A 56,707-nucleotide genomic window follows, 5' to 3' on the forward strand; every position below is an offset into this window, starting at 1 on the left:
GTACGGCCTCTGCTGGCCGGGACTTCGGACCAGGAGTTCGTGGCGGCGGCGGACTGGGTGGCACACTGCCAGGACGGCCGTTTCTAGCCGGCTGTGCCGCTTCCGGCCGGTGCTGCCCGCGGATGTTGGTTGTCCACAGAAGTTATCCACACCCCTCCCTCTCGACCTGGGGACAAGTCGACACCCAATGGGGACTCGGTCGACAAATCGCCCTTCGGGCCCCAAGATCGGTCGAGGCCCCACAGGTCACCCTTCGTCCACTCGTCTCCTTTGGTTCATCTTTTGGGGCGACCCCTTTCCACCGAAAGTGGGCGTCCGGGCACCTCAAGACAGGAATTCCTCCCTCCGCACAACGCTTCCGGAGTGATCAATTCCGAAATCCACAGATCTTCCACACAGCCTGTGGATAACTCTCCGGAGGGTGTGGATTCCTGTGGACAACCCGACCTCAAGTCCCCTTCCGCACAAGGGAATCAGGTCAACCCGGCACCTGCCGCCTGCCTCGTTCCAGGGAGGCGGGGTCTCTCCCATTGACACCGGAAGCATTTCCCCCATAGCGGTACGTAAGGCGTGGTTCGGAATACTGGGTCGTGGGGTGGAACGTCGCACCGGTAGCCTTGACCGCGTGATTGACCTTCGTCTGCTCCGTGAGGACCCCGACCGTGTGCGCGCCTCGCAGCGTGCCCGTGGAGAGGACGTCGCGCTCGTCGACGCCCTCCTGTCTGCCGACGAGCGGCGCAGGTCGTCCGGCGTCCGCTTCGACGAGCTGCGCGCCGAGCAGAAGGCTCTGGGCAAGCTCATCCCCAAGGCCTCCGGTGACGAGAAGGCCGAGCTGCTGAAGCGTGCGAGCGGGCTCGCCGCCGACGTCAAGACCGCCGACGCCGAGCGCGACGCGGCCGACGCCGAGACCCAGGAGCTCCTCCTCCGGCTCGGCAACCTCATCCACCCCGACGTGCCCGTCGGCGGCGAGGAGGACTTCGTCACGCTGGAGACGCACGGCACGATCCGCGACTTCGCCGCCGAGGGCTTCGAGCCCAAGGACCACCTGGAGCTCGGCCAGCTCCTCGGCGCGATCGACGTGGAGCGCGGCGCGAAGGTCTCCGGCTCGCGCTTCTACTTCCTCACCGGTGTCGGCGCCCTGCTGGAGCTGGCGCTGGTGAACGCGGCGATCGCCCAGGCCACCGCGGCCGGCTTCACGCCGATGCTGACCCCCGCGCTGGTCCGCCCCCAGTCGATGGCGGGCACGGGCTTCCTCGGCCAGGCGGCCCAGGACGTCTACCACCTCGACAAGGACGACCTGTACCTGGTCGGCACCTCCGAGGTGCCGCTGGCGGCGTACCACATGGACGAGATCATCGACGCCGACCGCCTGCCGCTGCGGTACGCCGGGTTCTCGCCGTGCTTCCGCCGCGAGGCCGGCTCGCACGGCAAGGACACCAAGGGCATCTTCCGCGTCCACCAGTTCGACAAGGTCGAGATGTTCTCCTACGTCACCCCCGAGGAGTCGCAGGAGGAGCACCGCCGGCTGCTGGAGTGGGAGAAGCAGTGGCTGACCTCGCTGGAGCTGCCGTTCCGCGTGATCGACGTCGCCTCGGGCGATCTGGGCGCCTCGGCCTCGCGCAAGTTCGACTGCGAGGCGTGGGTCCCGACCCAGGACAAGTACCGCGAGCTGACCTCGACCTCGGACTGCACCGAGTTCCAGTCCCGCCGGCTCCAGATCCGCTTCCGTGACGGCAAGGCGGTCCGCCCCTTGGCGACGCTCAACGGCACGCTGTGCGCCGTCCCGCGCACGATCGTCGCGATCCTGGAGAACCACCAGCAGGCCGACGGCTCCGTGCGGGTGCCGGAAGTGCTGCGTCCCTACCTCGGCGGCCGGGAGGTCCTGGAACCGGTGGCCAAGTGAGACCCGCCGCCGGGCCGTTCCCCTACACGCTGATCGCGACCGACCTCGACGGGACGCTCCTGCGCTCCGACGGGTCGGTCTCCCAGCGCACCCGTGAGGCGCTCGCCGCGGCCACCGCGGCGGGTGCCGCGCACCTCGTCGTCACCGGCCGCGCGGTGCCCTGGACCCGGCACGTCCTCGACGACCTCGGCTACCGGGGCCTCGCGGTCTGCGGCCAGGGCGCCCAGGTGTACGACGCCGGGGAGCACCGCCTGCTGACCTCGGTGACCCTGGACCGGCAACTGGCGGCGGTGGCCCTGGCCAAGATCGAGGCGGAGGTCGGTCCGCTGTACCTGGCGGCCAGCCGCGACGGCCTGGACGGCGAGGTGCTGGTCGGTCCCGGCTACGCGGTCGCGGGCCCGCTTCCGGCGACGCCGTTCACGGACGTCGCGGATCTGTGGAGCGCGCCCCTCAACAAGATCTACGTCCAGCACCCGGACCTCACGGACGACGAACTGGCCGACGTGGCCCGCCGGACCGCCGGCGGTTTCGTCTCGGTGACCATGGCCGGCGAGGGCATCGTCGAGCTGCTGCCGCTGGGCCTGTCGAAGGCGACGGGGCTCTCGCTGGCCGCGCGGCGGCTGGGTCTGAAGGCGGCGGACGCCATCGCCTTCGGCGACATGCCCAACGACGTCCCGATGTTCTCCTGGGCGTCCCACGGCGTGGCGATGGCCAACGCCCACGAGGAACTGAAGGCGGTCGCCGACGAGGTGACGGCCTCGAACGACGAGGACGGCATCGCGGTGCTGCTGGAGAAGCTGGTGGGCTGAGCCCTCGGTCTCTGCGGAGGATGCACGGATCGAACGTGCGCGGGGGCGACCCCGACCGCGGCTTGAACCAAGCCGGTGCCTTGCCACTCGGCCAATCCTCCGGGTGGGCGGCCCACGCGAAGGGATTCGCGTGCTCGAAGCGGCCGCCCCGGGCAGCTCCCCGTGCGAGGCGGGCTCGACGGAGCCGCTAGTTACTCCGGAGCCCGCCGCGGGCTGCCCTGACGGGAGCTCGGCGTACTGCCGTGCATCGACATCGCCCAGCTCCTCTCCCAGAACGTGGCGCCGATTCGGTCCGGCGCGGTGAACACCACCACTGTGCCGCTACGACGGCTCCGGTGCCACCGAATTACCGGGCGCCCCAGGCCCCTTCACCGCCGCCGCCACCGACGTCGGCGGGCCTTGCTGAAGAACCATCCGGCGGGCGGTTCGTCGGAGCGCCACGGCTGGGGCTCGGGCTCCTCGCGGCGCCAGCGCGCGGCGAGCATCCGTGACCGGCCGGACGGCTCGGCGGTCCCGGCGGCGCGTATGAAGTCGGCGTCCAGGACGACGTCGTCCCACGTGTCCCCGGTCATCCCCCGGCCCTCGCTCTCCGGCACTTCGCCCGCCATCACGCCCTCCTGCCGCTTCATCCGCTTTGCCCAGTGTGCCCGGGTGAAGGTGAAGCCTCCGTCAAGGCCGGGCAGGACCGCCCGGCCTCGATCGGATGCCTCACTCCTCGCCGGCGAGGGTCAGCGACCGCAGTTTCTGCCCGGCGTACCAGGTGGCCAGGACGGTCACCACCACCAGCAGCACCGTCGCCGTCGGCAGCCCGACGTCGGAGGTGACCATGTCCCCGCCGGCGACCTTGTGCGCCACGGCCAGCGCCCACTGCTGGATGCTCAGCGTGCGCGCCCCGGGCACCAGGGAGCCGAACAGCGCCTCCCAGACCAGCGCGTAGACGAGCCCGAAGACCACCGCGTGCCGGGAGACCGTGCCCAGCAGAAGGAAGAGGGCCGCGTAGGCGATGGAGGCGACCAGCGCGGCCACGGTGTAGGCGACGGCGATCTGCTGCCCGTTGCCGTTGAGGATCAGCCCGGCGACCAGGGTCGGCACCGCGGAGAAGACCATGGTCACCGCGATCGCCACGATCAGCTTGGTGAAGATGATCGTCGACCGCTTGAGCGGCTTGGACAGCAGGTACACCACCGAGCCGTCGTCGATCTCCGGCCCGATCGCTCCGGTGCCGGCGATGACGCCGATGATCGGCACCATGGTGGCGAGCGCGAACCCGCCCAGGACGTTCACCGCGGTCTGGTCGTCGGCTCCGGCGAGGGCGCGGACGGCCGCGGCGATCACGATGAGCAGCAGCGGCAGCGCGCCGAGGATGAGGGCCCGACGGCGGCCGAGCAGGGCCCGGTAGGTGAGCCGGGCGACTGTGGGGTCGTACATCTTGGGCCTCCTACGCCGCGACCAGGTACGAGAAGACGGACTCGAGGGACTCGTCGGAGGGCGAGACCGTGTGCAGCCGGATGCCGTGGTCCCGGGCCACCCGCGGCAGCAGGGTCGTGAACCGGCCGAAGTCGACGGCCTGGATGCGCAGCGCGCCCTCGGCGAGGTCGACCTCGATGCCGGACGTCGACGGGTCGGCGATCAGCGCGGCCGCCAGGGCACGGTCGTCGCTGGAGCGCACCAGGTAGCGGTGTGGCCGGTCGGTCATCAGGCGGCGGATCCTGCGGAAGTCGCCGCTGGCGGCGTGCCGTCCGGCGACGACGACCTCGATGTGCCAGGCGAGCTGTTCGACCTCCTCCAGGATGTGGGAGGAGAACAGCACGGTGCGGCCCTCGTCGCCCATGCGCCGCAGCAGGTCCATCAGCTGCATGCGCTGGCGCGGGTCCATGCCGTTGAACGGCTCGTCGAGCAGGAGCAGCGAGGGGTCGTGGACCAGGGCGGAGGCCATCTTGACGCGCTGGCGCATGCCCTTGGAGTAGGTGGAGATCTTCCGGTCCTGCGCGTACTCCATCTCGACGGTGGCGAGCGCCTTCTGGGCGGCCTTGGCGCCCAGGCCGTGCAGTTCGGCGTTGGCGACGACGAACTCGCGGCCGGTGAGGAAGTCGTACATCGCCTCCCGCTCGGGAACGATGCCGATGTGCCGGTAGATCTTCTCGTTGCGCCACACCGGCTGCCCGTCGAGGGTGACCGTGCCGGTGGAGGGGGCGAGGAAGCCGGCCATCATGTTGATCAGCGTGGACTTCCCGGCGCCGTTGGGGCCGAGCAGGCCGGTGACGCCGGGGCCGATCGTCATGGTGATGTCGTTGACGGCGACCACGTTGCCGAACCAGCGGGAGACGTGGTCGATGCTGAGGGTCGTCACAGTCCCACCTTCTTGTAGCGGCGCAGCAGGAGGCCGTATGCGGCGGCGATGAGGCCCAGGACGACGAGGACGTAGACGACGCCCTGTCCACTGCCCGGGCCGGCGGCGCCGGGAGCCGAGGAGGTCGCGCCCAGGAAGGCGGTCTGCACGCCGTCGACAAGGGTGACCGGTGAGAACAGGCCGATCCAGGGGATGGCGCCGGAGTTGTTCCGGGCCTCCGCGATGGCCTGGAGGGTGGAGACGGCGCCGTAGGAGATGACCAGTACCGCGATCACGGCGGCGATGCCGAAGCCGCGGCGCGGGGTGACGGCGGCGATGACGAGGCCGATGCCGGCGAAGAGCAGTGAGAGCAGTGCCACGGAGACGACTCCCTGGGCGAATCCCTTGGTCTGGTCGGCGAAGTCCATCTTGGCCAGCAGCGCGCCCACGTAGAGCACGAGCAGCGGGGCGGCGGTCAGGATGAACAGCGCGGAGGCCAGCGCCGCGTACTTGGCGCGCACGTAGTCGGCGGTCTCGATGGGCCGTGAGAAGTACAGCGGCACGGTCTTGAAGCGCAGGTCGCGCGAGACGGACTGGGGTGCCTGCGAGGCGATGTACAGGCTGATGACGCCCTGCATGATGATGGCATAGCGCGTGTACTCGATGGGCAGGCCCTTGGCCTTGGTGGCGACCGCGACGGCGACAATGATGGCCGCGGGCACGCACATCACGACGAACAGCAGCATCGGCAGCACCTTGGACTTCACCGAGCGGCCGAGGCCGTAGGCGCCGCGCAGGGACTGCGAGTACAGCGAGCGGCGGGCGTAGGCGCGGCCGAGGCGGGGGCCGTCGTAGCTGCGGTAGCCGATGTTGTGGATGCGGGTCTGGTCACCCTTGGGCGCTGCCGCGGTGGGTTCAACCGCCATGGCCGACCGCCTCCTTCCCCTGTGTCTCGCGCTGTTCGTCGCTGTCCCGGAAGACCTCCGAGATGTGGTGCCGCCGCTGCTCCATGCGCACCAGGCCGAGGCCGAGGTCCGCGATCACGTCCCGCACCAGGTCGTACGTCTCCTCGCCCTGGGCGGTGAGCAGCAGGACGTGTCCCGCGCCCGGCAGGCCGGTGCCGTCCTGGGTCTCCACCCCGCGCGCGTGGAGCGCGTCGCGCACCGCGCGGGTGCCGTCCGGGTGCTCGTCGCTGTCGGTGACCTCGATGGCGAGGGTGGTCGTGGTCTGGGTGAAATCGGTGGTGGAGCTGGAGCGCAGGAGCTTGCCGCCGTCGATGACGACGACGTGGTCGCAGGTGCGCTCCAGTTCGCCCAGCAGGTGGGACGTGACCAGCACGGAGATGCCGAAGTCGGTGTGAATGCGGCGGATCAGGCCGAGCATGTCGTCGCGGCCGACCGGGTCGAGGCCGTTGGTCGGCTCGTCGAGGAAGACCAGCTGCGGATCGTGCACCAGGGCCTGGGCGAGCTTCACGCGCTGCTTCATACCGGTGGAGTAGCCGCCGATGGGTCGGTAGCGCTCCTCGTACAGGCCGACGTGGCGCAGGGTGTCCGCGGTGCGCTCGCGGGCGGCGGTCGGGGGCAGACCGGACATGCGCGCCATGTGGACGACGAACTCGGTGGCCGAGACGTCGGGCGGCAGGCAGTCGTGCTCCGGCATGTAGCCGACGCGCTCACGGATGGCGGCGCCCTCGGTGGCGACGTCGAGGCCGAGCACCTCGGCGCTGCCCTCGGTGGCGGGGGACAGACCCAGCAGGATCTTGATGAGTGTGGACTTGCCGGCTCCGTTGGCGCCGACGAGTCCGGTCACACCCGGTCCGACGTCCACGGAGAGCCGGTCAAGCGCGGTCACCCGTGGGAACCGCTTGCTCAGGCTTTCGGTCGCGATCACAGTCACGTCTTCGACAGTAGTGATCCGGACCACGCCGGTCGTCAGACCCCAGAGCCGTCTTGGAGTCCGCCTCGAGTATTACGGGGACCTTAGGGGTCGGACCCCTGGGGCCGGGCGGCCTGCGGAGTTCCGGCATCCGGATCGCACTGTTGACGGCTGGTCTAACAACTGCCACAGTCGCCAGCGTCACAGCACAGGCACGTTCGGCAGCCGTGTCCGACCTCGGTGGAGGAGAACGGAGGAGAAGTGACGACGCTGAAGGGCGCGCGGGAGCGCCGGGTGCGCACGGGCGGGGTCGAGCTGTGCGTGGCCGAACTGGGCGACGCACAGCGGCCCACGGTCGTCCTGGTGCACGGCTATCCGGACAGCAAGGAGGTCTGGTCGGAGGTCGCCGAGCGCCTCGCCGGCCGCTTCCACGTCGTGATCTACGACGTCCGAGGCCACGGCCGCTCCACCGCGCCGCGACCCCTGCGCGGGGGCTTCACCCTCGACAAGCTGACCGACGACTTCCTGGCGGTCGCGGACGCGGTGAGCCCCGGCAGGCCGGTGCACCTGGTGGGGCACGACTGGGGCTCGGTGCAGTCCTGGGAGTTCGTCAGCGTCCGGCGCACCGAGGGCCGGATCGCCTCCTTCACGTCGGTGTCCGGGCCGTCCCTCGACCACTTCGGCCACTGGATCGCCGGGCGCGTCAGGCGCCCCACCCCGCGCCGGGTGGGCCAGCTCCTCGGCCAGGGCGCCAAGTCCTGGTACGTGTACCTGCTGCACACGCCCAAGCTGCCCGAGATGGCCTGGCGCGGCCCGCTCGGCAAGCGCTGGCCGGGCATTCTGAGGCGTGTCGAGAAGGTCCCCGGCGACGACTACCCGACCCCGTCGCTGCCCCGGGACGCGGCGCACGGCGCCTGGCTGTACCGGGACAACGTGCGGGCCCGGCTGCGCAGACCACGGGCGGACGCCCACGCGCACGCGCCGGTGCAGCTCATCACCCCCCTCGACGACGCCTTCCTCTCGGAGAGCCTGTACGACGACCTGGAGCAGTGGGCCCCCGGCCTGGTGCGCCGCACGCTTTCCGCCGGGCACTGGATCCCGCGCACCCGGCCCGACCAGCTGGCAGCCTGGATCACCCAGTTCGTCACGGCCACCGAGGACGGGCGGCCGCGGCCGGCCGCCACCGGGAGGTACGCCGACCGCTTCGCCGGGCAACTCGTGCTGGTCACCGGCGCCGGCAGCGGCATCGGACGGGCCACGGCGTACGCCTTCGCCGGGGCCGGTGCGCGAGTGGTGGCCGTCGACCGGAACGCCGAGGCCGCGGCCCGCACCGCCGAGCAGTCCCGGCAGCTCGGGGCCCCGGCCGCCTGGGCCGAGGCGGTGGACGTCTCCGACGAGCAGGCCATGAAGAAGCTGGCCGAGAAGGTCGACGCCGAGTACGGCGTGGTGGACGTCCTGGTGAACAACGCGGGCATCGGCCTGTCCGGCTCGTTCTTCGACCACACCCCCGAGGACTGGAGGAAGGTCCTCGACGTCAATCTCTGGGGAGTGATCCACGGCTGCCGGCTGTTCGGGAAGCGGATGGCCGAGCGGGGACAGGGCGGCCACATCGTCAACACCGCGTCCGCGGCGGCGTACCAGCCCTCGAAGGCCCTGCCCGCCTACAGCACCTCCAAGGCGGCGGTGCTGATGCTGAGCGAGTGCCTGCGCGCGGAGCTGGCCGGGCAGGGGATCGGCGTCACGGCGGTCTGTCCCGGCTTCGTCGACACCGCCATCACGTCCACGGCGCACTTCGCGGGCGTCGACGCGGAGGAGGAGAAGCGCCGGCGGCGGCGCGCGGCCCGCCTGTACGGGCTGCGCGGCTACCCGCCGGAGAAGGTGGCCGACGCGATCCTGCGCGCGGTCGTGCGCGACGAGGCGGTGGTACCGGTGACGCCGGAGGCCCATCTCCTCCGCGCGATGTCCCGCTTCACCCCGCGGGCGCGGCGTCGGCTCGCACGGGCGAAGCCGCCGCTGGGTGCCGCGGATCCGGGCCAACACCCCTGAATCGGAGACCAGTTGTCCACAGCTTCGCGCCTCTTGCCTGTGGACAACATCACTTGGCTGTGGATCAAACCTCCCGGGCGGAATTGACCTGCGTGATCCGCGTCTCTCCCGGCAGGCTGGTGGCATGGACGAAAGACGCACCGTGAAGGTGTCGAAATACCTCGCCAAGCACCTTCGCCACCAGCCCGAGAGGATCGGGCTCACGCTCGACGAAGGCGGCTGGGTCGAGATCGACGCGCTGATCGCGGCGGCGGCCGCGCACGGCTTCCGGTTCAGCCGCGAGGAACTGGACCACGTGGTCGCCACCAACGACAAACGGCGCTTCGCGGTCGAGGGCAGCCGTATCCGCGCCAGTCAGGGCCACAGCATCGGGGTCGACCTCGGATTGCCGGCCGCGACACCGCCGCCGTACCTCTACCACGGGACCGTGGCCCGCAACCTGGAGGCGATCCGCAGCGACGGGCTGCGGCCGATGAACCGGCATGACGTGCACCTCTCGCCCGACCGTGAGACCGCGACCCGGGTCGGCGCCCGCCGCGGTCGCCCGGTCGTCCTCGCGGTGGACGCGGCCGCCATGCACCGCGACGGCCATGTCTTCCATGTCAGCGCCAACGGTGTGTGGCTGACGCAGTCCGTGCCGCCCCGGTACCTGCGGTTTTCCGAGGCCCGTTGATCCACTTCAGTCCATGGCCGCCGACCCCCTGCGGTGGCTGTTTCACGTGAAACAGCCACGGGTGTTTAGGCTCGGGGCCATGAGTCTGCGTCTGAGCACCGTGATCCTTCCCTACCGCCGCTGGCATGAGGGCGGCCGTTCGGCATGGACACGTGCCGAACAGCTCGGCTTCCACGCCGCCTACACCTACGACCACCTGTCCTGGCGCAGCTTCCGGGACGGCCCGTGGTTCGGGGCTGTGCCGACGCTGACCGCCGCCGCGGCCGTGACGGATCGGATGCGGCTGGGAACCCTGGTGACCTCGCCGAACTTCCGGCATCCGGTCACCCTCGCCAAGGAGCTGATCTCCCTCGACGACATCTCCGGGGGCCGGATCACCCTCGGCATCGGTGCGGGCGGCACCGGCTTCGACGCCACCGCGCTGGGTCAGGAGCCATGGACGCCGCGGGAGCGGGCCGACCGCTTCGCCGAGTTCGTTCCGCTGCTCGACCGGCTGCTGACCGAGGACACGGTGTCCTACGAGGGCGACTTCTACTCGGCGCACGAGGCGCGCAACATCCCCGGGTGTGTGCAGCGGCCCCGGCTACCCTTCGCCGTGGCCGCGACCGGGCCGCGCGGACTGCGGCTCGCCGCACGGTACGGGCAGGCCTGGGTGACCACGGGTGACCCGAAGCTGTACGAGACCGGCACGCCGGAGCAGTCCGTTCAAGCCATTCGCGCCCAGTCCGAGAAGCTCGCGGACGCGTGTGCCGCGGCGGGCCGTGACGCCTCCGCGCTCGACAAGGTCCTGCTCACCGGATTCACCCCCGACCGCGGTCGTCCGCTCGAGTCCCTCGACGCGTTCGTCGACTTCGCGGGCCGCCACCAGGAGCTGGGTTTCACCGAGATCGTGATCCACTGGCCGATCCCCGACTCGGACTTCGCCGCGGACCAGAAGGTCTTCGAGCGGATCGCCATGGAAGCCCCCTCCCAACTGACGTGACCGACACAACCCCTCAAATGTGCGAACTCTCGCACGATCGTGCGGACATATAGACGACAATGACGCGGTGACCTCAGCGACTCGACGGCCCGAGATCCCGGCCTCACCCCAGCTCTCGACCTCGTTCGAGCCGGGGGGCACCCCCGGCGTTCCGCCTCGGCTGATCGCCACCGATCTCGACGGCACCCTGCTGCGCGACGACAAGTCGCTCTCCCCGCGCACGATCGCCGCCCTGGCGGCGGCCGAGGAGGCGGGCATCGAGGTCTTCTTCGTCACCGGCCGCCCGGCCCGCTGGATGGACGTGGTCAGCGACCATGTGCACGGCCACGGTCTGGCGATCTGCGGCAACGGCGCCGCCGTGGTCGACCTGCACGGCGATTCCGGCGCCCACCGCTTCGTGAAGGTGCGGGAGCTGGCCCGGGAGACCGCGCTGGACGCCGTGCGGCTGGTGCGCGAGGCGGCACCGGGCACGGTGTACGCGGTCGAGCAGACCTACGGTTTCCATCAGGAGCCGGTCTATCCGAAGCTGCACATGGAGATTGCAGACGTCCTCGCGCCGGCCGAGGAACTGCTGGCGCCGGACGGAGCCGGAGCCGGCCAGCCGATCCTGAAGATCCTCGCCTACCACCCCACCCTGGATCCCGACGCCTTCCTCACCGTCGCCCGCCTCGCCGCCGGCGAGCACGTCACCATCACCCGGTCCAGCCCCAGCGCCCTGCTGGAGATCAGCGGTCCGAACGTCTCCAAGGCGAGCACTCTGGCCCTGTGCTGTGCCGAGCGCGGCATCTCGCAGGAGGAGGTCGTCGCCTTCGGCGACATGCCGAACGACGTCGAGATGCTCACCTGGGCCGGCCGGTCCTACGCCATGGGCAACGCGCACCCCGCCGCGGTCGCCGCGGCGTCCGGACGGACGGTCGCCAACAACGAGGACGGGGTCGCGGTCGTCATCGAGCGGCTGCTGGGGGAGCGTCCGTAGCGGGCGGACCGCCCACCGGGGGCGGCCCGCGAACGGCTCGCTATCGCGCGCCCACCAGCAGCTCCGTCTGCGCTTCGCGTTCGGCCATCCGACGCAGCGGTCCCGGCAGCGCGGCCAGCTCGGCGTACGGTCCCCGCTGGACGACGCGCCCCTCGTCGAGAACGATCACCTCGTCCACGGCCGCCAGCCCGGCCAGGCGGTGGGTGATGAGCAGCGTCGTACGGCCCTCGGTGGCGGCCAGCAGATCTCCGGTGAGCGCGTCGGCGGTCGCCAGGTCGAGGTGTTCGGCGGGTTCGTCGAGCACCAGCACCGGGAAGTCGGCGAGCAACGCGCGGGCCAGGGCCAGTCGCTGACGCTGTCCGCCCGACAGCCGGGCACCGTGCTCGCCGACGAGCGTGTCGAGCCCGTCGGGCAGGGCGTCCACCCAGCCGAGCAGCCGGGCCCGCGCGAGGGCGTCGCTCAGTTCGGCCTCGGTCGCGTCCTTCTTCGCGAGCAGCAGGTTCTCGCGGACCGAGCTGTCGAAGAGATGCGCGTCCTGGGCGCACAGCCCGACCAGCCGCCGTACGTCGTCGCCGTCCACAGCGTGGGCGTCGACGCCGCCGAGGATGTACGTGCCCGTCTCCGCGTCGAGGAAGCGGAGCAGCACCTGGGCGAGCGTCGTCTTGCCCGAGCCGGACGGCCCGACCACGGCGACCCTGCGGCCCTCCTGGAGCGTCAGGTCGAGTCCGGCGAGCGCCGCCCGGTCCTGCCCCGCGTATCGCGCCGTCAGGTTCCTGACGGCGAGCGGGAACGGCGAGGCGGGCGCCTGCCGGGACCGCTCCGGTTCACGGACGGGCTCGGGGGCGTCCAGGACCTCGTACACCCGCTCCGCGCTGCGGCGCACCCGGTGCCGGTAGCGCACGGCGAGCGGCATGCCGAGGACGGCTTCGAAGGCGGCCAGCGGGGTGAGGACGACGACGGCCATGGTCACGCCGCCGAGCCGTCCGTCGGTGACCGCCTGGGCGCCGACGAGGGCGGTCGCCACGACGGTCAGTCCGGAGATCAGCGCGGTGAGCCCGTCGCCGAGGGCGGTGGCGGCGGCGGCGCGCGAGGCAATCCGGGTGAGCAGCCGGTCGGCCCGCCGGGTCTCGGTGATGCGGGTGGGCAGGGCGCCCGCGACGGCCAGTTCGGCGGTTCCGGTAAGCAGCTCGGTCACGCGGATGGCGAGGGCGCCGCGCGCGGGGGCGAGCCGGTGCTCGGCACGCCGGGCCACGGCCCCGGTGACCAGCGGGACGCCGGCCCCGGCCGCGAGCAGGCCGGCCGCGAGCACCGCTCCGGCCTCCGGCAGCAGCCAGGCCGTGAAGGCGACGGAGGCGGCGGACACGGTCAGGGCCGCGCCGGCGGGCAGCAGCCAGCGCAGCCAGTAGTCCTGGAGCGCGTCCACGTCGGCGACGAGCCGCGTCAGCAGATCGCCGCGGCGCATCCGGCGCAGCCCGGCGGGCGCCAGCCGCTCCAGCCTCCGGTAGACGGCCACCCGTGTGTCGGCGAGCATCCGCAGCAACGCGTCGTGCGAGACCAGCCGCTCCGCGTACCGGAATACCGCACGCCCGATGCCGAAGGCCCTGGTCGCCGTGACGGCCACCATCAGGTAGAGCACGGGCGGCTGCTGGGACGCCCGCGAGATGAGCCACCCGGAGGTCGCCATCAGCCCGACCGCGCTGCCGAGCGCCAGACTGCCGAGCAGCAGGGCGAGGGCGAGTCGGCCGCGCCGGGGACCGGACATCGCCCGCACCCGGGCGAGGACGCCGCGCGCGACGGTGGTGGCCTCGGTCCCGGGTTCGACCGGAGCCGAAGCCGGTCCGGGTTCGGCCGTTCCCGCGGGGCGTGCCTCGGCGGTGCGGGCCACGGCCGGCGCCGGCCCGGGGGACTCCGTCCCGTCGAGACGCACGACCCGGTCCGCCACGTCCAGCAGTGCGGGCCGGTGCACCACCAGGAGCACCGTCCGGCCCGCGGACAGCCGCCGCACCGCGTCCACGACCTCCGCCTCGGTCGCTCCGTCCAGGGCCGCCGTCGGCTCGTCGAGCAGCAGGACGGGCCGGTCGGCGAGGAAGGCCCGGGCGAGCGCGAGCCGCTGCCGCTGCCCGGCGGAGAGCCCGGCCCCGTCCTCTCCGAGCAGGGTGTCCAGTCTCTCCGGCAGCGCGTCCACGAACTCCAGCGCACCGGCGTCGGCCAGCGCCCCGCGTACGGCGGCGTCATCCGCGTCGGGCCGCGCCAGCCGTACGTTCTCGGCGATCGTTCCCGCGTACAGGTGCGGCCGCTGCGGCACCCAGGCGATGCGCGCGCGCCACTGCTCCAGGTCGACGTCGGCGAGATCGGCTTCCGCGACGCGCACCCGGCCCGCGCTGGGCTTCACGAACCCCAGCAGGACGTTCAGCAGCGTCGACTTGCCCGCACCGCTCGGCCCGACGAGCGCGACCGTCTCCCCCTGCCGCACCGAGAAGGACACATCCGTCACCGCGTCCGTGGACCGACCGGGATAGCGGACGCTCACGTCCTCGAAGGTCAGGGCCCCGGCGGGCACGATCCCGGTGCCGGACTCCGGCACGGGGGTCTCCAGCACCGCGAAGATCTCCTCGGCGGCCGCCAGTCCTTCAGCCGCCGCGTGATACTGCGCGCCCACCTGACGCAGCGGGAGGTAGGCCTCGGGCGCGAGCACGAGGATGACCAGCCCGATGTAGAGGTCCATGTCGCCGCTCACGAGCCGCATGCCGATCGTCACGGCGACCAGCGCCACCGACAGCGTGGCAAGCAGCTCCAGGGCGAAGGAGGACAGGAAGGCGATCCGCAGCGTGCGCATGGTCGCCCGCCGGTACTCCCCGGTGATGCGCCGGATCGACTCCGCCTGTGCCTTGGCCCTGCCGAACACCTTCAAGGTCGGCAGTCCCGCGACGACGTCCAGGAAGTGCCCCGACAGCTGGGACAGCAGCCGCCACTGGCGGTCCATGCGGGACTGCGTGGCCCAGCCGATCAACATCATGAAGACGGGGATGAGAGGCAGGGTGGCGACGATGATGGCCGCCGAGACCCAGTCCTCCGTCACGATCCGAGCGAGCACCACCACCGGGACGGCCACGGCCAGCCCCAACTGCGGCAGATAGCGCGAGAAGTAGTCGTCCAGGGCGTCGACACCGCGCGTCGCCAGGGCTACGAGCGAGCCCGTGCGCTGCCCGCTCAGCCAGCCGGGGCCGAGCGCCGCCGCCCGCTCCAGCAGCCGCCCGCGCAGCTCGGACTTCACCGCCGCGCTCGCCCGGTGGGCGGCCAGCTCGGTCAGCCAGGAGACCAGCGCACGGCCGCAGGCGACGACGGCCAACAGCAGCAGGGGAGTGCGGAGTTCGGCGATCGGCATCCGGTGCTGGAAGGCTCCCACCACCACCTCGGCGATGAGCATCGCCTGAGCGATGACCAGGAATGCCCCGATGGCACCCAGCCCGACGACGGCCACCAGGAAGAGCCGGGTGGCGCCGGCGTGACGCAGAAGTCTCGGATCGATCGGTTTCATGGAGAACATGCCCTTCGGCCCAGAGGGTGTGTTTCACGTGAAACACACCCTCACCGGACTCAGTGCGCGGGTTCGGCGATGTGCTGCGTGCCGATCCGCTTGCGGAACACCCAGTAGGTCCACCCCTGGTAGAGCAGGATGATCGGTGTGGCGATCCCGGCGCACCAGGTCATGATCTTCAGGGTGTACGGGCTGGACGAGGCGTTGGTGACCGTCAGGCTCCAGTCCGCGTCGAGCGTGGACGGCATGACGTTCGGGAAGAGCGACAGGAACAACATCGCCACGGCGGCCACGATGGTGACGCCCGACAGCGCGAACGCCCAGCCCTCGCGCCCCGCCTGGTTCGCCGCGAGCGCGGACACCAGGGTGACCACCGCCACGAGAAGCGCCACCAGGCTCCTGCCGTTGCCCGTGTGGGACTGGGTCCACAGCAGGAAGGCCAACGCCGCCACGGCCGTCACCAGACCCACGCGCAGAGCCAGCTTCCGCGCCCGCTCGCGAATGTCACCGACGGTCTTCAGGGCCGTGAACACCGTGCCGTGAAAGGTGAACAGCGTCAGGGTGACCAGTCCGCCGAGGAGCGCGTACGGGTTGAGCAAGTCTCCGACACCGCCGACGTACTCGAGGTTCCGGTCGATCTTCACACCGTGCACGATGTTGCCGAAGGCCACACCCCACAGGAAGGCGGGGATCAGCGAGCTCCAGAAGATCGCGTTCTCCCAGTTGCGCTGCCAGTTCTCCTCCGGCCGCTTGGCCCGGTACTCGAAGGCGACTCCGCGCACGATCAGGCAGACCAGGATGACGAGCAGCGGCAGATAGAAGCCGGAGAAGAGCGTGGCGTACCACTCCGGGAAGGCGGCGAAGGTGGCACCGCCCGCCGTGAGCAGCCAGACCTCGTTCCCGTCCCAGACCGGGCCGATGGTGTTGATCAGCACCCGCTTCTCGGGCCGGTTCCGGGCGAGCAGCTTGGTGAGGATGCCGACCCCGAAGTCGAAGCCCTCCAGGAAGAAGTAGCCGGTCCACAGGACGGCGATGAGGACGAACCAGACGTCGTGCAGTTCCATGACTGTGCAGCTCCCTCGGCCTAGTACGAGAAGGCCATCGGCTTGTCGGCGTCACGCTCGTCGCCGCCGATCTTCGTGGGCGGGTTGAGGTCGGCCTCCGTGAGCTCGGGCGGGCCGCCCTTCACGTACTTCACCAGCAGCTTGACCTCGATCACGGCGAGGACGGCGTAGAGCAGCGTGAAGACGGTCATCGAGGTGAGGACCTCGCCCTGGGAGACACCGGGGGAGACCGCGTGCCGGGTCTGCAGCACGCCGTAGACGACCCACGGCTGGCGGCCCATCTCGGTGAAGATCCAGCCCCAGGAGTTGGCGATCAGCGGGAAGGCCAGCGTCCAGATCGCGATGCGCCAGTACCAGGTGGTCAGCCGCGGGCCGAGCGCCTTGTTCGGCAGCAGCACCAGATGGGGCACCTCGTCGTCGCCGACCCGCAGATGCCGGGGCAGCAGGAACTTCTTGCGGGTCAGCCACAGTCCCGCGAGGCCGATGGCGAAGGACGCCATGCCGAACCCGATCATCCAGCGGAATCCCCAGTAGGCGACGGGGATGTTGGGCCGGTAGTCGCCGGGCCCGAACTGCTCCTGCTCGGCCTTGTTGACGTCATTGATGCCGGGGACGTAGGAGGTGAAGTCGTCGTTGGCCAGGAAGGACAGCAGGCCGGGGATCTCGACGGCCACCGTGTTGTGGCCCTTGTCCACATCGCCGTAGGCGAAGACCGAGAACGGCGCCGGCTCCTGTCCGTCCCACAGCGCCTCGGCCGCGGCCATCTTCATCGGCTGCTGCTTGAACATGACCTTGCCGAGGACATCGCCGCTGACCGCGGTGAGCAGGCCGGCGATGACGACCGTGACCAGGCCGAGCCGCAGCGAGGTCTTCATCTCGCGCACGTGCTTCTTGCGGGCGAGGTGATAGGCGGCGATGCCGACCATGAAGGCGCCACCGGTCAGGAAGGCGGCGGAGAGTGTGTGGAAGGCCTGGCTGAGCGCCGTGTTCTGGGTCAGCACCGCCCAGAAGTCGGTGAGTTCGGCGCGGCCCTTGACCTCGTTGATCCGGTAGCCGACAGGGTGCTGCATCCACGAGTTGGCCGCGAGGATGAAGTACGCCGACAGAATCGTGCCGAGCGACACCATCCACATGCAGGCCAGGTGGATCTTCTTGGGCAGCTTGTCCCAGCCGAAGATCCACAGTCCGATGAACGTGGACTCGAAGAAGAACGCGATCAGTGCCTCGAAGGCGAGCGGGGCACCGAAGATGTCACCGACGAAGCGCGAGTAGTCCGACCAGTTCATGCCGAACTGGAACTCCTGCACGATGCCGGTGACCACGCCCATGGCGATGTTGATCAGGAAGAGCTTGCCCCAGAACTTGGTGCCCCTGAGGTACTTCTCCTTCTCCGTGCGCACCCAGGCGGTCTGCAGCCCGGCCGTCAGGGCGGCCAGCGAGATCGTCAGGGGAACGAACAGGAAGTGGTAGACGGTCGTGATGCCGAATTGCCAGCGCGCCAGTGTCTCCGGCGCCAAAGCCAGGTTCACGTCGTCACTCTCCTTACGTCACCGCGATCACGACGGTGGTTCATCCCGATGTGCCCTGCACAACAGGCAACAATCGGACAGGCTTGTGAACGCGTTCACATTCACAAGCAATTATGGCGCACCTGTTTTCGAACAGCGAAGGGGGGTCCCCCAAGCCCTGGGGGACCCCCCTCCTCGCGAGATGCCGCGACGCCCTCGGCCGGCCGAGGGCCGGCTCGGACGTGACCGGATCAGACCTGCCGGGCCAGACCCGACCGGATCAGACCTGCCGGCCCAGACCTGACCGGATCACGCCTGACCGGATCAGGCCTCCTTGCGGAACGCCTCCGCCGTCTTCAGGAAGATGTCGTTCGCCTCGGTCTCCCCGACGGTGACCCGCACGCCCTCACCCGGGAACGGCCGGACCACCACGCCGGCCCGCTCGCAGGCCCCGGCGAAGGAGACCGTCCGCTCCCCCAGCCGCAGCCACACGAAGTTGGCATGCGTCTCGGGCACCGTCCAGCCCTGGGCGCGCAGCGCGTCGACCACACGGGTGCGCTCGCACACCAGCGAGCCGACCCGCCCCAGCAGCTCGTCCTCGGCGCGCAGCGAGGCGATCGCCGCCTCCTGCGCCAGCTGGCTCACGCCGAACGGCACGGCCGTCTTGCGCAGCGCCGCCGCCACCGGCTCGTGGGCGATGGCGAAGCCGACGCGCAACCCGGCGAGGCCGTAGGCCTTCGAGAACGTACGCAGCACGCAGACGTTCGGCCGGTCGCGGTAGAGCGTCACCCCGTCCGGCACCTCGGCATCGCGGATGAACTCGCGGTAGGCCTCGTCCAGGACCACCAGCACATCGGAGGGCACCCGGTCGAGGAACCGTTCCAGCTCGGCCCGCCGCACCACCGTTCCGGTCGGGTTGTTCGGGTTGCAGACGAAGACCAGGCGCGTGCGTTCGGTGATCGCGTCCGCCATCGCGTCCAGATCGTGCACATCGCCCGGCGTCAACGGGACCCGCACGGAGGCCGCCCCGCTGATCTGCGTGATGATCGGGTACGCCTCGAAGGACCGCCAGGCGTACATGACCTCGTCACCGGGGCCGCTGGTGGCCTGGATCAGCTGCTGGGCGACACCGACGGAACCGGTGCCCGTGGCCACGTGCGAGGCCGGCACGGCGAAGCGCTCGGCCAGCTCGTTGGTCAGGGCCGTGCACGCCATGTCCGGGTAGCGGTTGAAGGAGGAGGCTGCCGCCGTCACCGACTCCATGACCCCAGGCAGCGGCGGGTAGGGGTTCTCGTTCGAGGACAGCTTGTACGCCACCGGACCGCCGGCCGCAGCGGGCTTCCCCGGCTTGTAGGTGGGGATACCCTCCAGCTCGGCACGCAGCTTCGGGCTTGTCTCGCTCACCGCAGTCCTCCTCGTGACCACCACCGGCATCCAATACTGCACACCTTATGAGGATTGGGCGCCGCTGCGTATGGGTCGGAAGCCATCACTCGTGCGCGAGGCCGACCTCGTCCGTCACACCGACATCAGCGGCGTCTTCATGCGAATGCATACGAAATGGGGGGCGCGTCCACATATATCTACGCGCCGGTGGCTTGCGCCGTGGCGCGCATCCCTCGTGAAGGTGAGTTGAGACCTCTTCGAGACATCGAGGGGTCGGCAGGCCCATACGTGCCACCGCGTCACGTCCTAACATGACACCGGGTAACTGCCATGGTTTCAAAGGCACTTGGGCCACAACGACCATGCAGAAACGTGCCTGTCAACGCGTGCATATGCGTCCGCACTACCCCACCGCAAGAGCCCTACTATCGGCTCGCCATGACAGCAGCAGGGAAGCACCAGGTGAGCCGCGCGGAAACCTCACGCCGAGGGAGCCGGCCGGGCCGGGCGGGCATCAGAGACGTGGCCGCCGCCGCCGGAGTATCCATCACGACCGTCTCCGACGCCCTCAACGGCAAGGGGCGCCTCCCCGACGCCACCCGGCGCCATGTCCGCGAGGTCGCCGACCGGCTGGGGTACCGCCCCTCGGCCGCGGCCCGCACTCTCCGTACCGGCAAGTCGGGCCTCATCGGCCTGACCGTGACGACGTACGGGGATGAACCTTTCACCTTCACCGAGTTCGCGTACTTCGCCGAGATGGCCCGCGCCGCCACCTCGGCCGCGCTCGCCCGCGGTTACGCCCTCGTCATCCTGCCCGCGACCTCGCGCCACGACGTGTGGTCGAACGTCGCCCTGGACGGCACGGTCGTCATCGACCCCTCCGACCAGGACCCGGTCGTCAGCGAGCTGGTGCGGCAGGGCTTACCGGTGGTCAGCGACGGCCGCCCGGCCGGCGCGCTCCCGGTCACCGCCTGGGTCGACAACGACCACGAAGCCGCCGTCCTCGGCATCCTCGACCACCTCGCCGAGGCCGGCGCCCGTCGTATCGGCCTGCTCACCGGTACCACGACGGACACCTACACCCACCTGTCGACGACCGCCTACCTCCAGTGGTGCGAGCGCGTCGGCCAGGACCCGGTGTACGAGGCCTACCCCGCCCACGACCCGTGCGCGGGCGCCGTCGCCGCCGACCGGCTGCTGGCCCGCCCCGACCGGCCCGACGCCGTCTACGGACTGTTCGACCCCAACGGCACCGATCTGCTCGCCGCCGCCCGCCGCTACGGCCTGCGCGTCCCCGACGACCTGCTGCTGGTGTGCTGCAGCGAGTCCACGGTGTACGCCAGCACCGAGCCGCCCATCACCACGCTCTCCCTGAAGCCGCGCCGGATCGGCACGGCGGTCGTCCAGCTCCTCATCGACGCCATCGAAGGGGTCGAGTCGGACCAACCGGTCGAGCAGGTCATACCGACCGAGCTGATCGTGCGGACCTCGTCCCAGCGGCGCACCCAGCGCAGGACGGTCAGCCCGCCCCGCGCGTCGGAGGGCCGTTAGGACACGGGTGGCCGCGGGATTGCCGAAGACTGTCCAATCGGGGCGAAAGCCACGGTGAACCGGAGTCCAGTCCCGATTCACCACCCCTGGGTCATCACATGGCGCGATCCGCGTTCCTATGATGGGCCCACAACACCGCGGGCCGCTGCGACCAGGCAGTCCGAAGCGGTGCACAGGCGGCGCGATGGTGGAGGGGTCGATGACTCAGGGGGCCGGTCAGGGACCCGAGGTGGAGCGGACGGCTACGCTGCGCGACTTCCGGGTTCCCGCGTACGTGAACGAGACCGGTCCGTACGCCCACGGCACGCAGCCCGCCGAAACGGTCCGGCCGCCCGAGGAGGCCCCTGCGGCACCCGCGGCGCCCAAGGAGGGCTACCCGGCCGCGTACACGCCCACCGAGCGCGACCTGCCGGTCATCAAGCGCGATGACACGCTTCAGGTGGCGGTCGACCCGGTCTCCGCGCCGACCCGGAAGTCCGCCACCGGCCCGGGCCCCCTCTACGTCGTCGGTGACGTGCACGGCTACCTGGATCAGCTGGTCGCCGCGCTCCAGGAGAAGGGGCTCGTCGACTCCGCCGGCCAGTGGTGCGCGGGCACCGCGCGACTGTGGTTCCTCGGCGACTTCACCGACCGCGGCCCGGACGGCATCGGCGTCATCGACCTCGTGATGCGGCTGTCCGCGGAGGCGGCCGCGGCCGGCGGCTACTGCAAGGCCCTCATGGGCAACCACGAGCTGCTGCTGCTCGGCGCCAAGCGGTTCGGCGACACCCCCGTCAACTCCGGCGCGGGCACCGCGACCTTCCAGGCGGCCTGGCTGCTCAACGGCGGCCAGAAGTCCGACATGGACCGCCTCCGGGACCACCACCTCCAGTGGATGGCCCGGCTCGACGCCGTCGAGGCGGTCGACGGCTACCTGCTCGTGCACTCCGACACCACCTCCTATCTCGACTACGGTGCCTCGATCGAAGAGGTCAACGACACCGTCCGCGAGACGCTCACCCGCAACGACGCGAACGAAGTCTGGGATCTGTTCCGCAAGTTCACCAAGCGCTTCTCCTTCCGCGACGAGGGCGGTGCCGACGCCGTGCGCTCCCTGCTCGATACGTACGGCGGCACCCGCATCGTTCACGGCCACAGCCCCATTCCCTATCTGCTGGGCGAAGTCGGCTCCGAGGACGGCGAGGAGTCCGCGGGTCCGGTCGTGGAGGGACCGCACATCTATGCCGACGGACTCGCCATCGCGATGGACGGCGGCGTAACCATGGCCGGAAAGCTGCTGGTCCAGCAACTGCCCCTCGACATCTGACCGTTCACCGGGCAGCCCGCCTGTCGAGACGACCGCGCAGGTCGGCACCCAATTTGTGGAAACCCCCTGTCACCGCGCGCCGTCACGGCTCTACCATCGGCTTATCCGTAGCAGGCTCCCCTCCGTTTCTGCCCGACGGCTCGCCGCCATGCGAGCCCCAAGCCCTACGGAGCATCGGGGGATGCACATGAACAGCGTTCCGCAGCACCTGCTGAGCGAGGACCGCCAGGAATACGAGCGGATCCTCGATGAGGCGCTGCGCTCCGCCCCACACCACCCGGAACTGACCGCTGCCGGACAGCGGCTCAACTCGGAACAGCTGCGCACCATGGCGCTGAGCGCCACCGCTGTCATAACGGCGGCCGCGTCGACCGAGTACCACCACTACGTCAAGGTCCGCGAGGAACTGCGCCGGCCGGCGCCGGCCGTCCCGCCCTCCCTCATCGAGGACGACTCGGCCGAGCCGGGCGGGCTCGGCCGACCAGCCGCCACCTTGGGCGAAGGCACCGAGGCCCACGGCGCGGGCGCGGGCGCCGTCGTCGCGGTGCTCGCCCCCGTCCTCGCCGGGACCGCCGCGGCCCTCTTCCTGCTCGTCGGCTACATCCTGAGGATGCTGGACCCGACCCAGGCGTTCGCCCAGTCCATGATCACCGCGGGCTGGGTGTTCGGTGCCCTGACCGCGGCCGCGATCCTCGCCGCCGCCGCCGGGCTGCTGCTCACCGCGCTGCGCAACCGCCCCTCGCTCGACAGCGGCGCCTACGCCGAACTGGGCGAGGAGGTCGCCCAGGCCAGGGAAGCCTGGGAGGAGGCCCTGCTCGAACGGGGCATCCTGCCGTTCCTGCGTGACGCGCTCGCCGACCCGCGCTCCCCCGCACCGGGGCATACGGGTCCGGCGTCACCGACCGGCCGCATGCCGCAACTCGGCTACGGCCGACCAGGTTTCAGCAGCCCGGACGACGGAGCCCCGAGCCGCCGCCCGCGCTTCTCCAGTCCCGACTTCAGCAGCCCGGACTACGGAGGCCCGGAACACCAACCGGAGTAACCAGCGCCCCGCGCTCTCACGCCGAGGGCGGCACCTCGCCCCCGAGGGCCCGGCGCGCACCCCGCCACCCCGTCCCGCACCCGCCGGGCCGGGGCGCCGGGGACGCCGAGCCGAACGCGCAGTTGATCGCCGTCATGGACGAGGCCAAGGTCTCGAACAAGGGTCTGGCGAAGCGGATGCAGGACGCCGCCGCACAGCGCGGAGTAAGCCTTGGCACCACGCACGTTTCCGTGAAGCGATGGCGCGATGGCGCGGGCATCCAGCCGCAGGCAGCGGCCATCATGGCTGACGTCCTGAGCGCCAAACTGAGCCGCCGCATCACCCCCGGCGATCTCGGCTTCTTCGATCTCGCGCGGCCAGCCGCCCCTCAGCCAGTCGGATACCCGAGCACGGTGCCCGACGCGCTGTCCCTGCTGGGAAGCCTTGCAGATGAGCGCGCCGAAGCCTCGGCCGCCGATCAACTGACCATCGCAGACGGTGACCTCAGTGTCACGGTCCTGTCATGGATGATCGGCCGCCCCGATGGCATCCAGGCCGACCGACCCGCTCACCAACGAGTCGGCATGCGCGACGTCCGCGCCATCAGGGACGCAGCCAGCATGTTCATGCAACTCGACTTCAAGTACGGCGGCGGCCACGGCCACAAGGCACTGCGCCACTACTTTCGCCACGAGGTCCTGCCCCTGCTAGACGCCAGTTACAGCGAGAAGACGGGCACCGCGTTATTCAGCGCCGCCGCAGAGGTCTCGCAGCTGCTCGCTTGGACCGCGTACGACACAGGGAACCACCGTCTCGCCCACCGCTACCTGACGTCCACTCTGCGCCTGGCACAGGTCATCGACGACCGCATGTTCGGCGCCCGCATCCTCGGCAACCTCAGCCACCAGGCCAACTACCTCGGCCACCACACCCAGGCCATCCAACTTGCCCGCGCCGCTGTCGAGGGCGCCAAGGGCAGAGCCACCCCGCGCGCCATGGCGAACTACTCGGCGATGGAGGCCCGCGCTCTGTCCAACGCAGGCGACCGTATAGCGGCAGGCCGCGCGATGAACGAGGCTGAGCGGCACTTCGAGCACGCCGACACGGCCGAAGACCCGGCATGGCTCGGCTACTTTGACTCCGCGGAGCTCATGGGCGAACTCTGCCACTGCTTCCGCGACCTCAAGATGCGCCGCGAAGCAGTCGAGCAGGCACAGAGAGCCGTGGACAGCACCGACCCGAAGTACGCCCGGACCCTGCGGTTCTGCCGCATGGTACTCGCGCAGAGCCAGCTACTGAACGACGAGCTGGAGGCCGCCGTCACCACCGCGAGCCTCGCAGTCGACGGCGGCGACTCCCTCCAGTCCACCCGCTTCCAGCGCTACGTCACCGACTTCCAGGCCGAGGTAAGCGCCCACGCAGCGAACCCGATAGTGGCCGCCTTTAACGACCAGGTACAGGACGCGCTTGCCCGTCTGGACGACGACGAATAGCAGCTACCAGGGCCGCCAGTCGCGCGGCGCATCGTCGTTACGCAGGCCAACGATGCGCCGGCGGTACTCGGCCGCCGTCCTCTCGTCCTCCTGCACGTTCTGCATGAGCCACGTCGTCATGCAGAACTCCTGCAGTCTCCGCAGCGTCTCGTACCCAGGCCAGTCGTACAGGTCGCGCCCGTACGCAGCCACGAAGTCGGCGTACTGCTCACCGGTCTGCCACCCAAGGCTGTGATGCTCAACGGCCGTGACCATGAGATCCCACTCCGGGTGATCGAAGCAGAAGGCTTCAAAATCGATCAGGATAACCTGCCCCCGGTCGTCCACCATGAGGTTCTGCACGTGCGCGTCACCGTGGACCGGCCCCCTGGGCGTCTCGAAGCGCAGTTCGGCGTACTTGTCCCGCAGCTCGTGCCACCGCTTTCCGGAGGAACACCTTGTCGTCCTCCGGGATTAGGGCCCGGTCGAGCCGCCGCTGTTGCTTGTCGAAGGGATCGAACGAGGGCAGCTCAAGCCCGTCCGGCACCTTCAGGGCGTGCAGGTCCCGCAGGGTGGCCCCCAGCTCCCCATACGTCGCCTTCCGGTCCCCCTCAACGATCAGATGCCAGAAGGTCACCGGGTGACCGTCGATCACAAGCGGCTGCTCAAGATCCTCGACGATACGAGCGGGCCGGAACCCCTCCCCCGTCAATCACCTTGAGACAGCGACCTCTTTGCGAGCCGTCGTCGCCCACTCCCGCCCAGGAGTCACACGCACGACCACCGGCACCGAGGCCAGACGGAACAACGCGTTCTCCCCGAGCCGGATCAACTCCGCGCCCCTGTCATCGAGCCCCGCAGCCCGGCATGCGGCACTCATCACCCGCGCAGCCCCCGCCGACGTGAACCCCTCTTCCGATCGAGCAGCGTCAACCGCCATGCCCGTACCAGCTCCCCTAGTCGCGCGCGATCCATCGGCGCACGCCCTACAGGCGACCAACCCGACGCACGCCAGACACGCCACGACCGTACCCATCTGTAGTCGATCGAGGCGAGGGCAAGCCTCAAGTAACCAACTGCCGAAGGCCCAATGCAAGGGCTCTCCGGGTCCCACGATCGTGGCTCTTAGCTGTGATTACTGGGGCCGTGACGTCCTGGGGAAAGAATTCCTCCAGCGCGGCGATCGGCGCGAGTTCCGCCTTCGTCTGCGCCCACAGCACCAGCGCGTACGCCGCCACGGACAGCGCCGCCCCGAGCAGCCCCACCGCGGCGGACGGAATAGAGAGCCGCGCGAGAAAATGTGTGCTCCCGGCTGATCCAGAAGGAGGCGTCCTGCGTCAGCGCGAGCGGGGCAGGGGCGGGATGTGGGCTGCTCGAATTGATGGCGCCGCTGAGCGGAGACCAAGCCGAATGCCCCGCCCACCTGTCGAGGGGGAGCGGCAGGCGGACGGGGCGGACAGGGGCAGCACGTCAGATAGGCGCGAGGCGGCCGGAACCGACGTGAAGCCACTGGCGATCGCGATCGGTGGCCCTCATCCCGCGGTTCATCCCTGACCTTCTTTGGCTGATTGCCCCCTCGCCATGCGGATGCTGTGGTGAAGGGTCCGACCGTCTCCGAAAAAGGGCATGAGGAACACAACGTGTGCGATATACCACCAGGCCAGGAAGTCGTCAAGGCCGGAGAGCCAGAGAAGGGCGCCGACAATGACGCATGAGAAAGGACCGGCGAGGGCCACACCTGCCATCTGGTGTGCCGTCATGGTCCCTTCGGGTATGACTGACGTACGCCACGCCGTGCGACTGATCGCGATATGAGTCACCGTGTGGATCCGTTTGAGGATGATCACGTGTGCTGCCTCGTGCAGGGCGAACGACGCCACTAGGCCCAGCGCCGACGGCTTGAACAGCGTCCACGCCATCTCGGCCGGCACGCTGTCACCCGACCGTGCGAGATAGGCCAAAGCCGCCGCCTGGAACAGACCCAGGAATACCAGCAGTGGCCACACCTGGGCAGCCACCATTACGACGACTGTGCGGATCCGGAGGTCGTCCCGGTTGTAGATACTGGGTTCAGTTGCCGGACATCTCCTTGATGAGTTGTTCACGGCGCTGCTTCAACCCCCGGTAAGTGATCTGAGTCATCATCAGGATAATGGCGAACACGAAGAACATGATGATCAGAGCCGTCGGGTTCGCCACGCCCATGGTGACGCCGGTGGCTCCCCCGCTCTTCTCCTGTGTCTCGAAGAACAGCGACCCGAACAGGGCCTCCTTATGGACTATCTGGTCACCGTCCGTGGAGAACATGAGGACCAGTAGTGTCACCACTACGGTCACCAGGGTCAGCAGGGCGGCGCCGACGACGGACTTCATGACCGACAGTGCCTGTTTCATTCCTTCTCCTCGACTCGCTTGTCTCGATTCCTTGTACTGCGTACAAGACGAACAGCACGGTTGCTACGGCAAGGCATCCCGCCAGTGCCCATGGCGGAAGGCTGAGCATCCCAAGCCCGATCGCCGACAGGGCGAGTACGACGGTGACCACGGAAAGGCCCAGGAAAACGGAGAAAGGATTGTCCTTCTCTGCGGGGAACACGATGCTGATGCACGTGGTCATGACGGCCCCGCCGAGACAGCCCAGGAGAGCCGGTCCACTCTGGGTGAAAAGGTGCGGGTCGACGGAGAGGACGATCCCGAGCCCGGGTACGGCGAACACGGCGAGCAGTACGACCTGCGCCTTGACCAGACGTCCGTAGGTCCGCCAAGCGGGCTCCGAGGCACCGGGCAGCATCCGCAGTGGCTGGGTGGCGGTGAATTGGTACAGGCCGCCCAAGGACAGGACGGTGAAGCTCCACATCGGGTTCGTCGCGGGACGCAGCAGCAGGTAGATGAACAGGGCAACAGCCATTGCGGCACCTGCCACGGTCTGCGAGCTACGCAACAGACACCAGTCGTACGGGCGTAGAGCGCTGCTCAGCCGTCTGCCTGCTCGAACGTTCACATAACGAGACTGGCGGACGTGCTGATTCGGAGCGAGCACGAGGGTGAGAGCTACGAGCGCCGTCATGAGAAGCACCGCGGCAGCGAAGGCCCACAGGGCCCCGTACCGGTGCCACGCCCAGGACACCGACGTGACCCACACAAAACGGGTTTCCTTGTTCAAGTACGCCTGGCTGAGAGCCGGAATCATCGCCTTCATCTGGACGGAGTAGACCGCCAGCAGTGCGAACAGGGCCAGGACGGACAGGACGTTCGAAATCCGCCTGAGCCCGACCAACGCCCATGCCCGTGCCAGTAGTTGGTAGAGGACGCTTAGGGCGAGATAGGTCAGGATGGTGGGCAGAACGACGGACGCGGTGACGTACGCAACTGCCGATGGGCCAAGCAGCAGTAGTGCGCTGACCATGAGGGAGATCAGGCCCGCGCCGGCCACGATGCCCGTCATCGCCGCCTCGTACATCAAGAACGCCGCCGAGCGTTCACGGTTGGTCACTGGCAACTGGTAGCTCAGTTGCAGCATGCCCTCCGCGTTGATGAAGAGCACCTTCACCAGCAGAAACGCGACCTGCACCCACAGGATGAGAGAGACCGTCGAGGTGTCGAACAACAGACGCCACACGGCCATGTCGCCGGCAAGCGGCTTGAGGAAGAAGTAAGCGGCAGTGCACATGGCGCCCAGGAGCAGGGCAGCCACCGATACCGCAAACACCCGAACCGGAGTGGAGCGCAGGACCCCCACTCTCAACACCCTGCGCCTGAAGAAGACAAGGAGCATCCGGGCCAGGACGGCGGAATGCCGCAGGCGCATGGTCATCGCTCGTCCGATCCGAGATAGTCGAACACCATCGTGGCCACCGAACCGTGCTCAGCCATCAGGTCCTGCGTGGGCTCCTCGTACACCACATGGCCCAGGTCGAGAAAGACGATGCGGTCGGCCAGGCGCTCCAGAACGGGGAAGTCATGTGTGCACAGCAGGATGGAGCGGCCCTCGTCGCGGACACGTCTGAACTCCCGCTCACTGAGGTGGAGCGCTTCGAGGTCGATGCCATTGAGAGTCTCGTCGATCACGGTCAGGGGCCGGCGCATGACGAGCGCGGAGACGAGCTGGGTTTTCTTGCGCATGCCGTGCGAATAGTCCTCGATGAGATGGTCGTAGCGCCCCTCCATCGAGAACTTGCGGAAAAGGTCACGAGCTTCGGAGTGGTCCACATCGACGTGGAACAAACTCGCCATCAAGGAGATGTACTCGCGGGCGGTGAGGAATTCCGGCAAGTAGTCGTTGCTGGAAAGATACATGCCCAGGGACTTCGCCTCAGCAGAGGCATGCTCGTGACCGTCGATACGGAGGGACCCCGACTGGAGGTGCACAAGATCGAAGATGTTCTTGATCAGTGTGGACTTGCCGGATCCGTTGGGGCCGACGAGACCGACGATCTCCCCTTCCTCGACCGAGAAGGACACGTCCGCGAGGACGTTGACGATGCCGTCGTAGGAGTAGCTGACATTCTTGACATCCAGGAGAGTCACTGTCGCGTTGGTCTTTCGCCGAGTTGCCAATCAGAGGGTGCCCAGGCAGCCTGGGTTGTGCACCAGGAGTAGGCTGACTGGGCACCACACCGGAACAGACGTCAGCCAGCTACCTGGCGGCGTACGCTACTTGCACTCGAAGTAGACCTTCAGACCGAAGTCCTTGTACTGCCAGCGGCCGGTGAACGTCTTGCCCTGCTTGACGACGCACCAGACGGCCATTCCCGCGAGCAGGGCGGCGCCCAGGGCGAGGATGACCGCTATGAATACCAGGAACCAGGCGTCGTAGCGGACAAGCCCTCTGTCGATCTTCGTCTTGACCGATTCGACGGCGCGCGAGGTGATCCGGTGTGTGTACGCAACGGACTCGGGCACCAGGGTAGAAATAGACATTTCTTTCCTCCCTTCGAGGTGATCGTTACGCGCTAGACGGTGCCATGTCCCTGATAAGCCACACTAGTGTCCGAGGGGACACCATTCGGTCGCAACTCATGCTTTTTGCATGTCGCTATGACAGCTGCTTCCGCCCGCGACGAGATCTCCAGCTTGAAGAAGATGCTGGCAACGTGCTTCTTGACCGTTCGCTCCGTTATGTGGCAGCCGCTGGCTATGGCTGCGTTCGGCAGGCAGTCGCCCAGCGCGACAAGCACCTCACGTTCACGCGGAGTTAGAAGGGACAGGTTTGCGTCGAGTACCCATCGCGGTACGTCGAGCAGTCCGTGATGGTCCCTTCCCACTTCATGCTCGGTGTTCTGTCTGGCGGCAGACTTAATCCCGCTCCCCCGTGAAAACATGATCCCCCCGATCGTCTGGCTAGTCATGCCCCGGCCGGCAGCCAGAGCCGCTGATCTCGGGAGTCACCGTACTCACGGCGTCAACGACTGGGCGAGGGACGCAAGCGGGGTGGCGAGAACCCAACCCTCGTAGGTTCAGTCGGGCGGAGCAGGAGGACGGGATGGAAATCCTGGGTAGCTCCTGTATAGCTTCCGTGAGCGGAATGTGGAAGGTCGCGTTCGGATGTGTTGAAGGTGGCTGAAACGTGATGGTGAGGATCCGACCGCTGACTGCCGACGCGTGACGGCAACCCTGACGGCAACGACGGCACACGGAGACCGTTGAACGCGACCGTCAACGATCAGCTCGGCAGAAGACCGAGAACCATCACAACGTGCTGCCCGATCCTACGGATCAGAAGGTCAAGGTCGCTGAAGCGGCGAGCAGGTGACGGCTGAGTGCCCCTACGTGTGCTGAGGGACACTCAGCCGCTAGAAGATCACTCTGCAATAGGCAGGTAGATCCGATTCCCTTGAGCAGCGAACTCGGCGGACTTGGCCATCATGCCCGCCCGGATCTCATCGTCGCTGGACACAGCCCCGTCAGGACCGAATCGCGCTGTGATGCTGCTACTGATCTTCATCGAGGACCGCTTCAGCCAGGAACCGGTACATCCGCTGCCGAAGAAGTACGGAGGCAACTCACCGATACCGTCTTCGCGGGCTCTGACCGGACGTTGGGGGGCGGCATGAGTGGCTCAATCAGCGCAATCGTGGTTGCGATTCTGGGCATCGGGGGCACGCTTGCATCCGCCTTGCTCACGCAGCGCGGTGCTGACCGTGTGAGAAAACACGAGTTGGAGCACGCACGGCAACTGAGGCACGACGAACGCGAGTATGCCCGTCACGAGGCTCAGCTTGAAGCGCGGCGAACGACTTACGCCGCACTGAACGCCGTTACCCGGGACTACATCAACGTGATGTCGAACGTCCTCCATGCCATGGAGGCGGGTGAGGTGACCGACGACCTCCGGTCCGAGCTGGATCGTGCACGCCGGGATCATCGTTTGTGTCACGCCGAGGCTCAGATGATCATGCCCGATCCCGTGATGAACGTAGCCAGCACAGTGAACCGGGGCTTCGGCGACCTGTACGGCGAGCTAAAGCGGCTCGACCGAGGCGTTGCCGGGCAGGACGAGAGCGTGGCCACAGTCCGGGAAGACATGAGAAAGCTGTGGGACGCCCTGTGGGCTATGCGCCTCGTCATGCGGGTCGATCTCGGGATCACCACAGCTGAGACGTAGGTTCAGATCAGCGGGCTGGGTGTCCGGGCTCGCGCCTTTGAGGATCATGACGCTACGGTCCGACCGCCGGAGAGACAGCGGGGCCAAGGACCACTCGGCCGCCATGACCCCGCTCCGGCGGCTCCGCGTCAGTCGGCGATCGGCAGGTACACCCGGTTCCCCGCCTCCGCGAACTCCTTCGACTTCTGCAGCATCCCCTCTGCGATCTCCTCCGCCGTGGCACCCTCAGCCGCTGCACCGCCGAACCGCTCTGTGATGCTTTGGCTAATCTTCATCGAGCAGAACTTCGGGCCGCACATCGAGCAGAAGTGAGCCGTCTTGGCGGGTTCCGCCGGGAGGGTCTCGTCGTGGAACTCCCTTGCCGTGTCCGGGTCGAGGGAGAGGTTGAACTGGTCCTCCCACCGGAACTCGAAGCGGGCGTCGGACAGGGCGTCGTCCCACTCCTGCGCGCCCGGGTGCCCCTTGGCGAGGTCGGCCGCGTGGGCGGCGATCTTGTAGGTGATGACGCCGGTCTTGACGTCGTCGCGGTTGGGCAGGCCCAGGTGCTCCTTGGGCGTGACGTAGCAGAGCATGGCCGTGCCCCACCAGGCGATCATCGCGGCGCCGATGCCGGAGGTGATGTGGTCGTACGCCGGGGCGACGTCCGTCGTCAGAGGGCCGAGCGTATAGAACGGAGCTTCATCGCAGATCTCCTGCTGAAGGTCGATGTTCTCCTTGATCTTGTGCATCGGGACGTGGCCCGGGCCCTCGATCATGGTCTGTACGTCCAGACGCCTGGCGATCCGGCCGAGTTCCCCGAGCGTGCGCAGTTCCGCGAATTGTGCCTCGTCGTTGGCGTCCGCGATCGAGCCGGGCCGGAGTCCGTCGCCCAACGAGTACGTGACGTCGTAGGCCGCGAGGATCTCGCAGAGCTCCTCGAAGTTCTCGTAGAGGAACGACTCCTTGTGGTGCGCCAGGCACCAGGCGGCCATGATCGAGCCGCCGCGCGAGACGATGCCGGTCTTTCGGTTCGCGGTCAGCGGCACGTAAGCGAGGCGTACCCCGGCGTGGACGGTCATGTAGTCCACGCCCTGTTCGGCCTGCTCGATGACGGTGTCCTTGTAGATCTCCCAGGTCAGTTCCTCGGCCTTGCCGTCCACCTTTTCCAGGGCCTGGTAGAGCGGGACGGTGCCGATGGGGACGGGGGAGTTGCGCAGCACCCACTCACGGGTGGTGTGGATGTTGCGGCCGGTGGAGAGGTCCATGACCGTGTCGGCGCCCCAGCGGGTCGCCCAGGTCATCTTCTCCACCTCCTCCTCGATGGAAGAGGTCACCGCGGAGTTGCCGATGTTGGCGTTGACCTTCACCAGGAACCGCTTACCGATGATCATCGGCTCGGTCTCCGGGTGGTTGACGTTGGCCGGCAGCACCGCGCGGCCCGCCGCGATCTCTTCGCGGACGGTCTCGGGAGCGACGTTCTCCCGGATGGCCACGAACTCCATCTCCGGCGTGATCTCCCCGCGGCGCGCGTAGGCGAGCTGCGTCACCGCTCCTCCGTCGCGGCCGCGGCGCGGCTGGCGCGGCCGTCCCGGGAACACCGCGTCGAGGTTGCGCAGACCGCCGCGCGGCGAGGTGTGCTTGATCCCGTCGTCCTCGGGGCGGACGGGACGGCCGGCGTACTCCTCGGTGTCGCCGCGGGCCACGATCCAGTTCTCCCGCAACGGCGGCAGGCCCCTGCGGACATCGGTGCCCACGAGTGGATCGGTATACGGGCCGGAGGTGTCGTACAGCGTGACGGACTGCCCGTTGGTGAGGTGCACCTGACGGACCGGCACTCGCAGATCGGGGCGTGAGCCCTCCACGTAGCCCTTGTGCCAGCCGCTGGACTTCCCGGCCTCCTCGTCGGAAGCGTCGGAAGCGATCCGCTCCCCGTCGCTGGAGATCTGCTTGGAGGCAGGCGTGCGTACGTCCTTGTTGGTCATGAGACCTACTCCCTACGCCGGCATTACCCGGTAACAGGTTCGGCGGTCGACGCAGCGGTATCCGTCTGCCGGCGTTTCGTGTGAAACATCGCACGTTCCACGTGAAACATCGCAAAGACGGAGGTCAGCGCCCTCTCAGCCCGGTGCTCCGAGCTCCCGCGTGTGCAAAGGTGCCTCCACGCTAGCGTCATTTGTGGCGCGGTGAACAGTGGGCCTGTGCCGTTCTTGCGATGATCGGGCGGTGACCACGACAGAGCAGTTCCCGCATCCGCCGCCCGAACCCCGACGCGGACAGGACTTCCGGCACGGCCAGGAAGCCACCGCCGCCGGCCACGGACACGGCCCCGCGACCGGCGGCGGCCACGGCCCGGGGAGCAGTGCCGGACACAGCCCGGGGAACGGCACCGGGCACGGTCCGGGAAGCGGTGGCGGGCACGGGCACAGCCACAGCCACGGGCCGGCCGCACCCGTGTCGAAGCACCTCCGCAAGGTGATCGCTGCGATCCTCATCCCGTTCGCCGCCGTGGTGGCGGCCGGACTCGCCGTGCTGTGGCCGGGTGGCGCCCCGTCGCACGAGCGCACCGGCGTGGGCTTCGACCGGCAGACCCAGCAAGCCACCGTCGTCGAGGTGCTCGAGGTCAGCTGCCGGTCGGTGAACGGCTCCGGGGACACACCGACCGGCGACACCAGCACCGCCGAAGGGTCCTCCGCACAGCAGCAGCAGTCCGGGACCTGCAAGAAGGCCACGATCCGGGTGGACACCGGCAACGACAAGGGCCGTACCTTCACCGAGGTCGTACAGCCCGACCAGTCCCGGCAGCTGCACCAGGGCGAGAAGGTCGTGGTCGCCTACGAGCCCTCGGCACCCAAGGACTTGCAGTATTCGGTCACCGACATCAACCGGCACTTCCCGATGACGCTGCTGGCCGGTCTCTTCGCACTCGCCGTCGTGGTCGTCGGGCGGATGCGGGGCGTCATGGCGCTGGTCGCGCTGGCCATCAGCTTCCTGGTGCTGAACCTCTTCGTCCTGCCAGCGATCCTGCAGGGCTCGAACCCGCTGGTCGTGGCGGTGGTGGGGGCCAGCGCCATCATGCTGATCGCGCTGTACATGTGTCACGGCCTGTCCGCCCGTACCTCGGTCGCGGTGCTCGGCACGCTGATCTCGCTGATGCTGATCGGCTTCCTGGGCTCGCTGTTCATCGGCTGGGCCGCACTGACCGGCAACACCGACGACAGCACCGGTCTGATCCATGGCCTGTATCCGTCGATAGACATGAGCGGCCTGCTGCTCGCCGGTGTCATCATCGGCTCGCTCGGAGTCCTGGACGATGTGACGGTGACACAGACCTCGGCGGTCTGGGAGCTGCACGAGGCCAACCCCGCGATGGGCTGGCGCGGGCTGTACCGCGCGGGCATCCGCATCGGACGCGACCACATCGCCTCCGTCGTCAACACCCTCGTCCTCGCGTACGCGGGTGCCGCGCTCCCGCTGCTGCTGCTGTTCTCCATCGCGCAGAGCAGCGTGACGACCGTCGCCACCAGTGAGCTCGTCGCGGAGGAGATCGTGCGCACGCTGGTGGGCTCCATCGGCCTGGTCGCCTCCGTGCCGGTCACCACGGCGCTGGCGGCACTCGTGGTCTCGGCCGACCGCCCGGGACGGGCGCAGGCCGCGGCACAGGCCACCCTGCCCGCTCCGGCGCGCGGTGGAAGGAGCAGGCGCCGCAGGCGCTGACTCCGTGCGCGGGGGCCACTTGGGCGGCCGACGAAGCGTTCCTGCACCCCTGAGGCCGTGGCGAAGCGTTACACCACCGCCCGCGTCCGCTGCCGTGACGCCTCAGCCCGCGCTCTGTTCCTCCGCCAGGATGCGGTCCAGGGCTTCGTCGAGGTGGGCGTCGAAGTCGGCCAGCGCACCCTCCTGCCCCAGGGGCACCAGCTTGTCCGTACGGTCCAGGAACGCCACCAGCGGCGCAGTCGAGGAGCGGAACAGCGCCCGGTCGCCGCCGACCTGAAGCCGGATCAGGACCTCGCTCAGCGAGTCGCGGTCGGCCGGTGAGATGCGCACGTCACCGTCCCCGCACGGGGTGCCCACCCCGTCGATCAGCAGCTCCCGACCGAACGCCCAGGTCACCGGGGCGTCTCCGGGCAGATGAAAGGTCAGCCGTACGGCATAGGGATCACAGGTCTCGTACCGCAGCTCCACCGGGATGCGGAAGGAGAGCTCCTCGGACACGAGAAAGCTCATCATGACCTCTGCCTGTACGGACTCGCGCATCGCTACCCCGTTGTTTGCCGTCGACTGGCCGGGAATCCATCCCGTGACAATGGTGCATCTTGCTGAACGTGCACATCAGATCACAAGGAGTGAGTTTTCAGATACTGATAGAGAGCGCCAAGGAGCCCAGACGCCGTCCCACCTCGTGTTGCAGCCGACGTGCGGCGGGCAGCAGCCGGTCCGCCTGACGGGCCGGCAGGGAGAGGGCCATCGCGGCCGCCGTGGTGCCCACCGTGATGGGAATCGCCGCGCACACCGCCCCCAGCGCGTACTCCTGCCGCTCGGTCACCGGCTCCATCGGCCGGGCCCGTTCCAGGCGCCGCAGCACCGTGTGCTCGTCACGGACCGTGTACGGGGTGAGGGACCGCACGGGGTAACGGTCGAGGTGGTCGCGGCGAGCCCTGTCGTCCAGCTGGGACAGCAGGCACTGGCCGATCGCGTGCGCGTGCCCGGTTTCGCGGAAGCCGGCCCATTCCTCGACCGCCGGGATGGCCGCGGTGGCGGAGACGCACATGAGCTCGATCTCGCCCTCGCGGTACATCGCGTAGTACAGCGGCGCACCGATGGAATCCCGCCACTGGGCGAGCGCCTCGACGATCGTGGTGCGACGTTTCTGCGCCGCTCCGCTGCTACTCAGCCGCTCGGTGGCCTCACCCAGGAAGAACAGGCCCTGGTCGCGGCGCAGATAGCCCTCGTGGACGAGGGTGCGCAGGAGGTGGTAGGTGGTGGGCAGGGCCAGGCCCGTCTCACGGGCGAGCTGCTTGGCGGGTGCCCCGTGCTCGTGCCGCGCGACGGTCTCCAGCAGGCGCATCGCGCGCTGCACGGATCCGATGAGGGTGGGGGGCTGCTGAGGCCTCGGCTGCTCCGGGACCGTGGCCCTGGGCCGTTCCAGGGGGGCCGACGAACGCGGCTGCGCCGGGAGGGCCGTCGAGCGGGACGGCCCCCGGGGTGCGGGCGGCGCGTGCCGTTCTGCGGGTGCGGTGTCAACCGTGGCCAAGGGGTCACTCCCGTAGCGCGAGGGGGGCAGCCGTGCGGGGAACACGCATGGGGGTGTACGCCGCCTGCGGGGGCCGGCCCCCGCGTCGATCTCCGGACTTTATCCGCCTGTCACCGCACACGGACGGCTTGTCCGGGAAACTTCCCTCCCGCGAGGGAACCGGCGATTCCCGTTACCGGTTCACCGGCGCCCTCCGGCACTCACCAGTCGCTGCGTGAGGACGACCCCGCCATGAACTTCCGCACGATGTAGATCAGCCCGCCGACCAACGCGACGAAGATCAGCACCTTGAACAGCAGCCAGACCACGAAGCCGATCACGCTCGCTATCACGCCGCCGAAGACGACCAGAGCGATGACGGGCACCGCGATCCACTTCACCCACCACGGCAGACTCGCGAAGATCTCTCGCATTGCCCTCGTCCTCATCTCTCCGCCGGCGCGGTGCCGGGCCCTGTCGGCATCCCGCACTCCCCGGTGCGGGCCCTGTCGATGTTCTGCACTCGATGCTAGAGCCGGGAGGGCGCCCCGCGGAGCCCTCGCACCCCTTGTCCTGCCCTGACCGGTCCCCTAGGGAACCCCGAGACGCCGCCTCAGGCTTCCGGGGGAGAGAACACCACCAGGACCCGAAGATCCTCGCTGATGTGGTGGAACTTGTGGGCGACTCCGGCCGGCACGTACACCACGCTGCCGCGGGCCACCTCGGTCGTCTCCAAACCGACCGTGATCGCGGCGCGGCCGCTCACGACGAAGTACACCTCGTCCTGGTTGTGCGGCTTCTGCGGGTCGTGCTCGCCCGCGTTGAGCGCGTACAGACCGACCGACATGTTCCGCTCCCGCAGGAACTGAAGGTAGGCACCCTCGTTGGCGGCTCGTTCCGCCTCCAGTTCGTCCAGCCGGAATGCCTTCATCGCCCTCGCCCGTACTCGTAGTCGATCTGGTCTGCCACGATCAGACACATGAAGAATTTCGTAGTCAAGACGATCGCCAACGCGGGCGCCCTGGCGGTCGCCGTGTGGCTGCTCGACAAGATCACCCTGACCGGCGACAGCACCGCCAAGAAGGCCGGCACGCTGATCGTCGTTGCTCTGATCTTCGGGCTGGTGAACTTCCTGGTCAAGCCGATCGTGAAGGTACTGACCTTCCCGTTGTTCATCCTGACACTGGGCCTGATCACCCTGGTGGTCAACGCTCTGATGCTGCTGCTGACGTCGTGGGTGTGCGGCAAGCTCAACCTGAGCTTCCACGTCGAGGGCTTCTGGACGGCCGTCCTGGGCGGCCTGATCGTCTCGGTCGTCTCCTGGGCGCTGAACCTGGTCCTGCCGGACGAGGACTGAACCGAGGGGCCGAGGAAGCGCCCCGAGAGAGAAGTGGGCGGCGGACCGCGCACCGCTCGCCGCAGGACGACAGCAAGCGAAGGAAGGCAGAGCGGTATGAACGACTCCGCTGCGGACGACCCGAACGGCACGCGGGAGCAGCCCCGTTTCCCCACCGGCGCCGGTGACGGCACGCGTGCGGTGCGGGCCGGGCTGCCCGAGCCGGTCAAGCACGAGCCGACACTTCCGGGACCGGTGTTCGCCGCCCACTTCCATCTGCCGGGCGACCCCACGGGCCCGTACACCTACGGCCGCGACGAGAACCCGACCTGGACGCTGCTGGAGCGCGCCATCGGCGAGTTGGAGGCACCCGGACAGGACGGCGTCGAGACGCTCGTGTTCGCCTCCGGCATGGCCGCCATCTCGTCGGTGCTCTTCTCCCAGCTGCGCGCCGGGGACGCGGTGGTGCTGCCCAGCGACGGCTACCAGGCGCTGCCCCTGGTGCGCGAGCAGCTTCAGGAGTACGGGATCGAGGTACGCACGGCGCCGACCGGCGGGGACGCCCAGCTCGACGCGCTGGACGGGGCACGGCTGCTGTGGATCGAGTCCCCGTCGAACCCGGGGCTGGACGTGTGCGACATCCGGCGGCTGGTCGAGGCGGCACACGCGCGTGGCGCCCTGGTCGCCGTGGACAACACCCTGGCGACCCCGCTCGGACAGCAGCCGCTGGCGCTGGGCGCGGACTTCTCCGTGGCCAGCGGCACCAAGCAGCTCAGCGGACACGGCGACATCCTGCTGGGATACGTCGCCGGCCGCGGCGGCGAGGCCATGGCGGCCGTACGCCGCTGGCGCAAGATCGTCGGTGCCATCCCGGGACCGATGGAGGCGTGGCTAGCCCACCGTTCGATCGCCACCCTGCAACTGCGCGTCGACCGGCAGAACGCCTCCGCCCTCGCTCTCGCCGAGGCGCTGCGCGGTCGGCCCGAGGTGACCGGGCTGCGCTACCCCGGGCTGCCCGACGACCCCTCCCACAAGATCGCCTCACGGCAGATGCGGCGCTACGGGTGCGTGGTGTCCTTCACGCTGCCCACGCGTGCGCGTGCCGAGCGCTTTCTCGACGCGCTGCGGCTCGTGGACCCCGCGACGAGCTTCGGCGGGGTGCGCTCCACGGCCGAGCGGCGCGGACGCTGGGGCGGCGACGCAGTGCCGGAGGGCTTCATCCGGATGTCCGTCGGTGCGGAGGATCCCGAGGACCTGGTGGCGGATGTGCTGCGGGCGCTGGACGAGTCGGCCGAGCCGGCCCACTGACCGCTTCCCGGACACCGGCCGGTCCCTGGCAGGCCCCTGACGGATCTCCTGCGAGTCCCGGCGGTCTCCGTCTGCTTCCGTTTGCTTCCGTCCGCTTCCGTCCGTGCACAGCGGGCGGTCCGAGCCTCCCCCCTCGTGGCTCGGACCGCCCTCGGTTCCGCGCGCGAAGAACCGCGCGAACAAGGCTAGTTGACTCTGTGTCAGTGTCCAATCACAGTAGCGACAGAGACCTATCGACATATTTATAGTTGGGCGGGGCCGGGGGGTCGTACGAAAGGGCACCAAGAGGGGTGGGCGTGCCATGGATCTGGCATTGCTGCGCACGTTCGTGACCGTGCACCGCGCGGGCTCCTTCACCCGCGCCGCGGCGCTCCTCGGCCTCTCCCAGCCGGCCGTCACCTCCCAGATCCGCACGCTGGAACGGCAGCTGGGACGGCCCCTGTTCCTGCGCCAGGCCCGCGGTGTGACGCCCACGACCATCGGCGACGAGCTCGCGCACAAGGCCGCGCCGCATCTGGACGCGCTCGTGGAGATCACCGAGACCGGCCTCGACGACGAGTTCTCCCTGCGCACGCTGCATCTGGCCGGGCCACCGGAGTTCATCGCCGAGCGGGCTCTGCCCGCACTGACCGGGCTGACCGGCGACGACGGGCAGGGCTTCGCGCTGCGCACCTCCTTCGGGACCGCCGAGGAGACCCTGGACGGCCTGTCCGCCGGACATCACGATCTGGCCATCAGCACGGCCCGGCCCCGCGGCGGACTGCTCACGGCGGCTCCGCTGTGCGACGAGGAGCACGTCCTGGTCGCCGCTCCACGCTGGGCCGAGCGGATCGATCAGACGACACCGCGCCGCACGGTCGTGCCCGCCCTGGACACCGTCCCCGTGATCGAGGTCCACGAGTCACTTCCCTTCGCCTCCCGCTACTGGGGCTCGGTCTTCGACGCCCGGCCCGCGGCCTCCGGCACGGTGATCGTCCCCGATCTGCGTGCGGTCCTCGCCTGCGTGGTGGCGGGCGCGGGGCTCGCGGTGCTGCCCCGGTATCTGTGCACGGCCGCCCTGGGGCGGGGGGAGATCGTGCCCCTGCACGAGCCGACGGTGCCACCGCTGCGCACCTACTTCCTCGCGGTCCGCACCGGAACGCTGGCGATGCCGCACATCGCGCGGGCCCATGAATGGCTGCTGCGAGCGGCCACTGCCTGGTGCTGAACGGAGAAGAAGGAAGGGCAAGAGAGGAGAAGGGGGTGGGAAGGGAGGAGAAGAGGTGGGAAGGGAGGAGAAGGGCGCGGCATGAGACCGGGGCGGCGTGCGATGTTTCACGTGGAACCAGCCGGGCCACATTTCTCCCATGACCGTCCGACCCGTGGTCAAGCGCACCGCCCGTGCCGTTCTCCTCGACGGTGACGACCTGATCCTGATCAAGCGCACCAAGCCCGGCGTCGATCCCTACTGGGTCACTCCCGGTGGCGGGGTCGAGCCCGGGGACGCAACCGTCGTCGACGCCCTGCACCGCGAGGTGCACGAGGAACTCGGCGCCAAGATCACCGACGTGGTGCCCTGCTTCGTGGACACCGTGGAGCACATCGGCGAGGACGGCGGCGCGACCGGTGTGAAGGTGCAGCACTTCTTCGTCTGCCGACTGGAGTCCATGAACCCCTCCCAGCGGCATGGCCCGGAAGTGGACCAGCCCGCCGGCGAGTACGAGATCGTACGGGTGCCGTTCACACGGGTCGGCATCGCCTCCGTCCATCTGGTTCCGCTGTCCCTGCGCCACTACCTGGACGGAAACATCGAGGGCGTGCGAGCCATGCACGCTCCCGACCTGGGCTGAGGAACAGGTCACCCGTGCGTGGCCAAAAGCACGTACGTCCGGTCCGAAACGGGTGGACGCCGAGGGGGTCCTTCGGACAGCCTGACCTGCGTGTCGACTCCTTCTCCCTGTCATTCCCCCATCCGCCGCCTGACGCTTCGCGATCTCACCGCCTGCGCCGACTTGTCCGAGGACCGGGGGTGGCCGCGGGAGGAGCACAAGTGGAGCTTTCTTCTGACGGCCGGGACGGCCTACGGCATCGACGACCCGGACGGAGGGCTCATCGCGGCGTGTGTCGTGAGCGAGTACGGACCGCAGGGCCGCCCGGATCTCGGCGCCATCGGCATGGTCCTGGTCGCCGAACGACATGCCCGCCAGGGCATCGGACGACGGCTGATGCGCCACGTGGTCTCGACGATGGGCAGCACCCCCCTGACCCTCCATGCGACCCCGCTCGGCCGCCCGCTCTACGAGGAGCTGGGCTTCAAGACCACCGGCAGGGCGGAGATGGTGGTCGGGCACTTCACACCGGACGAGTCGCGACCTCCTATCGCCACGCGCGCGGCCACTGCGGCAGACCTCGCGGGCATCCTCCGGCTCGACGAGGAGGTGTTCGGCATTGATCGAACCCCGGTCATCACACGACTGCCCGCGTTCGCCGACCAGTTGCGCGTCGCCGAGGAGCACGGCCGGATCATCGGCTACGCGGCGGCCTGGCCCAACATGGACACCCATGTCGTGGGTCCCCTGATCGCCCGGGACACGGAGACGGCCAAGGCCCTGATCGCCTCCCTCGCGGCCCGAACCGACCGCCGGCTGCGCACTGACATCGACGTACGCCACGAAGAGCTGCTGGCCTGGGTGACGGAACGTGGGCTGGCGCCGGTGATGCGCAACGACGTCATGATGTACGGCATCGCGGAGCCGCCCGGGGACTGGACCCGCCGGTTCGCACCGCTCACCGTGGCGGCGGGCTGAGGCGACCGCTCCGGGCCGGCGCCTCGACGGCGGCCCCTGTCTTTCGCCTGGCCGAGAACCGATCTTTCGTCAGGCGATGGTTGCGCACGCGCGATATCTTCAAAAGCTGTCTATTGTTGCGCTGCCCTATCCTGGATTCAGCCGCTCCGGGACGGAGGAAACGCCCATGACAGCGACGGACCCCGCGCTGACCGCCCTAGCCCAGGGCTGGTCCGCGCTCGCCCTGCTGCACGGCAGGATCGAGGCGCACGTCGAGCGCGCCCTTCAGGCCGGGCACGACCTCAGCGTGCGCGAATACTCCCTGCTCGACGTGCTCAGCCGGCAGCACGACGGTGAGGGCGGCCATCTGCAGATGAAGCAGGTCGCGGACGCGGTCGTCCTCAGCCAGAGCGCCACCACCCGACTGGTCACCCGGCTCGAGGACCGCGGGCTGCTCGAGCGCTACCTGTGTCCCACCGACCGCCGCGGCATCTACACCAACGTCACCGAAGCCGGTCTCAAGCTCCTGGCCCAGGCCCGGCCGACCAACGACGGCGCCCTGCGCGAGGCACTCGACGAAGCCGCGAAGAACCCGGATCTGGCACCGCTGGTCCGGGCCGTCGAGTCCTTGCACGCGACAGCCCCGGCATAGGCCCGCACCGGCATGGCCGGTACGAGCCGGACCACCCCATAGGGTGCGGGCCATGGAAGATCTCGCCATACGAGCCGCTGTCGCCGCCGACGTCCCCGCCATCGTGGCCATGCTCGCGGACGACCCGCTGGGGGCCCAGCGTGAGTCCCCGGACGACCTCGCGCCCTATCTGTCCGCGCTGGAGCGGCTCAGCGCCGATCCCCACCAGCACCTGGTGGTCGCCGTGCGCGAGGACCGCGTCGTGGGCACGCTCCAGCTCACGATCGTTCCCGGCCTGTCTCGGCGCGGCTCCACCCGGTCGATCATCGAAGGCGTCCGCATCCACGCGGACGAGCGCGGCAGCGGCCTGGGCACGCGGCTCATCGAGTGGGCCGTCGACACATCACGCCGCGAAGGCTGCCAGTTGGTCCAACTGACCTCTGACAGGACACGCACCGACGCCCGCCGCTTCTACGAGCGGCTGGGCTTCGAAGCCTCGCACCTGGGCTTCAAGCTCCAACTGTGAGCATCTCGAACCCGAACGCTCTGAGGGGCGGGCGTTTCACGTGAAACGCCCGCCCCTCAGGGGCTTCCCGGGCCCTATCCGATGCCGCGCCACCCTTCCGGGTCCACGCCACCGGGCACGGAAGCGTCCACGTCGTACGGCTGACGCGTGAGCACGAACGACCCGAGGTCCAGATGGTCCACGGACCCGTCCGGCCGTCGCACCACCCGCAGTACCTCTCCGGCGTAGTAGCCCTCCAGTCCCGTCCAGGTCCCGTCACCGTTCGCCCGGAACCGCGAACGCCGGCCGTTGCCGGACAGCGGCTCCAGCGAGGCGAGCCCGTCAGCCGTCAGCCGCAGACCGAACCCGTAGGTCCCCCAGTACCACTGCCCCGCCAGTTCCAGCACCGCCGGCTCGACCTTCCGCAGCGGTCGCCAGGGCTCCGGGATCCGCGGCTCGGCGTCGGCGACGATCCGCACGAGGTCGGCGCCCACCGTGGCGACCGCCGGCCCGGACGTGCAGTTCGCCAGCACCACCGCGGCCACGTCGTCGTCCACACCGATGGTGAGCGAGGCCAGGAAGCCCGGAAGCGACCCGCTGTGGCCCACGAGGAGCCGCTCCCCCCAACGCCGCACCTCGAGCCCCAGGCCGTACGCGTACCCGGACGCCACATCCACCGCCTCGGGCGGAGCCGCCGGAGTCCTCATCTCCCGCAGCGACTCGGCGCTCAGCACCCGGTCGTCCCCCTGAACCAGGAAGACGGCGAAGCGGGCCAAATCGCCTGCCGTGGACCACAGTTGCCCGGCCGGAGCCATCCGCCCGAGGTCCTCGGCGGGCTCGGTCAGCAGCGCATCGGCCCAGGGATGCACCGCCCAGCCCTGCGCGTGCGGCGCCTCGGGGCGGGCACTCGTGCGGTGCAGACCCAGGGGTTCGAGCACTTCCCGCCGCAGAACCTCCTCCCAGGGAGCGCCCCGCAACTCCTCGACGAGCGCACCCAGCACGGTGTAGCCGGGATTCGAGTAGTGGAACCGCCGACCGACCGGATGCCGCAGCGGCTCCTCGCCGAGTACATCGGCCAGTTCGGGACGCAGCGACCCCGGAGACCTCTCCCACCAGGGCGCCGGCGACTCGGCGGCCAACCCGCCCGTGTGCGCCAGCAGATCGGCTACGGTCACCTCCCCCACGCCGGTGCCTGGCAGATGCTTCTCCAGCGGGTCCCCGAGGTCGAGCAGACCCTCGTCGCGCAGCCGCAGAACGAGTACGGCGGTGAAGGTCTTGGTGATCGAACCGATGCGGTACTGCGTGTTCTGGTCCGGTACGTGTCCGTCCACCGACGTCCGCGCCCCGTGCCAGACCGTCCGCCCGCCCCGCACGACCGCGGCGACGAGCGACGGCCCCCGTCCCTCGGCCTGGGCCACGGCGATCCGGTGCAGCAGCGCCCGGCGGGTGCCGGGAAGCAGGTCATCCTGAGTTGTCGTCATGCCCCCAGTCCACCCGGAGCGTCCGGCACACGTCGAGCAGATTTCACCGAACGGCCGCAGAGAGCCGTGCTCGGGCGGCCCGCGGTCGTGTAAGGTCTCGCCGCTCGTGACATGTCGATCTTGCGTGACCTGGGCGTTCTTGGCTGTCTCACGGCCTTGTCACCCGTGATCAGTCTCAAATCCGTGGCATTTCCTCGCGAGGGCGAGGTCGAGATCAGGCGGCTTGCCCGTGCCGGCCGAGTACACCACGCTGAGCCCCGAGCACGAGGACTACCGGCGAGCCCAGATCGCGCACCGATGAGTTTCCCGCGCCGCGCTGGTCTATACGCCGGACACTCACGGACGGAAGGCTGGGCCATGCGGAAACTGATCTACGGCATGAACCTGACCCTGGACGGCTACATCGCCGCGGCCGGCGACGACATCGGCTGGAGCGGACCGCCGAGCGACGAGCTGTTCCAGTGGTGGCTCGACCACGAGCAGGCGAGTGGCCTGTCGCTGTATGGGCGCAAGCTGTGGGAGACGATGAGCTCCTACTGGCCGACCGGTGACCAGCAGCCCAACGCCACCCCGGCGGAGATCGAGTTCGCGCGGAACTGGCGGGACACGCCGAAGGTGGTGTTCTCCTCGACGATCGACAAGGTCGACTGGAACACCCGCCTGGTCACCGGCGACGCGATCGCCGAGATCACCCGGCTCAAGGCCGAGGACGGCGGCCCAATGAACATCGGCGGCGCAACGCTCGCCGGGGCGGCCATGCGCGCCGGGCTGATCGACGAGTACGCGATCGCCGCCCATCCGGTCCTGGTGGGCGGCGGCACGCCGTTCTTCACCGCGCTGGACAGCTGGGTGAACCTGAACCTGGTGGAGACGCGGACGTTTCCCGGCGGCGTGGTCCTGACCAGGTACGAGACGAGGCGCTGAGCAGCTTCCCGCTGTCTCACGGCTTGGATGGGTGTTTCCTCTCACCGTCGCGGCGATCTCCCCCACCGCACACCCCCAAGCCCACGAGCGATGCCCCGTGAGCCCACGGTGTCAGCGGGCTTCTACCAGGGCACCAGCATCAGAGCCCAATCACCCATACGAGTGGGCGGCTTGACCTGCCAGTCTCAGACCAGTCTCAGATTCCTGTCAGATATGCCATCGCTTGGCCATCGCTCGTGAGATTTGGCCACGAAATCTGAGACCCTACAGTCGCCGGATCAGGTCTGTGCCATGTCCACGAACCGTGAGTAGTGGCCCTGGAAGGCGACCGTGATCGTCGCGGTCGGGCCGTTTCGGTGCTTGGCGACGATCAGGTCGGCCTCGCCGGCGCGCGGCGACTCCTTCTCGTAGGCGTCCTCGCGGTGCAGCAGGATGACCATGTCGGCGTCCTGCTCGATGGATCCCGACTCACGCAGGTCGGAGACCATCGGCTTTTTGTCGGTGCGCTGCTCGGGGCCACGGTTGAGCTGGGAGAGCGCGATGACCGGGATCTCCAGCTCCTTGGCCAGCAGCTTGAGGTTTCGGGACATGTCCGAGACCTCCTGCTGCCGGCTCTCGGCACGCTTGGAACCGCCGGACTGCATCAGCTGGAGATAGTCGATCACTACCAGCTTCAGGTCGTTGCGCTGCTTCAGGCGCCGGCACTTGGCACGGATCTCCATCATCGACAGGTTCGGGGAGTCGTCGATGTAGAGCGGGGCGGCCGAGACGTCCGGCATCCGGCGGGCCAGCCGCGTCCAGTCCTCGTCGGTCATCGTGCCCGAACGCATGTGGTGCAGGGCGACCCGGGCCTCGGCGGACAGCAGACGCATCGCGATCTCGTTGCGCCCCATTTCCAGCGAGAAGATGACGCTGGGCAGGTTGTTCTTGATCGACGCCGCCCGCGCGAAGTCCAGCGCGAGCGTCGACTTGCCCATCGCGGGACGCGCGGCGATGACGATCATCTGGCCCGGATGCAGACCGTTCGTCAGCGAGTCGAAATCGGTGAACCCGGTGGGCACACCGGTCATCTCCCCGCTGCGCGAACCGATCGCCTCGATCTCGTCGAGCGCGCCCTCCATGATGTCGCCCAGCGGCAGGTAGTCCTCGCTGGTGCGCTGCTCGGTGACCGCGTAGACCTCGGCCTGGGCACGGTTGACGATCTCGTCGACGTCGTCGTCGGCCGCGTATCCCATCTGGGTGATGCGCGTACCCGCCTCGACCAGGCGGCGCAGGATCGCCCGCTCGTGGACGATCTCGGCGTAGTACGCGGCGTTCGCCGCCGTCGGCACGGTCTGCACGAGCGTGTGCAGATACGAGGCACCGCCGACCTTGTTGATCTCGCCGCGTCTGGTGAGTTCGGCGGCGATGGTGATGGGGTCGGCCGGCTCGCCCTTGGCATAGACGTCGAGGATCGCCTGGTAGATCGTCTCGTGGGCCGGCTTGTAGAAATCGTGGCCCTTGAGGATCTCCACCACGTCGGCGATGGCGTCCTTGGACAGGAGCATGCCGCCGAGGACCGACTGTTCGGCGTCGAGGTCCTGTGGGGGAACGCGTTCGAAGGCAGAGCCCCCGTCGTCCCACGCACCGCTCTCCCGGCCGCGGTCGTGCTGCTCGTCCCGGCCGCGCTCCGCGTCGGGACGGCGGCGGGAGGCGGGCAGACGATCACTTGGACCGCTGTCGGCCCACGGATCGTCCAAGGGCTCGGAAATGCTCACCGAGCAGCCTCCTCCCGTCCGCCGAGCGGACCTCGCCGTGCCCCTCTTTTGTACGGGACGGCACTGACAAATGAGAGGCCCAACTCCGCTTCAGGCGCGTCAGGTTTATGACGCTTTGGAAGCCGGCGGACGGAGCGGGCGCCGGACCACGGTAGGGCCCAGAACAGCGTCAGCCAATCTGGTTATCCACAGGCCATGTGGACGACCGCCCCGATGCTGTGGAGAACTTGGCGGAACCTGTGCACGAGCCGGTGGACAGGCCTGTGAAAAAGCCCTCGGCGCCATCCACAGAACCACGCTGACCTGCTATTTTCCCGTCCACCGGCTGTGCAGAAGAAAAACTTTCCCAGTCGGATCAAGATCGCCTCGAACGGTACGCACAAGCGAACGCCACCAAACCTCAAGTAAGGACTGCAAGGGCTTTGCATCTCTTACCTGTGGACGATTACATTGGTGCACATGACACAGGCCCCCGCACGCCGCCCGGCCACCCGGCGCCGGCACGACCGAGAGATCGTCACGCTGGCCGTACCGGCCTTCGGCGCACTCGTCGCCGAGCCGCTGTTCGTGATGGCCGACAGCGCGATCGTCGGCCATCTCGGCACGGCGCAACTCGCCGGACTCGGTATCGCCTCGGCCCTTCTGACCACCGCCGTCAGCATCTTCGTCTTCCTCGCCTACGCCACCACGGCGGCCGTCGCCCGCCGCGTCGGCGCGGGCGACATCCGGGCAGCCATCCGCCAGGGCATGGACGGCATCTGGCTGGCACTGCTGCTCGGGGCCGCCGTCATCGCGGTCGTCCTGCCCACCGCGCCCGCCCTGGTGGACCTCTTCGGCGCCTCGCACACGGCGGCACCGTATGCGACGACCTATCTGCGCATCTCCTCGCTCGGCATTCCGGCCATGCTCATCGTGCTGGCCGCGACCGGAGTCCTTCGTGGGCTTCAGGACACCCGGACGCCGCTGTATGTCGCCGTCGCCGGGTTCGTCGCCAACGCTGCCCTCAATGTCGGGCTCGTCTATGGTGCCGGACTCGGCATCGCGGGCTCGGCCTGGGGCACCGTCATCGCCCAGTGCGGCATGGCGTTGGTCTATCTCTATGTGGTTGTCCGTGGAGCCCGCCGGCACCACGCCTCCCTGCGGCCCGATCGGGCCGGTATCAGGGCGTCCGCACAGGCCGGTGCCCCGCTGCTCGTCCGTACGCTCTCCCTGCGGGCGATCCTGATGATCGCCACGGCCGTGGCGGCCCGCCTCGGTGACGCGGACATCGCCGCCCACCAGATCGTCCTGTCCCTGTGGAGCCTGCTCGCGTTCGCCCTCGACGCCATCGCGATCGCCGGACAGGCCATCATCGGCCGTTATCTCGGCGCCAACGATCCGGAGGGCGCTCGCGAGGCCTGCCGGCGCATGGTGCAGTGGGGGATAGCCGTCGGCTTCGCCCTCGGGCTCCTGGTGATCCTGAGCCGACCGCTCTTCCTGTCGCTGTTCACCAGTGACGCCCTCGTCAAGGACACGGCACTGGCCGCACTGCTCCTGGTGGCGTTCTCCCAGCCGATCTGCGGCGTGGTCTTCGTCCTGGACGGTGCGCTGATGGGCGCGGGGGACGGACCGTATCTCGCCGGCGCCATGCTGGTGACCTTGGCGGTCTTCACACCTGTGGCGTTGCTCGTTCCCGTTCTGGGCGGCGGGCTCACCGCGCTCTGGACGGCCATGACGTTGATGATGACCGTGCGGATGCTGACGCTGTGGCTGCGTTCCCGCTCGGGCCGCTGGATCGTCACAGGTGCGACACGCTGACCGTTTCACGTGAAACACCGCGGGCCGCCACGTTTCACGTGAAACGTGGTTTCCCGCTCCCCTGACCTCAGCGCCACTGACCTCAGTCACGCGGAAGGTGCCGCATCCTTGACGGATGCGGCACCTTCACGACTGCTCAAGCCGAGCGGAGTGCCTTACGCGGCAACGACCTCGATGCTGACCTTGGCGGCAACCTCGGGGTGCAGACGCACGGACGTCTCGTGACCGCCCAGGGTCTTGATCGGCGCGCCCAGCTCGATGCGGCGCTTGTCGACCTCGGGACCGCCGGCAGCCTTGATCGCCGAGGCGACGTCGGCCGGGGTGATGGAACCGAACAGGCGGCCAGAGTCGCCGGAGCGGACGGCCAGGCGGACCTTCACGCCCTCGAGCTGGGCCTTGATCTGGTTGGCCTGCTCGATGGTCTGGATCTCGTGGATCTTGCGAGCACGACGGATCTGCTCGACGTCCTTCTCGCCACCCTTGGTCCAGCGGATCGCGAACTTCCGCGGGATCAGGTAGTTGCGAGCGTAGCCGTCCTTGACGTCCACGACGTCGCCCGCGGCACCGAGGCCGGAGACCTCGTGGGTGAGGATGATCTTCATGTGTGGCTCACCCTTCCCTTAGCGCGCGGTGGAGGTGTAGGGCAGCAGCGCCATCTCACGGCTGTTCTTGACAGCCGTGGCGACGTCACGCTGGTGCTGCGTGCAGTTGCCGGTCACGCGACGGGCACGGATCTTGCCGCGGTCGGAAATGAACTTCCGCAGCATGTTCGTGTCCTTGTAGTCCACGTACGTGACCTTGTCCTTGCAGAATGCGCAGACCTTCTTCTTAGGCTTGCGCACAGGCGGCTTCGCCATGGTGTTTCTCCTGTGTGATCAAGAAGTGTGGGTACGGCCCGCCTAGAAGGGGGGCTCGTCCGAGTAGCCGCCACCGCCGCCGGAGCCACCGCCCCAGCCGCCGCCACCCTGGTTGCCACCGGCGGGAGCGCCGGTCGCCCACGGGTCGTCGGCGGGAGCACCGCCGCCCTGCTGGCCGCCACCGGGGCCACCGCCCCAGCCGCCGCCACCCTGGCCGCCGCCACCGCCGCCGCCGTAACCACCCTGACCACCGCGGCCCGAGGTCTTGGTGACCTTGGCCGTGGCGTTGCGCAGGCTGGCACCGACTTCGTCGACGTCCAGCTCGTAGACCGTGCGCTTGACGCCCTCACGGTCCTCGTAGGACCGCTGCTTCAGCCGGCCCTGCACGATGACGCGCATGCCTCGCTGGAGCGACTCGGCGACGTTCTCCGCCGCCTGACGCCAGACCGAGCAGGTGAGGAAGAGGCTCTCGCCGTCCTTCCACTCGTTTGTCTGGCGGTCGAAGGTGCGGGGAGTGGACGCGACGCGGAACTTCGCGACCGCCGCACCGGACGGGGTGAAGCGCAGCTCGGGGTCGTCGACAAGATTGCCGACGACCGTGATGACGGTCTCGCCTGCCATGGGGGAACCTCTCGGCGGGTTTGCTCTGGCTGCTTGCTACTCGATCCCGAGATCAGCTGAGCGAAGGGCTCAGTGGGTCTCGGGGCGGAGGACCTTGGTCCGGAGGACCGACTCGTTCAGGTTCATCTGGCGGTCGAGCTCCTTGACGACCGCAGGCTCGGCCTGCAGGTCGATGACCGAGTAGATGCCCTCGGGCTTCTTCTTGATCTCGTACGAGAGACGACGACGGCCCCAGGTGTCGACCTTCTCGACCTTTCCGCCGCCGTCACGGACGACAGAAAGGAAGTTCTCGATCAGCGGGGAGACAGAACGCTCCTCGAGATCGGGGTCGAGGATGACCATCACCTCGTAGTGACGCATGTGGAACCCACCTCCTCTGGACTCAACGGCCACGGTCGTTCCGTGGCAGGAGGGTTGTGATGCGTACGCAACAGTGCTTGCAGTACATCAGCCGCCACTGACAACGAGGGCCGACTGACGGACTCTCCAGGTTGGCCGTAGCTCAGCCCGGGCAGACACCGTGCAGAACGTACAGACTACCCGCACACCCGCTTCCGGTTGAAATCGGGGCTCCGGACCCGTCAACCTGGACACCTCGGGTGTGCACGGCGCTAGGATGCGCCGCTTTTCGCTGGAGGTGCCCATGGCACAGACGATGCGACCGAACACCGCCGCGGGTGGTGGCCTCTTCGCCACCGACGGCAAGTCCCACCCGGTCCAGGACACCCTGCTCGTGGTGACCCTGGTGCTGGGCGTGCTGGCGTTCATCACCGGGCTCCTCTTCCACAGCCTGCACCTGCTGAGCTCCTGGGCCGGTCTGGTGGGGATCCTCACCGGCGCGTACGGACAGTGGATCTCCGTGACGACGCGCGAGCGCTTCGGGCTGGTCCTCGGCCTCGGCGCCTCCGCGGTCGGTTTCTATCTCGGCCTGGCGCACGGCGGCCTCTTCGGCGGCCTGTTCAGCTGACGCCGGGCACGCCCGGCCGCTCCTTATGGACGGCGTCCGCCGGACACCGCGGACGCCGCCCGTATGACCGCACGCCCGACGCCACGGCGGTGAACAGGCCGGGGCGAAGGTCGCGTGCGGCCAGTCTGCGCGCTCCCAGGGCGCAGTAGGCTTCGGCGCGAGAGCCGGAGCCCCTGTACCCATGGGGACACGCCAGCCCGAGGAGCGCCCCGAATGAGCCTGACCCTGAGGACCATCAGTCGAGAGCAGCATCTGGCCTACATCCAGAACCTGCCCGCGGCGAGTCACATGCAGGTCCCGGCCTGGTCAGAGGTCAAGGCGGAGTGGCGCTCGGAGAACCTGGGCTGGTTCGACGACCGCACCGGCGAACTGGTCGGCGCGGGCCTCGTCCTGTACCGCCAACTGCCCAAGATCAAGCGGTATCTCGCCTACCTGCCTGAGGGCCCGGTCATCAACTGGTTCGCGCCGAATCTCGACGACTGGATCCAGCCGATGCTGGCGCATCTGAAGCAGCAGGGCGCCTTCTCGGTGAAGATGGGCCCGCCGGTGATCATCCGCCGCTGGAACGCCGAGACCATCAAGAAGGGCATCCAGGACTCGGACGTCAAGCGCCTGCGCGACCTGGAGGCCGACTTCATCGAGCCCCGCGCCTTCGAGGTCGCCGACAAACTGCGCCGTATGGGCTGGCAGCAGGGCGAGGACGGCGGCGCCGGGTTCGGCGACGTGCAGCCCCGCTACATCTTTCAGGTACCGCTCGCCAACCGGTCCCTGGAAGAGGTGCACAAGAACTTCAACCAGCTGTGGCGCCGCAACATCAAGAAGGCGGAGAAGGCCGGGGTCGAGGTTGTCCAGGGCGGCTACCAGGACCTCGAGGAATGGCAGCGGCTGTACGAGATCACCGCGGTGCGCGACCACTTCCGGCCCCGCCCGCTGTCGTACTTCCAGCGCATGTGGACGGCCCTCAACACCGAGGACCCCAACCGCATGCGGCTGTACTTCGCCCGGCACAACGGCGTGAACCTGGCAGCGGCGACGATGCTGATCGTCGGCGGGCACGTCTGGTACTCCTACGGCGCCTCCGACAACATCGGCCGTGAGGTCCGGCCCTCGAACGCGATGCAGTGGCGGATGCTGCGCGACGCCTACGCGCTCGGCGCCACCGTCTACGACCTGCGCGGCATCTCCGACTCGCTGGACGAGACCGACCACCTCTTCGGCCTGATCCAGTTCAAGGTCGGCACCGGCGGCCAGGCCGCCGAGTACCTCGGGGAGTGGGACTTCCCGCTGAACAAGCTGCTCCACAAGGCGCTCGACATCTACATGTCGCGCCGCTGACCTGACGCTCTTCGCTTCGACCCCGTCGACACCTTCCATACTTCTGATACACCGCACCCCCGAGAAAGGTTCCAGGTCCGGCCATGGCGCTCACGCTCTACGTCGACACCGCGCGCTGGCGGGCGCACCACAAGCACGTGCAGGAGCAGTTCCCCGGGCTGGTCCCGGTCTGCAAGGGCAACGGCTACGGATTCGGGCACGAGCGGCTGGCGGAGGAGGCCACCCGGCTGGGCTCCGACATCCTCGCCGTCGGCACGACGTACGAGGCCGCCCGCATCAAGGACTTCTTCAGCGGTGACCTGCTGGTGCTGACGCCCTACCGCCGGGGCGAGGAACCGGTGCCGCTGCCCGACCGTGTGATCCGCTCGGTGTCGTCGATCGACGGGGTGTACGGCCTCGTCGGGGCCCGTGTCGTCATCGAGGTGATGTCCTCGATGAAGCGGCACGGCATCAGCGAGCAGGACCTGCCGCAACTGCACGCCGCCATCGAGAACGTCCGGCTGGAGGGCTTCGCCATCCATCTGCCGCTGGACCGCACGGACGGTTCGGACGCCGTGGAGGAGGTCATCGGCTGGATGGACCGGCTGCGCGCGGCCCGCCTGCCGCTGCACACGATGTTCGTCAGCCACCTCAAGGCGGAGGAACTCGCCCGGTTGCAGCAGCAGTTCCCGCAGACGCAGTTCCGTGCCCGCATCGGCACGCGGCTCTGGCTGGGGGACCACGAGGCCACCGAGTACCGCGGCGCGGTCCTGGACGTCACGCGGGTCACCAAGGGCGACCGTTTCGGCTACCGCCAGCAGAAGGCGGCCTCGGACGGCTTCCTGGTCGTCGTGGCGGGCGGTACGTCGCACGGGGTGGGTCTGGAGGCCCCCAAGGCGCTGCACGGCGTCATGCCGCGCGCCAAGGGCGTCGCCCGCGCCGGCCTGGCCACGGTGAACCGCAACCTCTCCCCGTTCGTCTGGAGCGGCAAGCAGCGCTGGTTCGCGGAGCCGCCGCACATGCAGGTGTCGATCCTGTTCGTTCCCTCGGACGCACAAGAGCCCAAGGTCGGTGACGAGTTGGTGGCCCATCTGCGCCACACCACCACGCAGTTCGACCGGCTCATGGACCACTGAGCAGTCCCCCGAGCACCCGTTCTCGTACGAAAGGCCGTATCCGGCAGTGCCGGGTACGGCCTTTCGCACGACCTCCTGAAACCCTGTTCGCTCAGAGCGAACCACCCTGGGAGGCCGACGTGCCCTGTCCGCCCCACTCCACCTGCGGCCCGCCGAAGTCCGCCTCCCGGTGCGGCGGACGGGCCCGGGTGCCGAGGACGAAGACGTCCTCGGCACCGTCGAGGACACCGCCCGAGGGGTCGTCGTCGCCGGCGCGGCGCACCACGTCCCGCTCCGGCATGAGGATGTCGCGCACGACGACCGCGCACAGGTACAGCGTGCCCAGCAGGTGCACGACGATCGCCCAGTGGTAACCGTCGGTCGGCAGGCCCTTGTGGGCGTCTCCGCTGGTCGTGTACGCCAGGTACATCCAGATGCCGAAGAAGTACGCCACCTCGCAGACCTGCCAGATCAGGAAGTCCCGCCACTTGGGACGGGCCAGTGCGGCCAGCGGGACGAGCCACAGGACGTACTGCGGCGAGTAGACCTTGTTGGTGACGATGAAGGCCGCCACGATCAGGAAGGCGAGCTGGGCGAAGCGCGGACGGCGCGGGGCGTACAGCGTCAGCATCGCGATACCGAGGGCGCACAGCACCACCAGCAGCGTGGCCGTGGTGTTGACGAAGTCGGTGCTCGGCGGACTGCTCGAGTTCTGGGCCCAGATGAGCCAGAAGGAGCCGAAGTCGACGCCCCGGTCATGGCTGAACTTGTAGAACTGCCACCAGCCCTCCGAGGCGAAGGCCATCACCGGCAGGTTCACCACCAGCCAGGTGACGACGGCGCCCGCCAGGGCCCTGCCGAAGTCGCGCCACTTCCCCGCCCGCCAGCACAGCACGAACAGCGGGCCGAGCAGGAAGACGGGATAGAGCTTGGCGGCCGTGGCGAGGCCCAGCAGGACACCGAAGGCGACCGAGCGCCCGCGGGACCACATCAGCATCGCGGCGGCCGTGAGGGCGACCGCCAGCAGGTCCCAGTTGATGGTGGCGGTCAACGCGAAGGCCGGCGCGAGGGCGACCAGCAGGCCGTCCCACGGCCGCCGGGTGTGTGTGCGGGCCACGCAGACGGCGATGACGGCCGCGCACACCATCAGCATCCCGGCGTTGACCATCCAGTACCACTGTTCCTGGTGCTGGATGCTGCCGCTGTGCGGGGTCAGCCAGGAGGCCACCTCCATGAACACCCCGGTCAGTACGGGGTACTCCAGGTACGGCATGTCGCCGGGAAGCTTGTCGAAGTAGGGCACGAGGCCCTCGGCGAAGCCACGCCCCTGGTAGAGGTGCGGAATGTCCGAGTAGCAGGCCTTCGTGTACTGCGAACTCGCACCGAAGAACCAGGCGCCGTGGTAGCAGGGCACCTTCTGGACCAGGCCGAGGGCGAACATGCCGATCGCGACGAGCGCGACGACCCGTACGGGGGTCCACCAGGACTTCCCGAGCAGGGCACGCCGCCCGACAGGACCGCCGATCAGCTCACTGCCGGCCGCCGCGACCTCGTCCTCCTTGGTGGGCCGCACCGGGTTCGGCTCGTGCACGCTCGCTTGCGTCGATTCAGCACTGGGCATGGGGCACATCCTGCCGTACACGTCCGGGAAGCGCCGAGGGCCGCCGCACCCGGCAGGTGCGGCGGCCCTCGTTTCACGTGAAACGCCCTCGTGGGACGGTCAGGCGGCTAGTTGGTCGGGCCTCCGAAGAAGCCTCCGTTGCCGTTGCCCCGGTTGCCGCCTCCGTTTCCGTTGCCGCTGCCTGAATCGGTCGGTGACGGCGTCGGGGTGAGGCCTCCGTCCACACCGCCGTCGCCCGTACCACCGCCGTTGCCGTTGCCGTTGCCGTCGCAGCCGAAGAAGCCGCAGCGCGACTTGGACGGCGAGGGGGTCGGGCTGGGCTCGACCTCGCTGGGCGTGGGAGACGGCGTCGGGCTGGCCTCCTCGGTCGGGGTGGCCGAGGGCGTCGGCGTGGGGCTGGGCACCGGGTTGACGATCTCGCCGATGGGCTCGGGCTTCGGGAACTTCTCGACCGGCGTACCCTGGAGCGCCTCCAGCATGTAGTCGTGCCAGATCTCGGACGGGAACGAGGCGCCGTGGATCTTGTCCTGGCCACCCGTGCCGTACATCTTCTCGAACTTGCGCGACTTGTTCTTCTCGTTGTCGTCCAGCCGGAACATGCCGATCGCCGTGGACAGCTGCGGGGTGTACCCGACGAACCAGGCGGACTTGTTTCCGTCCGTGGTACCGGTCTTGCCGGCCACCTCACGCCCGGGCAGCTGGGCGTTTTTGCCCGTACCCTTCTCGACCACGGTCTTGAGGATGTCCGTGACGTTGTCGGCGACCGCCGACGTGAAGGCCTGCGTGGGCTTGCCCTCGTGCTCGTAGATCTTCCCGTCCTTGTCCTTGACCTCCAGGACGGAGAACGGGTCGTTCTGCTCACCACTCTTGGCGAAGGTGGCGTAGGCGCCCGCCATGCGGATGGCGCTGGGGTCGGAGATGCCGATGGAGAAGGACGGGAAGCTGGTGCCGGTCAGGCTGTTCTCCTTCAGACCGGCGTCGAGGGCGGCCTGCTTGACCTTGTCGAGACCGACGTCCATGCCGAGCTGCACGAAGGCGGAGTTCACCGACCACTGCATCGCCTCGCGCAGGTCGATCATGTAGCTCGGGGGCTTTCCGCGCGACTCGTTACCGTCGTTGGTCTGCAGCCACTCCTTGTCCTTCTCATTCGTCCAGACGGTCCCGTCATACCTCTTGATCTTGAGCTTGTTCTTACCGCTGAACCGGCTCTTGGGCGACACCTGCGTGCGTTCGTCCTGTGGCTGCGACTCGCCCCCGCTGGGGTCGCGGACGCCGTCCCGCATGGCCGCGGCCAGCACGAACGGCTTGAAGGTCGAGCCGACCTGGGCACCGGTCGCGTCGGCGTTGTTGGTGAAGTGCCTGGTCGCGTCCTCACCGCCGTAGATCGCCACGATGGCACCCGTCTTCGCGTCCACCGAGGCTCCGCCGAACTGGACGTGCGTGTCCGTCTTCGGGC

At 68.8% G+C, this 56,707-nt stretch carries 53 protein-coding genes, 1 tRNA gene and 2 pseudogenes (2 of these 56 only partly in view); 25 read left to right on the forward strand and 31 right to left on the reverse strand.

The features are described from left to right. From pheA to ACWEK3_RS00290, 3 genes are all read left to right on the forward strand, one after another. Positions 1-87, forward strand: the end of a protein-coding gene (gene pheA, locus ACWEK3_RS00280) for a prephenate dehydratase (protein WP_450540820.1). 846 nt of this gene lie to the left of the window's left edge; only the last 87 of its 933 coding nucleotides appear in the window; its start codon lies beyond the left edge, outside the window; it ends in the stop codon at positions 85-87. A gap of 538 nt (positions 88-625) precedes the next feature. After that, positions 626-1,903 carry a serine--tRNA ligase gene (gene serS, locus ACWEK3_RS00285; protein WP_141359911.1) on the forward strand — a complete coding sequence of 426 codons (1,278 nt, stop codon included), beginning with the start codon at positions 626-628 and terminating at the stop codon, positions 1,901-1,903. Next, positions 1,900-2,712 carry an HAD family hydrolase gene (locus ACWEK3_RS00290; RefSeq protein ID WP_450540818.1) on the forward strand — a complete coding sequence of 271 codons (813 nt, stop codon included), beginning with the start codon at positions 1,900-1,902 and terminating at the stop codon, positions 2,710-2,712. Before serS ends, ACWEK3_RS00290 begins: the two co-directional genes overlap by 4 nt. Before the next feature lie 14 nt (positions 2,713-2,726). Here ACWEK3_RS00290 and ACWEK3_RS00295 read toward each other — a convergent pair. The 6 genes from ACWEK3_RS00295 to ACWEK3_RS00320 all read right to left on the reverse strand — a co-directional run bounded on the left by ACWEK3_RS00295 (position 2,727) and on the right by ACWEK3_RS00320 (position 6,931). Beyond that, positions 2,727-2,813: transfer RNA gene (locus tag ACWEK3_RS00295), tRNA-OTHER, on the reverse strand. 267 nt (positions 2,814-3,080) lie between these two features. Further along, complete coding sequence (locus tag ACWEK3_RS00300) at positions 3,081-3,320, reverse strand: SGM_3592 family protein (protein ID WP_450540817.1); 240 nt, start codon at positions 3,318-3,320, stop codon at positions 3,081-3,083. A 100-nt stretch (positions 3,321-3,420) separates the two neighbouring features. Beyond that, on the reverse strand, positions 3,421-4,140 hold the full coding sequence (locus ACWEK3_RS00305; RefSeq protein ID WP_225076401.1) for an ABC transporter permease subunit: 720 nt from the start codon (positions 4,138-4,140) through the stop codon (positions 3,421-3,423). Positions 4,141-4,150: 10 nt separating this feature from the next. Beyond that, positions 4,151-5,062, reverse strand: a complete 912-nt coding sequence (locus tag ACWEK3_RS00310) for an ABC transporter ATP-binding protein (protein WP_365423940.1) — start codon at positions 5,060-5,062, stop codon at positions 4,151-4,153. After that, on the reverse strand, positions 5,059-5,967 hold the full coding sequence (locus ACWEK3_RS00315; RefSeq protein WP_361421111.1) for an ABC transporter permease: 909 nt from the start codon (positions 5,965-5,967) through the stop codon (positions 5,059-5,061). The genes ACWEK3_RS00310 and ACWEK3_RS00315 overlap by 4 nt, the downstream gene beginning before the upstream one ends. Beyond that, entirely contained in the window at positions 5,957-6,931 is a 975-nt protein-coding gene (locus tag ACWEK3_RS00320) for an ABC transporter ATP-binding protein (protein WP_361421178.1), read from the reverse strand. The genes ACWEK3_RS00315 and ACWEK3_RS00320 overlap by 11 nt, the downstream gene beginning before the upstream one ends. A gap of 246 nt (positions 6,932-7,177) precedes the next feature. Between ACWEK3_RS00320 and ACWEK3_RS00325 the strand changes: the two genes are divergently transcribed. The 4 genes from ACWEK3_RS00325 (at position 7,178) to ACWEK3_RS00340 (ending at position 11,593) form a co-directional block, all read left to right on the forward strand. Further along, positions 7,178-8,962, forward strand: coding sequence for an SDR family oxidoreductase (locus ACWEK3_RS00325; RefSeq protein WP_450540813.1), 1,785 nt, complete (start codon positions 7,178-7,180; stop codon positions 8,960-8,962). A 124-nt stretch (positions 8,963-9,086) separates the two neighbouring features. Beyond that, a complete protein-coding gene (locus ACWEK3_RS00330; protein WP_453248568.1) occupies positions 9,087-9,635 on the forward strand; it encodes an RNA 2'-phosphotransferase in 549 nt (182 codons plus the stop codon). A 79-nt stretch (positions 9,636-9,714) separates the two neighbouring features. Further along, positions 9,715-10,617, forward strand: a complete 903-nt coding sequence (locus tag ACWEK3_RS00335; protein ID WP_450540810.1) for an LLM class flavin-dependent oxidoreductase — start codon at positions 9,715-9,717, stop codon at positions 10,615-10,617. A 67-nt stretch (positions 10,618-10,684) separates the two neighbouring features. Next, positions 10,685-11,593 (forward strand): Cof-type HAD-IIB family hydrolase, encoded by a 909-nt coding sequence (locus ACWEK3_RS00340; RefSeq protein WP_453248569.1) that lies wholly within the window; start codon positions 10,685-10,687, stop codon positions 11,591-11,593. A gap of 40 nt (positions 11,594-11,633) precedes the next feature. On the opposite strand, the gene cydD is transcribed toward ACWEK3_RS00340, so the two are convergent. The 4 genes from cydD to hisC all read right to left on the reverse strand — a co-directional run bounded on the left by cydD (position 11,634) and on the right by hisC (position 19,107). Further along, positions 11,634-15,131, reverse strand: a complete 3,498-nt coding sequence (gene cydD, locus ACWEK3_RS00345) for a thiol reductant ABC exporter subunit CydD (protein ID WP_453248570.1) — start codon at positions 15,129-15,131, stop codon at positions 11,634-11,636. A 59-nt stretch (positions 15,132-15,190) separates the two neighbouring features. Further along, entirely contained in the window at positions 15,191-16,195 is a 1,005-nt protein-coding gene (cydB, locus tag ACWEK3_RS00350; RefSeq protein WP_453248571.1) for a cytochrome d ubiquinol oxidase subunit II, read from the reverse strand. Positions 16,196-16,215: 20 nt separating this feature from the next. Further along, on the reverse strand, positions 16,216-17,724 hold the full coding sequence (locus ACWEK3_RS00355) for a cytochrome ubiquinol oxidase subunit I (RefSeq protein WP_453248572.1): 1,509 nt from the start codon (positions 17,722-17,724) through the stop codon (positions 16,216-16,218). Between the two features lie 303 nt (positions 17,725-18,027). Then, positions 18,028-19,107 carry a histidinol-phosphate transaminase gene (gene hisC / locus ACWEK3_RS00360; protein WP_450540802.1) on the reverse strand — a complete coding sequence of 360 codons (1,080 nt, stop codon included), beginning with the start codon at positions 19,105-19,107 and terminating at the stop codon, positions 18,028-18,030. Positions 19,108-19,527: 420 nt separating this feature from the next. On the opposite strand from hisC, the gene ACWEK3_RS00365 reads away from it, so the two are divergent. The 4 genes from ACWEK3_RS00365 (at position 19,528) to ACWEK3_RS00380 (ending at position 24,460) form a co-directional block, all read left to right on the forward strand. Further along, complete coding sequence (locus ACWEK3_RS00365) at positions 19,528-20,640, forward strand: LacI family DNA-binding transcriptional regulator (protein ID WP_450540800.1); 1,113 nt, start codon at positions 19,528-19,530, stop codon at positions 20,638-20,640. Between the two features lie 199 nt (positions 20,641-20,839). Beyond that, complete coding sequence (locus ACWEK3_RS00370) at positions 20,840-21,946, forward strand: metallophosphoesterase (protein WP_453248573.1); 1,107 nt, start codon at positions 20,840-20,842, stop codon at positions 21,944-21,946. A 181-nt stretch (positions 21,947-22,127) separates the two neighbouring features. Then, the gene (locus tag ACWEK3_RS00375; protein WP_450540797.1) at positions 22,128-22,988 is read left to right on the forward strand and encodes a hypothetical protein; all 861 of its coding nucleotides are present in this window, start codon (positions 22,128-22,130) and stop codon (positions 22,986-22,988) included. Between the two features lie 134 nt (positions 22,989-23,122). Next, the gene (locus ACWEK3_RS00380) at positions 23,123-24,460 is read left to right on the forward strand and encodes a sporulation protein (RefSeq protein ID WP_453248574.1); all 1,338 of its coding nucleotides are present in this window, start codon (positions 23,123-23,125) and stop codon (positions 24,458-24,460) included. A gap of 3 nt (positions 24,461-24,463) precedes the next feature. On the opposite strand, the pseudogene ACWEK3_RS00385 reads toward ACWEK3_RS00380, so the two are convergent. The 8 genes and pseudogenes from ACWEK3_RS00385 to ACWEK3_RS00420 form a co-directional block, all read right to left on the reverse strand. Beyond that, positions 24,464-25,379, reverse strand: a pseudogene (locus ACWEK3_RS00385) (aminoglycoside phosphotransferase family protein). A 124-nt stretch (positions 25,380-25,503) separates the two neighbouring features. Next, positions 25,504-25,716: pseudogene (locus ACWEK3_RS00390) on the reverse strand (hypothetical protein); the annotation flags it as partial. A gap of 267 nt (positions 25,717-25,983) precedes the next feature. Beyond that, positions 25,984-26,460, reverse strand: coding sequence for a hypothetical protein (locus ACWEK3_RS00395; protein ID WP_450540794.1), 477 nt, complete (start codon positions 26,458-26,460; stop codon positions 25,984-25,986). A 49-nt stretch (positions 26,461-26,509) separates the two neighbouring features. Beyond that, on the reverse strand, positions 26,510-26,746 hold the full coding sequence (locus ACWEK3_RS00400) for a hypothetical protein (protein ID WP_450540792.1): 237 nt from the start codon (positions 26,744-26,746) through the stop codon (positions 26,510-26,512). Next, positions 26,727-28,253 (reverse strand): hypothetical protein, encoded by a 1,527-nt coding sequence (locus ACWEK3_RS00405; RefSeq protein WP_450540790.1) that lies wholly within the window; start codon positions 28,251-28,253, stop codon positions 26,727-26,729. Before ACWEK3_RS00405 ends, ACWEK3_RS00400 begins: the two co-directional genes overlap by 20 nt. Further along, positions 28,250-28,966 (reverse strand): ABC transporter ATP-binding protein, encoded by a 717-nt coding sequence (locus ACWEK3_RS00410; RefSeq protein WP_453248575.1) that lies wholly within the window; start codon positions 28,964-28,966, stop codon positions 28,250-28,252. The genes ACWEK3_RS00405 and ACWEK3_RS00410 overlap by 4 nt, the downstream gene beginning before the upstream one ends. 126 nt (positions 28,967-29,092) lie before the next feature. After that, positions 29,093-29,359 (reverse strand): hypothetical protein, encoded by a 267-nt coding sequence (locus ACWEK3_RS00415; protein WP_450540787.1) that lies wholly within the window; start codon positions 29,357-29,359, stop codon positions 29,093-29,095. Positions 29,360-29,391: 32 nt separating this feature from the next. After that, positions 29,392-29,787: a response regulator transcription factor gene (locus tag ACWEK3_RS00420; RefSeq protein ID WP_453248576.1), complete on the reverse strand. Its 396-nt coding sequence runs from the start codon at positions 29,785-29,787 to the stop codon at positions 29,392-29,394. 485 nt (positions 29,788-30,272) lie between these two features. Between ACWEK3_RS00420 and ACWEK3_RS00425 the strand changes: the two genes are divergently transcribed. Further along, positions 30,273-31,043, forward strand: coding sequence for a hypothetical protein (locus tag ACWEK3_RS00425; protein WP_453248577.1), 771 nt, complete (start codon positions 30,273-30,275; stop codon positions 31,041-31,043). A gap of 128 nt (positions 31,044-31,171) precedes the next feature. Here ACWEK3_RS00425 and thiC read toward each other — a convergent pair whose 3' ends face one another. Beyond that, positions 31,172-33,004 carry a phosphomethylpyrimidine synthase ThiC gene (gene thiC / locus ACWEK3_RS00430; protein WP_453248578.1) on the reverse strand — a complete coding sequence of 611 codons (1,833 nt, stop codon included), beginning with the start codon at positions 33,002-33,004 and terminating at the stop codon, positions 31,172-31,174. A 241-nt stretch (positions 33,005-33,245) separates the two neighbouring features. Between thiC and ACWEK3_RS00435 the strand changes: the two genes are divergently transcribed. Next, a complete protein-coding gene (locus ACWEK3_RS00435) occupies positions 33,246-34,736 on the forward strand; it encodes a YibE/F family protein (RefSeq protein ID WP_453248579.1) in 1,491 nt (496 codons plus the stop codon). A gap of 102 nt (positions 34,737-34,838) precedes the next feature. Here ACWEK3_RS00435 and ACWEK3_RS00440 read toward each other — a convergent pair whose 3' ends face one another. The 4 genes from ACWEK3_RS00440 to ACWEK3_RS00455 form a co-directional block, all read right to left on the reverse strand. Further along, complete coding sequence (locus tag ACWEK3_RS00440; RefSeq protein ID WP_361421069.1) at positions 34,839-35,276, reverse strand: SsgA family sporulation/cell division regulator; 438 nt, start codon at positions 35,274-35,276, stop codon at positions 34,839-34,841. 97 nt (positions 35,277-35,373) lie between these two features. Next, entirely contained in the window at positions 35,374-36,273 is a 900-nt protein-coding gene (locus tag ACWEK3_RS00445; RefSeq protein ID WP_453248580.1) for an IclR family transcriptional regulator, read from the reverse strand. Positions 36,274-36,473: 200 nt separating this feature from the next. Continuing rightward, positions 36,474-36,686, reverse strand: coding sequence for a DUF5326 family protein (locus tag ACWEK3_RS00450; protein WP_141359891.1), 213 nt, complete (start codon positions 36,684-36,686; stop codon positions 36,474-36,476). A 179-nt stretch (positions 36,687-36,865) separates the two neighbouring features. Further along, a complete protein-coding gene (locus ACWEK3_RS00455) occupies positions 36,866-37,183 on the reverse strand; it encodes a cupin domain-containing protein (protein WP_361421062.1) in 318 nt (105 codons plus the stop codon). Positions 37,184-37,231: 48 nt separating this feature from the next. Here ACWEK3_RS00455 and ACWEK3_RS00460 point away from each other — a divergent pair, with 48 nt between their 5' ends. From ACWEK3_RS00460 to ACWEK3_RS00490, 7 genes are all read left to right on the forward strand, one after another. Continuing rightward, positions 37,232-37,609: a phage holin family protein gene (locus tag ACWEK3_RS00460; RefSeq protein ID WP_141359890.1), complete on the forward strand. Its 378-nt coding sequence runs from the start codon at positions 37,232-37,234 to the stop codon at positions 37,607-37,609. A gap of 96 nt (positions 37,610-37,705) precedes the next feature. Further along, positions 37,706-38,896 (forward strand): cystathionine gamma-lyase, encoded by a 1,191-nt coding sequence (locus ACWEK3_RS00465; protein ID WP_450540778.1) that lies wholly within the window; start codon positions 37,706-37,708, stop codon positions 38,894-38,896. A gap of 301 nt (positions 38,897-39,197) precedes the next feature. Continuing rightward, on the forward strand, positions 39,198-40,103 hold the full coding sequence (locus ACWEK3_RS00470; protein ID WP_390872968.1) for a LysR family transcriptional regulator: 906 nt from the start codon (positions 39,198-39,200) through the stop codon (positions 40,101-40,103). A gap of 139 nt (positions 40,104-40,242) precedes the next feature. Continuing rightward, a complete protein-coding gene (locus tag ACWEK3_RS00475; RefSeq protein WP_225076418.1) occupies positions 40,243-40,725 on the forward strand; it encodes an NUDIX domain-containing protein in 483 nt (160 codons plus the stop codon). 90 nt (positions 40,726-40,815) lie between these two features. Beyond that, positions 40,816-41,682 (forward strand): GNAT family N-acetyltransferase, encoded by an 867-nt coding sequence (locus ACWEK3_RS00480; RefSeq protein WP_453248581.1) that lies wholly within the window; start codon positions 40,816-40,818, stop codon positions 41,680-41,682. 166 nt (positions 41,683-41,848) lie between these two features. Further along, the gene (locus tag ACWEK3_RS00485; protein ID WP_361421049.1) at positions 41,849-42,313 is read left to right on the forward strand and encodes a MarR family winged helix-turn-helix transcriptional regulator; all 465 of its coding nucleotides are present in this window, start codon (positions 41,849-41,851) and stop codon (positions 42,311-42,313) included. A gap of 52 nt (positions 42,314-42,365) precedes the next feature. Beyond that, positions 42,366-42,818, forward strand: coding sequence for an N-acetyltransferase family protein (locus ACWEK3_RS00490; protein ID WP_453248582.1), 453 nt, complete (start codon positions 42,366-42,368; stop codon positions 42,816-42,818). A gap of 74 nt (positions 42,819-42,892) precedes the next feature. Here the strand turns inward: ACWEK3_RS00490 and ACWEK3_RS00495 are convergent, their stop codons facing one another. Further along, the gene (locus ACWEK3_RS00495; protein ID WP_453248583.1) at positions 42,893-44,278 is read right to left on the reverse strand and encodes a serine hydrolase domain-containing protein; all 1,386 of its coding nucleotides are present in this window, start codon (positions 44,276-44,278) and stop codon (positions 42,893-42,895) included. A gap of 357 nt (positions 44,279-44,635) precedes the next feature. Between ACWEK3_RS00495 and ACWEK3_RS00500 the strand changes: the two genes are divergently transcribed. Next, positions 44,636-45,202: a dihydrofolate reductase family protein gene (locus ACWEK3_RS00500; protein ID WP_316763753.1), complete on the forward strand. Its 567-nt coding sequence runs from the start codon at positions 44,636-44,638 to the stop codon at positions 45,200-45,202. A gap of 278 nt (positions 45,203-45,480) precedes the next feature. On the opposite strand, the gene dnaB is transcribed toward ACWEK3_RS00500, so the two are convergent. Continuing rightward, a complete protein-coding gene (gene dnaB / locus ACWEK3_RS00505; protein ID WP_450540291.1) occupies positions 45,481-46,959 on the reverse strand; it encodes a replicative DNA helicase in 1,479 nt (492 codons plus the stop codon). 459 nt (positions 46,960-47,418) lie between these two features. On the opposite strand from dnaB, the gene ACWEK3_RS00510 reads away from it, so the two are divergent. Further along, entirely contained in the window at positions 47,419-48,756 is a 1,338-nt protein-coding gene (locus tag ACWEK3_RS00510) for an MATE family efflux transporter (RefSeq protein ID WP_450540289.1), read from the forward strand. 155 nt (positions 48,757-48,911) lie between these two features. Here ACWEK3_RS00510 and rplI read toward each other — a convergent pair whose 3' ends face one another. The 4 genes from rplI to rpsF form a co-directional block, all read right to left on the reverse strand. Then, entirely contained in the window at positions 48,912-49,358 is a 447-nt protein-coding gene (rplI, locus tag ACWEK3_RS00515) for a 50S ribosomal protein L9 (RefSeq protein ID WP_361413596.1), read from the reverse strand. A gap of 18 nt (positions 49,359-49,376) precedes the next feature. Beyond that, the gene (gene rpsR / locus ACWEK3_RS00520) at positions 49,377-49,613 is read right to left on the reverse strand and encodes a 30S ribosomal protein S18 (RefSeq protein WP_003949403.1); all 237 of its coding nucleotides are present in this window, start codon (positions 49,611-49,613) and stop codon (positions 49,377-49,379) included. Between the two features lie 42 nt (positions 49,614-49,655). Continuing rightward, complete coding sequence (locus ACWEK3_RS00525) at positions 49,656-50,234, reverse strand: single-stranded DNA-binding protein (RefSeq protein WP_450540287.1); 579 nt, start codon at positions 50,232-50,234, stop codon at positions 49,656-49,658. Between the two features lie 69 nt (positions 50,235-50,303). Then, positions 50,304-50,594, reverse strand: a complete 291-nt coding sequence (gene rpsF, locus ACWEK3_RS00530; protein WP_019324683.1) for a 30S ribosomal protein S6 — start codon at positions 50,592-50,594, stop codon at positions 50,304-50,306. 283 nt (positions 50,595-50,877) lie between these two features. On the opposite strand from rpsF, the gene ACWEK3_RS00535 reads away from it, so the two are divergent. The 3 genes from ACWEK3_RS00535 (at position 50,878) to ACWEK3_RS00545 (ending at position 53,651) form a co-directional block, all read left to right on the forward strand. Continuing rightward, the gene (locus ACWEK3_RS00535) at positions 50,878-51,201 is read left to right on the forward strand and encodes a hypothetical protein (RefSeq protein WP_358738313.1); all 324 of its coding nucleotides are present in this window, start codon (positions 50,878-50,880) and stop codon (positions 51,199-51,201) included. A gap of 213 nt (positions 51,202-51,414) precedes the next feature. Further along, complete coding sequence (gene femX / locus ACWEK3_RS00540; protein ID WP_365426482.1) at positions 51,415-52,536, forward strand: peptidoglycan bridge formation glycyltransferase FemX; 1,122 nt, start codon at positions 51,415-51,417, stop codon at positions 52,534-52,536. 83 nt (positions 52,537-52,619) lie between these two features. Then, complete coding sequence (locus ACWEK3_RS00545; protein ID WP_384427140.1) at positions 52,620-53,651, forward strand: alanine racemase; 1,032 nt, start codon at positions 52,620-52,622, stop codon at positions 53,649-53,651. Between the two features lie 91 nt (positions 53,652-53,742). On the opposite strand, the gene ACWEK3_RS00550 is transcribed toward ACWEK3_RS00545, so the two are convergent. Together ACWEK3_RS00550 and ACWEK3_RS00555 are read right to left on the reverse strand one after the other, a co-directional pair. Further along, complete coding sequence (locus tag ACWEK3_RS00550; RefSeq protein ID WP_453248584.1) at positions 53,743-55,251, reverse strand: glycosyltransferase family 87 protein; 1,509 nt, start codon at positions 55,249-55,251, stop codon at positions 53,743-53,745. 107 nt (positions 55,252-55,358) lie between these two features. Continuing rightward, positions 55,359-56,707 carry the final stretch of a transglycosylase domain-containing protein gene (locus ACWEK3_RS00555; protein WP_453248585.1) on the reverse strand. The gene runs 1,372 nt beyond the window's last position, so the window shows 1,349 of its 2,721 coding nt (coding positions 1,373-2,721); its start codon lies off the right edge, out of view; it ends in the stop codon at positions 55,359-55,361.

The organism is Streptomyces sp. NPDC004721, assembly GCF_053601495.1.

Bases quoted from the DNA above. Each gene is read 5' to 3' on its own strand.
- ACWEK3_RS00490 (WP_453248582.1), top strand. From the start codon at position 42,366: ATGGAAGATCTCGCCATACGAGCCGCTGTCGCCGCCGACGTCCCCGCC.
- ACWEK3_RS00395 (WP_450540794.1), bottom strand. From the start codon at position 26,460: ATGGTGGCTGCCCAGGTGTGGCCACTGCTGGTATTCCTGGGTCTGTTC.
- ACWEK3_RS00485 (WP_361421049.1), top strand. From the start codon at position 41,849: ATGACAGCGACGGACCCCGCGCTGACCGCCCTAGCCCAGGGCTGGTCC.
- rpsR (WP_003949403.1), bottom strand. From the start codon at position 49,613: ATGGCGAAGCCGCCTGTGCGCAAGCCTAAGAAGAAGGTCTGCGCATTC.
- thiC (WP_453248578.1), bottom strand. From the start codon at position 33,004: ATGACCAACAAGGACGTACGCACGCCTGCCTCCAAGCAGATCTCCAGC.
- ACWEK3_RS00500 (WP_316763753.1), top strand. From the start codon at position 44,636: ATGCGGAAACTGATCTACGGCATGAACCTGACCCTGGACGGCTACATC.
- ACWEK3_RS00455 (WP_361421062.1), bottom strand. From the start codon at position 37,183: ATGAAGGCATTCCGGCTGGACGAACTGGAGGCGGAACGAGCCGCCAAC.
- rpsF (WP_019324683.1), bottom strand. From the start codon at position 50,594: ATGCGTCACTACGAGGTGATGGTCATCCTCGACCCCGATCTCGAGGAG.
- femX (WP_365426482.1), top strand. From the start codon at position 51,415: ATGAGCCTGACCCTGAGGACCATCAGTCGAGAGCAGCATCTGGCCTAC.
- ACWEK3_RS00375 (WP_450540797.1), top strand. From the start codon at position 22,128: ATGCACATGAACAGCGTTCCGCAGCACCTGCTGAGCGAGGACCGCCAG.
- ACWEK3_RS00315 (WP_361421111.1), bottom strand. From the start codon at position 5,967: ATGGCGGTTGAACCCACCGCGGCAGCGCCCAAGGGTGACCAGACCCGC.
- ACWEK3_RS00535 (WP_358738313.1), top strand. From the start codon at position 50,878: ATGGCACAGACGATGCGACCGAACACCGCCGCGGGTGGTGGCCTCTTC.
- ACWEK3_RS00475 (WP_225076418.1), top strand. From the start codon at position 40,243: ATGACCGTCCGACCCGTGGTCAAGCGCACCGCCCGTGCCGTTCTCCTC.
- ACWEK3_RS00545 (WP_384427140.1), top strand. From the start codon at position 52,620: ATGGCGCTCACGCTCTACGTCGACACCGCGCGCTGGCGGGCGCACCAC.
- ACWEK3_RS00510 (WP_450540289.1), top strand. From the start codon at position 47,419: ATGACACAGGCCCCCGCACGCCGCCCGGCCACCCGGCGCCGGCACGAC.
- ACWEK3_RS00420 (WP_453248576.1), bottom strand. From the start codon at position 29,787: ATGACTAGCCAGACGATCGGGGGGATCATGTTTTCACGGGGGAGCGGG.
- ACWEK3_RS00440 (WP_361421069.1), bottom strand. From the start codon at position 35,276: ATGCGCGAGTCCGTACAGGCAGAGGTCATGATGAGCTTTCTCGTGTCC.
- ACWEK3_RS00365 (WP_450540800.1), top strand. From the start codon at position 19,528: ATGACAGCAGCAGGGAAGCACCAGGTGAGCCGCGCGGAAACCTCACGC.
- ACWEK3_RS00300 (WP_450540817.1), bottom strand. From the start codon at position 3,320: ATGGCGGGCGAAGTGCCGGAGAGCGAGGGCCGGGGGATGACCGGGGAC.
- ACWEK3_RS00380 (WP_453248574.1), top strand. From the start codon at position 23,123: ATGGACGAGGCCAAGGTCTCGAACAAGGGTCTGGCGAAGCGGATGCAG.
- cydB (WP_453248571.1), bottom strand. From the start codon at position 16,195: ATGGAACTGCACGACGTCTGGTTCGTCCTCATCGCCGTCCTGTGGACC.
- ACWEK3_RS00405 (WP_450540790.1), bottom strand. From the start codon at position 28,253: ATGACCATGCGCCTGCGGCATTCCGCCGTCCTGGCCCGGATGCTCCTT.
- ACWEK3_RS00495 (WP_453248583.1), bottom strand. From the start codon at position 44,278: ATGACGACAACTCAGGATGACCTGCTTCCCGGCACCCGCCGGGCGCTG.
- ACWEK3_RS00370 (WP_453248573.1), top strand. From the start codon at position 20,840: ATGACTCAGGGGGCCGGTCAGGGACCCGAGGTGGAGCGGACGGCTACG.
- ACWEK3_RS00460 (WP_141359890.1), top strand. From the start codon at position 37,232: ATGAAGAATTTCGTAGTCAAGACGATCGCCAACGCGGGCGCCCTGGCG.
- ACWEK3_RS00465 (WP_450540778.1), top strand. From the start codon at position 37,706: ATGAACGACTCCGCTGCGGACGACCCGAACGGCACGCGGGAGCAGCCC.
- ACWEK3_RS00305 (WP_225076401.1), bottom strand. From the start codon at position 4,140: ATGTACGACCCCACAGTCGCCCGGCTCACCTACCGGGCCCTGCTCGGC.
- ACWEK3_RS00335 (WP_450540810.1), top strand. From the start codon at position 9,715: ATGAGTCTGCGTCTGAGCACCGTGATCCTTCCCTACCGCCGCTGGCAT.
- cydD (WP_453248570.1), bottom strand. From the start codon at position 15,131: ATGAAACCGATCGATCCGAGACTTCTGCGTCACGCCGGCGCCACCCGG.
- ACWEK3_RS00400 (WP_450540792.1), bottom strand. From the start codon at position 26,746: ATGTTCTCCACGGACGGTGACCAGATAGTCCATAAGGAGGCCCTGTTC.
- ACWEK3_RS00525 (WP_450540287.1), bottom strand. From the start codon at position 50,234: ATGGCAGGCGAGACCGTCATCACGGTCGTCGGCAATCTTGTCGACGAC.
- ACWEK3_RS00415 (WP_450540787.1), bottom strand. From the start codon at position 29,359: ATGTCTATTTCTACCCTGGTGCCCGAGTCCGTTGCGTACACACACCGG.
- ACWEK3_RS00450 (WP_141359891.1), bottom strand. From the start codon at position 36,686: ATGCGAGAGATCTTCGCGAGTCTGCCGTGGTGGGTGAAGTGGATCGCG.
- ACWEK3_RS00330 (WP_453248568.1), top strand. From the start codon at position 9,087: ATGGACGAAAGACGCACCGTGAAGGTGTCGAAATACCTCGCCAAGCAC.
- ACWEK3_RS00550 (WP_453248584.1), bottom strand. From the start codon at position 55,251: ATGCCCAGTGCTGAATCGACGCAAGCGAGCGTGCACGAGCCGAACCCG.
- rplI (WP_361413596.1), bottom strand. From the start codon at position 49,358: ATGAAGATCATCCTCACCCACGAGGTCTCCGGCCTCGGTGCCGCGGGC.
- ACWEK3_RS00470 (WP_390872968.1), top strand. From the start codon at position 39,198: ATGGATCTGGCATTGCTGCGCACGTTCGTGACCGTGCACCGCGCGGGC.